The organism is Nocardia sp. CDC153, assembly GCF_035818515.1.
Lineage (GTDB): Bacteria > Actinomycetota > Actinomycetes > Mycobacteriales > Mycobacteriaceae > Nocardia.
Genome location: NZ_JAYKYU010000001.1, coordinates 186,944 through 243,308, shown reverse-complemented (window position 1 = coordinate 243,308; position 56,365 = coordinate 186,944). Strand labels below are relative to the sequence as shown.

The 56,365-nt window shown below is 67.3% G+C and carries 55 protein-coding genes (2 of these 55 cut by a window edge); 15 read left to right on the top strand and 40 right to left on the bottom strand.

Annotated elements, in window-relative coordinates; genetic code table 11:
• The 6 genes from fusA to hppD form a co-directional block, all read right to left on the bottom strand.
• On the bottom strand, positions 1-1,204 hold the 5' portion of the coding sequence (fusA, locus tag VMT65_RS01265) for an elongation factor G (protein ID WP_326306038.1). The gene continues 902 nt to the left of window position 1, outside the view; 1,204 of the gene's 2,106 nt are visible here — the first part of the coding sequence; it begins with the start codon at positions 1,202-1,204; its stop codon lies off the left edge, out of view.
• Positions 1,205-1,381: 177 nt separating this feature from the next.
• A complete protein-coding gene (rpsG, locus tag VMT65_RS01260) occupies positions 1,382-1,852 on the bottom strand; it encodes a 30S ribosomal protein S7 (RefSeq protein WP_030517120.1) in 471 nt (156 codons plus the stop codon).
• Positions 1,852-2,226, bottom strand: a complete 375-nt coding sequence (gene rpsL, locus VMT65_RS01255; protein WP_014353064.1) for a 30S ribosomal protein S12 — start codon at positions 2,224-2,226, stop codon at positions 1,852-1,854. Before rpsL ends, rpsG begins: the two co-directional genes overlap by 1 nt.
• Before the next feature lie 277 nt (positions 2,227-2,503).
• The gene (locus VMT65_RS01250; RefSeq protein ID WP_326306037.1) at positions 2,504-3,070 is read right to left on the bottom strand and encodes a DUF3558 domain-containing protein; all 567 of its coding nucleotides are present in this window, start codon (positions 3,068-3,070) and stop codon (positions 2,504-2,506) included.
• An 11-nt stretch (positions 3,071-3,081) separates the two neighbouring features.
• Complete coding sequence (locus VMT65_RS01245) at positions 3,082-3,612, bottom strand: DUF3558 domain-containing protein (RefSeq protein WP_326306036.1); 531 nt, start codon at positions 3,610-3,612, stop codon at positions 3,082-3,084.
• 86 nt (positions 3,613-3,698) lie between these two features.
• A complete protein-coding gene (gene hppD / locus VMT65_RS01240) occupies positions 3,699-4,943 on the bottom strand; it encodes a 4-hydroxyphenylpyruvate dioxygenase (protein WP_326306035.1) in 1,245 nt (414 codons plus the stop codon).
• Between the two features lie 159 nt (positions 4,944-5,102).
• Here hppD and VMT65_RS01235 point away from each other — a divergent pair, with 159 nt between their 5' ends.
• The gene (locus tag VMT65_RS01235; protein WP_326306034.1) at positions 5,103-5,624 is read left to right on the top strand and encodes an Lrp/AsnC family transcriptional regulator; all 522 of its coding nucleotides are present in this window, start codon (positions 5,103-5,105) and stop codon (positions 5,622-5,624) included.
• Here the strand turns inward: VMT65_RS01235 and VMT65_RS01230 are convergent, their stop codons facing one another.
• From VMT65_RS01230 to VMT65_RS01190, 9 genes are all read right to left on the bottom strand, one after another.
• Positions 5,625-6,266, bottom strand: a complete 642-nt coding sequence (locus tag VMT65_RS01230) for a GntR family transcriptional regulator (RefSeq protein WP_326306033.1) — start codon at positions 6,264-6,266, stop codon at positions 5,625-5,627.
• 27 nt (positions 6,267-6,293) lie between these two features.
• Positions 6,294-7,286 carry an isopenicillin N synthase family dioxygenase gene (locus VMT65_RS01225; protein ID WP_326306032.1) on the bottom strand — a complete coding sequence of 331 codons (993 nt, stop codon included), beginning with the start codon at positions 7,284-7,286 and terminating at the stop codon, positions 6,294-6,296.
• A complete protein-coding gene (locus VMT65_RS01220; RefSeq protein ID WP_326306031.1) occupies positions 7,283-8,440 on the bottom strand; it encodes a nitrate ABC transporter substrate-binding protein in 1,158 nt (385 codons plus the stop codon). Before VMT65_RS01220 ends, VMT65_RS01225 begins: the two co-directional genes overlap by 4 nt.
• Positions 8,441-8,476: 36 nt before the next feature.
• Positions 8,477-9,343, bottom strand: coding sequence for an ABC transporter permease (locus tag VMT65_RS01215; protein WP_326306030.1), 867 nt, complete (start codon positions 9,341-9,343; stop codon positions 8,477-8,479).
• Complete coding sequence (locus VMT65_RS01210) at positions 9,343-10,125, bottom strand: ABC transporter ATP-binding protein (protein WP_442790192.1); 783 nt, start codon at positions 10,123-10,125, stop codon at positions 9,343-9,345. The genes VMT65_RS01215 and VMT65_RS01210 overlap by 1 nt, the downstream gene beginning before the upstream one ends.
• A gap of 99 nt (positions 10,126-10,224) precedes the next feature.
• Positions 10,225-11,559: an amidohydrolase family protein gene (locus VMT65_RS01205; RefSeq protein ID WP_326306028.1), complete on the bottom strand. Its 1,335-nt coding sequence runs from the start codon at positions 11,557-11,559 to the stop codon at positions 10,225-10,227.
• Between the two features lie 100 nt (positions 11,560-11,659).
• Positions 11,660-12,772, bottom strand: a complete 1,113-nt coding sequence (locus VMT65_RS01200; RefSeq protein WP_326306027.1) for a winged helix DNA-binding domain-containing protein — start codon at positions 12,770-12,772, stop codon at positions 11,660-11,662.
• Between the two features lie 21 nt (positions 12,773-12,793).
• A complete protein-coding gene (locus VMT65_RS01195) occupies positions 12,794-13,768 on the bottom strand; it encodes an NADPH:quinone oxidoreductase family protein (RefSeq protein WP_326306026.1) in 975 nt (324 codons plus the stop codon).
• Between the two features lie 177 nt (positions 13,769-13,945).
• Entirely contained in the window at positions 13,946-15,718 is a 1,773-nt protein-coding gene (locus tag VMT65_RS01190; protein ID WP_326306025.1) for a serine/threonine-protein kinase, read from the bottom strand.
• A gap of 277 nt (positions 15,719-15,995) precedes the next feature.
• Here VMT65_RS01190 and VMT65_RS01185 point away from each other — a divergent pair, with 277 nt between their 5' ends.
• Entirely contained in the window at positions 15,996-16,769 is a 774-nt protein-coding gene (locus tag VMT65_RS01185) for an acyl-[acyl-carrier-protein] thioesterase (RefSeq protein WP_326306024.1), read from the top strand.
• A 110-nt stretch (positions 16,770-16,879) separates the two neighbouring features.
• Positions 16,880-17,647, top strand: a complete 768-nt coding sequence (locus VMT65_RS01180; protein WP_326306023.1) for a hypothetical protein — start codon at positions 16,880-16,882, stop codon at positions 17,645-17,647.
• 104 nt (positions 17,648-17,751) lie between these two features.
• Here VMT65_RS01180 and VMT65_RS01175 read toward each other — a convergent pair whose 3' ends face one another.
• Positions 17,752-19,419 carry an FAD-dependent oxidoreductase gene (locus tag VMT65_RS01175; protein WP_326306022.1) on the bottom strand — a complete coding sequence of 556 codons (1,668 nt, stop codon included), beginning with the start codon at positions 19,417-19,419 and terminating at the stop codon, positions 17,752-17,754.
• A 225-nt stretch (positions 19,420-19,644) separates the two neighbouring features.
• Here VMT65_RS01175 and VMT65_RS01170 point away from each other — a divergent pair, with 225 nt between their 5' ends.
• The gene (locus VMT65_RS01170) at positions 19,645-20,136 is read left to right on the top strand and encodes a SixA phosphatase family protein (protein ID WP_326306021.1); all 492 of its coding nucleotides are present in this window, start codon (positions 19,645-19,647) and stop codon (positions 20,134-20,136) included.
• Positions 20,137-20,170: 34 nt separating this feature from the next.
• On the opposite strand, the gene VMT65_RS01165 is transcribed toward VMT65_RS01170, so the two are convergent.
• Positions 20,171-20,374 carry a hypothetical protein gene (locus VMT65_RS01165; RefSeq protein WP_326306020.1) on the bottom strand — a complete coding sequence of 68 codons (204 nt, stop codon included), beginning with the start codon at positions 20,372-20,374 and terminating at the stop codon, positions 20,171-20,173.
• A gap of 126 nt (positions 20,375-20,500) precedes the next feature.
• Between VMT65_RS01165 and VMT65_RS01160 the strand changes: the two genes are divergently transcribed.
• Both VMT65_RS01160 and VMT65_RS01155 read left to right on the top strand, forming a co-directional pair.
• Positions 20,501-20,953 carry a MerR family transcriptional regulator gene (locus VMT65_RS01160; protein WP_326306019.1) on the top strand — a complete coding sequence of 151 codons (453 nt, stop codon included), beginning with the start codon at positions 20,501-20,503 and terminating at the stop codon, positions 20,951-20,953.
• A gap of 3 nt (positions 20,954-20,956) precedes the next feature.
• On the top strand, positions 20,957-21,958 hold the full coding sequence (locus tag VMT65_RS01155) for an aldo/keto reductase (protein ID WP_326306018.1): 1,002 nt from the start codon (positions 20,957-20,959) through the stop codon (positions 21,956-21,958).
• Positions 21,959-22,021: 63 nt separating this feature from the next.
• Here the strand turns inward: VMT65_RS01155 and ribA are convergent, their stop codons facing one another.
• Positions 22,022-22,651, bottom strand: a complete 630-nt coding sequence (gene ribA / locus VMT65_RS01150; protein WP_326306017.1) for a GTP cyclohydrolase II — start codon at positions 22,649-22,651, stop codon at positions 22,022-22,024.
• Positions 22,652-22,716: 65 nt separating this feature from the next.
• A complete protein-coding gene (locus VMT65_RS01145) occupies positions 22,717-23,115 on the bottom strand; it encodes a MerR family transcriptional regulator (RefSeq protein ID WP_326306016.1) in 399 nt (132 codons plus the stop codon).
• 45 nt (positions 23,116-23,160) lie between these two features.
• On the opposite strand from VMT65_RS01145, the gene VMT65_RS01140 reads away from it, so the two are divergent.
• The 4 genes from VMT65_RS01140 (at position 23,161) to VMT65_RS01125 (ending at position 25,788) form a co-directional block, all read left to right on the top strand.
• Entirely contained in the window at positions 23,161-23,934 is a 774-nt protein-coding gene (locus VMT65_RS01140) for an alpha/beta fold hydrolase (protein ID WP_326306015.1), read from the top strand.
• 85 nt (positions 23,935-24,019) lie between these two features.
• Positions 24,020-24,502, top strand: a complete 483-nt coding sequence (locus tag VMT65_RS01135; RefSeq protein ID WP_326306014.1) for a carboxymuconolactone decarboxylase family protein — start codon at positions 24,020-24,022, stop codon at positions 24,500-24,502.
• Positions 24,503-24,505: 3 nt separating this feature from the next.
• Positions 24,506-24,820, top strand: a complete 315-nt coding sequence (locus VMT65_RS01130; protein ID WP_326306013.1) for a GNAT family N-acetyltransferase — start codon at positions 24,506-24,508, stop codon at positions 24,818-24,820.
• Positions 24,817-25,788, top strand: coding sequence for a pirin family protein (locus tag VMT65_RS01125; protein WP_326306012.1), 972 nt, complete (start codon positions 24,817-24,819; stop codon positions 25,786-25,788). Before VMT65_RS01130 ends, VMT65_RS01125 begins: the two co-directional genes overlap by 4 nt.
• A 39-nt stretch (positions 25,789-25,827) precedes the next feature.
• Here VMT65_RS01125 and VMT65_RS01120 read toward each other — a convergent pair whose 3' ends face one another.
• The gene (locus VMT65_RS01120) at positions 25,828-26,667 is read right to left on the bottom strand and encodes a helix-turn-helix transcriptional regulator (protein ID WP_326306011.1); all 840 of its coding nucleotides are present in this window, start codon (positions 26,665-26,667) and stop codon (positions 25,828-25,830) included.
• 166 nt (positions 26,668-26,833) lie between these two features.
• On the opposite strand from VMT65_RS01120, the gene VMT65_RS01115 reads away from it, so the two are divergent.
• Positions 26,834-27,841 carry an aldo/keto reductase gene (locus tag VMT65_RS01115; RefSeq protein WP_326306010.1) on the top strand — a complete coding sequence of 336 codons (1,008 nt, stop codon included), beginning with the start codon at positions 26,834-26,836 and terminating at the stop codon, positions 27,839-27,841.
• A 3-nt stretch (positions 27,842-27,844) separates the two neighbouring features.
• Here the strand turns inward: VMT65_RS01115 and VMT65_RS01110 are convergent, their stop codons facing one another.
• Together VMT65_RS01110 and mqo are read right to left on the bottom strand one after the other, a co-directional pair.
• The gene (locus VMT65_RS01110) at positions 27,845-28,333 is read right to left on the bottom strand and encodes a PaaI family thioesterase (protein WP_326306009.1); all 489 of its coding nucleotides are present in this window, start codon (positions 28,331-28,333) and stop codon (positions 27,845-27,847) included.
• Positions 28,334-28,439: 106 nt separating this feature from the next.
• Positions 28,440-29,963 (bottom strand): malate dehydrogenase (quinone), encoded by a 1,524-nt coding sequence (mqo, locus tag VMT65_RS01105; RefSeq protein WP_326306008.1) that lies wholly within the window; start codon positions 29,961-29,963, stop codon positions 28,440-28,442.
• A gap of 299 nt (positions 29,964-30,262) precedes the next feature.
• On the opposite strand from mqo, the gene VMT65_RS01100 reads away from it, so the two are divergent.
• A complete protein-coding gene (locus VMT65_RS01100) occupies positions 30,263-31,111 on the top strand; it encodes an LLM class flavin-dependent oxidoreductase (protein WP_326306007.1) in 849 nt (282 codons plus the stop codon).
• Here the strand turns inward: VMT65_RS01100 and VMT65_RS01095 are convergent.
• Positions 31,104-31,640 (bottom strand): CGNR zinc finger domain-containing protein, encoded by a 537-nt coding sequence (locus VMT65_RS01095; protein WP_326306006.1) that lies wholly within the window; start codon positions 31,638-31,640, stop codon positions 31,104-31,106. The genes VMT65_RS01100 and VMT65_RS01095 overlap by 8 nt on opposite strands.
• Positions 31,641-31,679: 39 nt before the next feature.
• Between VMT65_RS01095 and VMT65_RS01090 the strand changes: the two genes are divergently transcribed.
• The gene (locus tag VMT65_RS01090; protein WP_326306005.1) at positions 31,680-32,633 is read left to right on the top strand and encodes an EamA family transporter; all 954 of its coding nucleotides are present in this window, start codon (positions 31,680-31,682) and stop codon (positions 32,631-32,633) included.
• Positions 32,634-32,711: 78 nt separating this feature from the next.
• Positions 32,712-33,404, top strand: a complete 693-nt coding sequence (locus VMT65_RS01085) for a hypothetical protein (protein WP_326306004.1) — start codon at positions 32,712-32,714, stop codon at positions 33,402-33,404.
• Between the two features lie 57 nt (positions 33,405-33,461).
• On the opposite strand, the gene VMT65_RS01080 is transcribed toward VMT65_RS01085, so the two are convergent.
• From VMT65_RS01080 to VMT65_RS01000, 17 genes are all read right to left on the bottom strand, one after another.
• Complete coding sequence (locus tag VMT65_RS01080) at positions 33,462-33,914, bottom strand: hypothetical protein (RefSeq protein ID WP_326306003.1); 453 nt, start codon at positions 33,912-33,914, stop codon at positions 33,462-33,464.
• Positions 33,915-34,052: 138 nt separating this feature from the next.
• On the bottom strand, positions 34,053-38,006 hold the full coding sequence (locus VMT65_RS01075; RefSeq protein ID WP_326306002.1) for a DNA-directed RNA polymerase subunit beta': 3,954 nt from the start codon (positions 38,004-38,006) through the stop codon (positions 34,053-34,055).
• Between the two features lie 91 nt (positions 38,007-38,097).
• Complete coding sequence (gene rpoB, locus VMT65_RS01070) at positions 38,098-41,586, bottom strand: DNA-directed RNA polymerase subunit beta (RefSeq protein WP_326306001.1); 3,489 nt, start codon at positions 41,584-41,586, stop codon at positions 38,098-38,100.
• Positions 41,587-42,165: 579 nt separating this feature from the next.
• Positions 42,166-42,897, bottom strand: coding sequence for a hypothetical protein (locus VMT65_RS01065; RefSeq protein ID WP_326306000.1), 732 nt, complete (start codon positions 42,895-42,897; stop codon positions 42,166-42,168).
• A gap of 12 nt (positions 42,898-42,909) precedes the next feature.
• Complete coding sequence (locus VMT65_RS01060) at positions 42,910-43,665, bottom strand: hypothetical protein (protein ID WP_326305999.1); 756 nt, start codon at positions 43,663-43,665, stop codon at positions 42,910-42,912.
• A 75-nt stretch (positions 43,666-43,740) separates the two neighbouring features.
• Positions 43,741-44,982 carry an MlaD family protein gene (locus VMT65_RS01055; RefSeq protein WP_326305998.1) on the bottom strand — a complete coding sequence of 414 codons (1,242 nt, stop codon included), beginning with the start codon at positions 44,980-44,982 and terminating at the stop codon, positions 43,741-43,743.
• Positions 44,979-46,220 (bottom strand): MCE family protein, encoded by a 1,242-nt coding sequence (locus VMT65_RS01050; protein WP_442790156.1) that lies wholly within the window; start codon positions 46,218-46,220, stop codon positions 44,979-44,981. Before VMT65_RS01050 ends, VMT65_RS01055 begins: the two co-directional genes overlap by 4 nt.
• Positions 46,217-47,476: an MCE family protein gene (locus VMT65_RS01045; RefSeq protein ID WP_326305997.1), complete on the bottom strand. Its 1,260-nt coding sequence runs from the start codon at positions 47,474-47,476 to the stop codon at positions 46,217-46,219. The genes VMT65_RS01050 and VMT65_RS01045 overlap by 4 nt, the downstream gene beginning before the upstream one ends.
• Before the next feature lie 3 nt (positions 47,477-47,479).
• The gene (locus tag VMT65_RS01040; RefSeq protein ID WP_326305996.1) at positions 47,480-48,487 is read right to left on the bottom strand and encodes an MCE family protein; all 1,008 of its coding nucleotides are present in this window, start codon (positions 48,485-48,487) and stop codon (positions 47,480-47,482) included.
• A complete protein-coding gene (locus VMT65_RS01035) occupies positions 48,487-49,563 on the bottom strand; it encodes an MlaD family protein (protein ID WP_326307400.1) in 1,077 nt (358 codons plus the stop codon). The genes VMT65_RS01040 and VMT65_RS01035 overlap by 1 nt, the downstream gene beginning before the upstream one ends.
• Before the next feature lie 8 nt (positions 49,564-49,571).
• The gene (locus VMT65_RS01030; RefSeq protein WP_326305995.1) at positions 49,572-50,924 is read right to left on the bottom strand and encodes an MCE family protein; all 1,353 of its coding nucleotides are present in this window, start codon (positions 50,922-50,924) and stop codon (positions 49,572-49,574) included.
• Positions 50,921-51,787 (bottom strand): MlaE family ABC transporter permease, encoded by an 867-nt coding sequence (locus tag VMT65_RS01025; RefSeq protein WP_326305994.1) that lies wholly within the window; start codon positions 51,785-51,787, stop codon positions 50,921-50,923. Before VMT65_RS01025 ends, VMT65_RS01030 begins: the two co-directional genes overlap by 4 nt.
• 3 nt (positions 51,788-51,790) lie before the next feature.
• Entirely contained in the window at positions 51,791-52,585 is a 795-nt protein-coding gene (locus VMT65_RS01020) for an MlaE family ABC transporter permease (protein WP_033088700.1), read from the bottom strand.
• 10 nt (positions 52,586-52,595) lie between these two features.
• Complete coding sequence (locus tag VMT65_RS01015; RefSeq protein ID WP_326305993.1) at positions 52,596-53,657, bottom strand: ABC transporter ATP-binding protein; 1,062 nt, start codon at positions 53,655-53,657, stop codon at positions 52,596-52,598.
• A gap of 273 nt (positions 53,658-53,930) precedes the next feature.
• On the bottom strand, positions 53,931-54,311 hold the full coding sequence (gene rplL, locus VMT65_RS01010) for a 50S ribosomal protein L7/L12 (RefSeq protein WP_442790155.1): 381 nt from the start codon (positions 54,309-54,311) through the stop codon (positions 53,931-53,933).
• A 63-nt stretch (positions 54,312-54,374) separates the two neighbouring features.
• A complete protein-coding gene (gene rplJ / locus VMT65_RS01005; RefSeq protein ID WP_326305992.1) occupies positions 54,375-54,938 on the bottom strand; it encodes a 50S ribosomal protein L10 in 564 nt (187 codons plus the stop codon).
• 313 nt (positions 54,939-55,251) lie between these two features.
• The gene (locus VMT65_RS01000) at positions 55,252-55,980 is read right to left on the bottom strand and encodes a peptidase S1 (protein WP_326305991.1); all 729 of its coding nucleotides are present in this window, start codon (positions 55,978-55,980) and stop codon (positions 55,252-55,254) included.
• 221 nt (positions 55,981-56,201) lie between these two features.
• Between VMT65_RS01000 and VMT65_RS00995 the strand changes: the two genes are divergently transcribed.
• A protein-coding gene (locus VMT65_RS00995; RefSeq protein WP_326305990.1) for a hypothetical protein crosses the window boundary here: on the top strand, positions 56,202-56,365 show its 5' portion. It continues 91 nt past the right edge of the window; the window shows 164 of its 255 coding nt (coding positions 1-164); its start codon is at positions 56,202-56,204; its stop codon lies off the right edge, out of view.

The following is a 56,365-nucleotide window of genomic DNA, read 5'->3' as shown; positions in this document are numbered from 1 at the left end:
GCACGATCTGGTTCTGCGGATCGCACAGGGTGTCACCGGTGGTGGTGTCCTTCAGACCGATGACCGCGTAGATGTGGCCGGCCTGGGCCTCGGTGACCGGGTTCTCCTTGTTGGAGTGCATCTGGAACAGCTTGCCCAGACGCTCCTTCTTGCCCTTGGTCGAGTTGATGACCTGGGCGCCGGAGTCGACCTTGCCCGAGTACACGCGGACGTAGGTCAGCTTGCCGAAGAACGGGTGGGTCGCGACCTTGAACGCGAGCGCGGAGAACGGCTCGGAGACGGACGCATCGCGGTGGATGATCTCGTCTTCCTTGTTCGGCACGTGGCCGTCGGTGCCGCCGTCGTCCAGCGGGGTCGGCAGGTAGTCGATGACCGCGTCGAGCATGGGCTGCACGCCCTTGTTCTTGAACGCGGAGCCACACAGCACCGGGTACAGCTCGGAGTTGACGGTCATCTTGCGAATCGCGCCCTTGATCTCCTCGACCGTGAGCTCCTCGCCGCCGAAGAACTTCTCCAGCAGGGCCTCATCGGACTCGGCGACCGTCTCCAGCAGCTGCTGGCGGTACTCCTCGGCGCGCTCCTTGAGGTCGGCCGGGATCTCGGTGACCTCGTACTGCTCGCCGAGCTTGGTCTCGCCCTTCCAGACCTTGGCGTTCATCTCGACCAGGTCGACGATGCCCTCGAACTGGTCCTCGGCGCCGATCGGCAGCTGGATGACCAGCGGCTTCGCGCCCAGGCGGTCGATGATGGTCTGGACGGTGAAGTAGAAGTCGGCGCCCAGCTTGTCCATCTTGTTGACGAAGCAGATGCGCGGCACGTCGTACTTGTCCGCCTGACGCCACACCTGCTCGGACTGCGGCTCGACGCCCTCCTTGCCGTCGAAGACGGCGACGGCGCCATCGAGCACGCGCAGCGACCGCTCCACCTCGACGGTGAAGTCGACGTGGCCGGGGGTGTCGATGATGTTGATCTGGTTGTCTTTCCAGAAACAGGTCGTCGCGGCCGACGTGATGGTGATGCCGCGTTCCTGCTCCTGCGCCATCCAGTCCATGGTGGCGGCGCCGTCGTGCACCTCACCGATCTTGTACGTGATACCGGTGTAGAAGAGGATGCGTTCGGTAGTCGTCGTCTTACCGGCATCGATGTGGGCCATGATGCCGATGTTGCGGACCTTGTTCAGGTCGGTGAGCACGTCCTGTGCCACGGAAATCTTCCCCGCTCGTAGCTAGTTGGGATTCAACGGGATAGGCCTCGGGTTTGTGAGGCCCTCGGTGTCAACGTCGGGCGCGACGCGGAAGTGCCTCGCTTGCGACAGCTCGGCTGTCGCGCCCGACATGTGACTCGTCTCCCGGCTACTCCGAACGGAGGGCCGGGCCACAGGTCACCAGCGGTAGTGCGCGAAGGCCCGGTTCGACTCGGCCATCTTGTGGGTGTCCTCACGACGCTTCACCGAAGCGCCCAGGCCGTTGCTGGCGTCCAGCAGCTCGTTGGCCAGACGCTCGATCATGGTCTTCTCACGACGAGCGCGGGAGTAGTTGACCAGCCAGCGCAGCGCCAGGGTGTTGGCGCGACCGGGGCGAACCTCGACCGGCACCTGGTAGGTGGCGCCACCGACGCGGCGGGGCTTGACCTCGAGGGCGGGCTTGACGTTGTCCAGCGCGCGCTTGAGGGTGACGACCGGATCGGTGCCGGTCTTCTCACGAGCCTGCTCGAGGGCGCCGTAGACGATGCGCTCGGCGGTGGACTTCTTGCCGTCCAGCAGGATCTTGTTGACCAGCTGGGTCACCAGCGGGGAGCCGTAGACCGGGTCGTTGATCAGGGGACGCTTGGGAGCGGGGCCCTTACGCGGCATTAGCTCTTCTCCTTCTTGGCGCCGTAGCGGCTGCGGGCCTGCTTGCGGTTCTTGACACCCTGGGTGTCGAGCGAACCGCGGATGATCTTGTAGCGCACACCCGGGAGGTCCTTCACACGACCGCCGCGGACGAGCACCATCGAGTGCTCCTGCAGGTTGTGGCCCTCACCGGGGATGTAAGCCGTGACCTCGACCGCGCTGGTCAGGCGAACACGCGCGACCTTACGCAGCGCGGAGTTCGGCTTCTTCGGGGTCGTGGTGTACACGCGGGTGCACACGCCACGACGCTGCGGGCTCCCCTTCAGGGCCGCAGTCTTGGTCTTGGCGACCTTGTCGCGGCGACCCTTGCGGACCAGCTGGTTGATGGTTGGCATAGACCGGCTTTCCTTTTAGTAACCAGGTGTCTGGAACTTCATGTCTTTGTCATTCGAGCTTTCCGCCCTGTTCCCGCGGCATTTCGTCGCCACGGGGTCGGGCGTGTCGTACGCAGCTCAGAGCCTTTTTCAAGGCACGCTGAAACGGTCAGCCGCTCTCGCTGGCCTACGTACTGCGCATCAACTTGCCCGAATGCTTCCGGGCACAGCGGTCCACGATACCCGCAGGCTTTGACGGGGGCAAAAAGGGGTCCCTCGAGCGGGGCTGGTAGAGGGCTTATCGAGCAAGGTTCAACGTCAACTCCACCAGCTTGCGCGCCGCATCGCAGGGGTCGGGGTGGGTGGACCCGCTGCGGTAGTTGACCCACCAGCCCACCACGCCGGTGTCGGCCGCGGGCGCGCTCACCCCGCACGAGTCCGGATCGTTGGGACGCCGGGTTTCCAGCGAGCGGCGGCCCTGCACGTTTATGTCGTTGCTCACATATTTGAGTCGGTCGTTGTTCTGCTTCTCGTTGTTGAGCGAGCCGAGTTCGTACCAGTTCAGGGTGACCATGCCGCTGCCCGCGCTGCCGCCGGTCAGATTCCACATGCAGACCGCGCCATTGAAGGACGGCTCGACATACATGTTGTCGCCCACGGATTTGCCGATGTCGTCCTGGGCAACCACCGTGCATTCGCGCAGCAACTTGTCGAAATTGGTATTGATGCGCGAGGTGCCGCCGCCGGTGCCGGTGGTGCCGCCCGCGGGCAGCGCGGTGCCGGGCACGGTCTTGCCGCAGCCCGCGAGGGTCGCAGTCAGGGCCAGCGTCGCGAGGACGATCGCGGCGCGGGAGCGGCGGGCCATCGCTTTCCCCTTCATCCGAGCCGCTGCACGGTCAGTTCGGCCATCTTGCGGGTGCGGTCGCAGGGGTTGCCGAGATTGCCGCCGCCGAAGACGCCGTAGGAGATGGACCATTCGAAGAAGTCGTCGTCGAGTTGCACCGCGAGGTCGCAGACGGCGTTGCTGGGGTCCAGGGCCTGGAAGCCCTTCTTGCCGCCGACCTCGATGGTGTCGGGGGTGCGCCCGACGCTGGCCACCCACGCCTTCTCGCGGTCGATGGGGCTGCCGCGGTAGGAGGCGAAGGTGACGCTGGAGGAGCTGATCCCGCCCGCCTGCCAGTTGCAGCCGGTCGAGTTCTTGAAGACGGTGGTGAGGGTGCCGAGCCCACCCAGATCGCGCACCTCGTCGTCGGTGAGGTGGCCGCATTCGCCGACGAACGGGCCGAGGGTCGCCACCTTCTGCGGTGGCCGGAACCCCGGCTCGTCGCTCGAATCCCGCTTCCCCCCACAGGCCGACAGCAGCAGCGCGAGGCTCAACCCCGTGACGATCGCCGACGCCATTCGCATGGCCTGAACTCTACTGGTTTTGCCGAATCCGGCTCGGCGTCAGGGTTTGCGGCCGTGTTGCCTTGGCTTTCAGAGGCTTTCCGTGTTCAGAGGTTTCCGCGGGCTTCCTGTTCGCGTTCGATGGCCTGGAACAGCGCCTTGAAGTTGCCCTTGCCGAAGCCGAGGGAGCCGTGGCGTTCGATGAGTTCGAAGAAGACGGTGGGTCGGTCGGTGATGGGTTTGCAGAAGATCTGCAGGAGGTAGCCGTCCTCGTCGCGGTCGACCAGGATGCCGCGGCGCTGCAACTCGGTGACCGGAACGCGGACGTGGCCGATGCGGGCGCGCAGTTCGGGGTCTTCGTAATAGCTGTCGGGGGTGTCGAGGAATTCGATGCCCTCGCGGCGCAGGACGTCGACGGCGGTGAGGATGTCGCCGGTGGCCAGCGCGATGTGCTGGACGCCCGGGCCCTGATAGAACTCGAGGTACTCGTCGATCTGGGAGCGCTTGCGGCTGGGCGCGGGTTCGTTGAGCGGGAACTTCACGCGGTGGTTGCCATTGGCGACCACCTTGCTCATCAGCGCCGAGTATTCGGTGGCGATATCGTCGCCGACGAATTCGGCCATGTTCTGGAATCCCATGACGCGGCGGTAGAACTCGACCCATTCGTCCATCCGCCCGAGTTCCACATTGCCGACCACGTGATCGATGGCCTGGAAGATGCGCTTGGGTTGCCCGGCGCGCGGGGCGTAGTCGGAGTGGCGCGGAATGTAGCCGGGGAGATAGGGCCCGTAGTAGCGGGAGCGGTCGACCAGGGTGTGGCGGGTCTCGCCGTAGGTGGCGATGGCGGCGGTGCGGACGGTGCCGTATTCGTCGCTCTCGTCATGGGGTTCGACGAGCACGGTCGCGCCCTCGGCGCGGGCGCGGCGGATGCAGCGGTCCACGTCGGGGACCTCGAGCGCGATGTCCACCACCCCGTCCCCGTGCCGATCGTGGTGCGCCACAATCGGACTGGCCGGATCCACCGCACCCTTGACGACGAATCGGGCGCCACCGCTGCGCAGGACGAACGCCTTGTGGTCGCGATTGCCGGTCTCGGGGCCCGAGTAGGCCTCCAACCGCATGCCGAAGGCGGACTGCAGGAAATGCGCTGTCTGGGTGGCATTGCCGACCGCCCATACCACCGCGTCCCAGCCCAGCACGGGGAACGGGTCGGCGGCGGCATCGTGGTCCACCAGGCCGACGAGGCGGCGTAATTCGTCGTCGCCGGGCAGGTCGCCGGGTCGGGCGGGGGCGTGTCCGGTGTGGGTGCGGGCACGGCCGTCGATTCCATGGTGTCCTGCGTCGATGCTCATGTGCCCAGGAAAACCCGGGGGTTCGGACTAGGCAATATCGCCGAATTCCACTGAACACTCTGGTGAATTGCACCACCATCTGCCCGCCGGTGCTGGACAATTTGAATAGCAGCGCACGCCCGAGCGGAGTCCCGCTCGCCACACCGCGGAGGTTCCGCCATGTCCCGCACACCCGCCCGGCTGGACGAGCTGGATCTGGCCATTCTCACCGCCATGCACGAGTACCAGAAGGCGGGCATTCTCGAGCTCTCCCGCCGCACCCGGGTCGCCCGCGCCACCGTGCAGTCGCGCATCGCGCGCATGGAGGAGGCGGGGGTGATCTCCTCCTACGATCCGCAGATCGATGTCACCGCAGCGGGTTTCGATGTGCAGGCGTTCGTGACGCTGGAGATCGCGCAGGGCGCGTTGGAGGCGGTGAGCGCCGAACTCGACGGGATTCCGGGGGTTTTGGAGGCGTATGCCACCACGGGTTCGGGCGATGTGCTGTGCCGCATCGGCGCGGACTCGCACGCCGGGCTGCAGGCGGTGCTGCTGAGCATCGACAAGACCACCTCGGTGGTCCGATCCCACAGCGTGGTGGTGCTTTCCACGGTGGTCGCGCATCGCACGCTGCCGCTGCTGCGCACCCTCACCCCCGCCGGCTCCAGCAAGGCCCCGGCGTATCGGGCCGCGCATCCCTGATCAGCGGCGGTCCAGGCGGGTGAGGAGCCCGCAGACATGGGCTTCGGCGGCGGCGCGGGCGTCGCCGGGATGCCCGGATTCCAGGGCCTCGAGGATGCGGCGATGCTCGCGCAGGGCGGTACTGCGGTTGCGCGGATGCCGCCACAGGTCACCCCGGTAGAGATGGGCCTGGGCCTCGAGGCGGGCGAGTTCGCCTGCCAGGGTGGCGTTTCCGGCGCGGTCGCGGATGAAGGTGTGGAACTCGAGGTCGAGTTCGGTGTCGCGGGCCGGGTCGGCGTTGTCGCGCAGATTCTCTTCCTGGACGGCCAGCAGGGCGGTGAGTTTGCCGAGATCGGATTCGGTGAGGCGGGTGGCGGCCTCGGCGGCGGCCAGGCCGTCGAGGACCGCGCGCACGGCGAGGACCTCGCGGATGCGGTCGTCGTCGACGACGGCCACCCGCGCGCCCGCGTGCGCGACGGTGACGGCCAGGCCCTCGTAGATGAGCTGTTGCACGGCCTCGCGAACGGGGCTGCGGCTCACGCCCAGTCGCGCGGACAGGGCCAGGACGCTCAGTGGCGCACCGGGTTCGAGGTCGCCGGACAGGACGAGTTGCCGCAGCTGCCGGTGCACGCTCGGGCCGAGCAGCTCATCCGGTTCGGTCATGGGTGTCCTTTCCTGTCGCAGTGCAACTTACCCGCGCGGCCGGTAGTTGGCCTGGACGCGCTGGGTGAGGAAGTCGGCGGCGGTGACCGGCGGATAGACCCCGCGCGGGCCCGCGATGACGGCGTCGCGGTCGGCCTGGGCGAAGTAGGCGATGCTGTAGCGGTCGCCCTGGTACTCCTCGGCTCCGGGACTGCGGACGCGATGGAAGTTGGAGGGCAGCAGGTCATCGCTCCACCGGGTGAGCATGTCACCGATATTGCAGGTGATGAGGTCCGAGGAGGGGTTGATGGGGGTCCAGCGCTGGTCTTCCATCTCCTTGCCGGGGCAGACCTGCAGTCCGCCTTGGCCGTCGCGCTGGAAGAGCAGGGTGAGGCAGTCGAAGTCGGTGTGCGCGCCGGCGCGCCAGCGGCCGGGGACGTCGCGCAGCTCCTCGGGGACGGCGAAGTAGTGGAGCAGCCGCAGGGTGCTCTGATACTCGGACGAGGACGGGTCGTGGGCGGCGGTGAAGTGGTCGCGGGGGAAGCCGAGCCGGTCGGCGAAACACGACAGCACACGCATGGCGACGGTCCAGCATCGGTGTTCGAAATCGAGGATGGCCGAGGCGAATCCGGGCAGTTCGGTGTCGCTGGGCCACAGGCCGGTCATGTGCGGCCGGGTGATCTGGTACGACTCCTTCTGATCCGGTACGCCGATGGACGGGCGCACCTGACTCAGGCTCTCCCAGCCCGCGTTGTTCGCCTTGACCAGCGGATACCGCGCCTTCACCGATTCGGGGAGCGCGAAAAACGCCGCGGTGCGGGCGAATACATCGTCGATGAGCGGCTGCGGGATGCCGTGGCCGGACAGCTGGAAGAAGCCGATCTCGGTGGCGGCGGTCCAGAGCTGGTCGGTGATCTCGGCCCGCCGGTTCTCGAAGTCGGTGAGGTCGATGACGCGGATCTCGCGGGCGTCGGTCTCGGAACCGAGGCCGCCCATGCGCTGTTCGCGGGCGACTTCGGACAGGTCGTAGTCGGTGGTCATTGGATTTCCTTGTCGATGAATTCGGTGGTGACCAGGTCCTTGGCGGTGAGCCCGGCCGGGACGTCCGCGCCGCCGCGGCGCAGGATCGGGGTGAAGGCGTCGATGACGCGTTGCACGCGCGCGGTGTCGAAACTGCCGATGACACCGTCGCTTTCGGGTCCGACGAGGCCGTTGTCGATGAGCACCCGGGAGCCGAAGGCGGCCAGCTCGGCGCTGTAGGGCGCGAACTTGGGGCTCTTGGCGACGACGTCCACGACGACGTCGTCGACGTGCTTCGGGTCGGCCCGGAATTGGGCGGTGGCCCTTTGGATCATCGGCACCAGCCGTTGCAGGCAGGGCCGCAGTTCGTTCAGTTTGTCGGCGCGCACGGTGACCGTGCGGGCGTAGCCCTCGTAGCCGACATCGCGCAGCAGCTGATAGGCGACCGGCTTGTTCCAGGCTTTCACCTCGTGCTCGTAGACGTAGGGCTCGGAGTTGGCGAAGCCCTGCTGCGCGAAGGCGGGGTCGGCGACGAAGCGGGACGGCGAGTTGTCGTAGGACGCGTCGATCTGCTTGGCGTGCAACAGCCCACGGTCCACCAGCCAGTCCGGATACAGCTGGCCCTTCGAGACCACGACGGGCGCACCGGATTTCCCGATGTCGGCGATGCCGTGCCAGTCCGGGTGGGTCTTGGGATCCCACATGAGCATCTGCGGGCTGTAGCGCAGCAGCGTGGTGACCGCGATCACCGGCTGTGTGCCCGCGGCGGCGATGGCCTGCTCGGAATGCGTGAGCCCCAGCGTGATCGAGGGATCGACGTACATCTGCGAGGGCACGGTCTGGAAGCCGATGGCGGGGCCGCCCGCGCGGATCTCCAGCTTCACGCCGGTGTCCTTGCCGTCCACCACGAGCGGGCCGGTGACCTTGCTGTTGTCGGCGTCGACGCGGTAGCCGGGGCCGAGCAGGCCGAAGATCGGGCCGGAATCTGTCTCGGGTTCCCATTGCAGCTGCACCGCGACGGTGGCGGGACAGACCCCTGCGAGCTGTTGGGCGGGCGGGGCGGCGGGCAGGGCCACGGCCGGGGTGTCGGACGGGTCGTCGGAACAGGACGCCGCCGCGGTGACGGTCAGCGCGGCGAGGGCCGCGGCGCCGAGCCGCCGGATGGTTTTGGGCATGACTTCTCCACGAATAGTGCTGGGGGCGAGGGGTTTTCAGCGGCCGGAGGCGTGCCAGCGGCCGACGGTGAGCCGCTGTGCCGCGGTGAACAGCGCGAAGACGGTGACGCCGAAGAGGGCGGCGAGCACCAGCGCGGCGAGCAGATCCTCCGATTGCAGCCGGGCGCGATAGGTGTCGAGCAGGGTGCCGATGCCGGGCTTGCCCTTGGCGAAGAACATGTCGCCGATGACCGCGCCGGTCACCGCGAGTCCGGCGGCCGTGCGCAGGCTGGCCATGATCGACGGCAGCGCGGCGGGCAGTTCCAGGGAGACCAAGCGGCGCAGGCGACTCGCGCGACCGAGCGCGAACACCTCCCGCAGATTGGCGTCCACCGACTGGATCCCGAACAACGTCATGGCGATAATCGGGTGCACCGCGATGAGCACGCACACGATGGTCCGCGCGGTGGCTCCATATCCGAACCACAGCCCGATCAGCGGTACCACGGCCAGCACCGGGATGGCTTGCAGTACAACGGCGTAGGGGTAGACCACCCGCTCGACCACCTTGGCCTGGCTCATGATCACCCCGACCGCGACGCCGATCACCGCGGCCAGCGCCAGCCCGGTGACGGCGATCCGCGCGGTGACGGCCAGCGCCCGCAGCATCGTCTCCAATTTCACCGGATTGGAAAGGGATTCGGTGAACACCCGATGCGGCGGCGGCAGCAGGAACCGCCGCTCCGGCGAGAGCAGCACCAGCGACACCAGATACCAGGCGCTGATGGCCAATCCCGCCGACACCGCGGGCACCAACAGCCGCCGCAGCAGCCGGGGTATGAACGAAGGCCGGGTCGAGGCGACGCCCGAGGCCGAGTCGTCGGATGCGACGAGAAACGTTGGGGCAGGCGCTGTCACGGCCATCAGGAGGCTTCTTTCAGAGAGGCGGACACGCGGGCCGCGAGGGCGGTGAAGGCCGGGTCGTAGCGCAGGTCGCGGGTGCGCGGGTACGGGAGGTCGATGTCGATGACCTCGTGGATGCGGCCGGGGCGGGCGGCCATGACCACCACGCGGGAGGCGAGGAAGACGGCCTCGGACACCGAATGCGTGATGAACAAGGCCGTGAATGCGTTGTCGCTGTACAGGCGGAGCAATTCCTCCTGCATGCCCAGCCGGGTGATCTCGTCGAGTGCGCCGAAGGGTTCATCCAGCAGCATGAGTTCGGGTTCCAGGGCCAGCGCGCGGGCCAGGGAGACCCGCATCCGCATGCCGCCGGAGAGCTGGCCGGGCAGTTTGCCCGCGAAATCGGCCAGCCCGACCGCGTCGAGGGCACGGGTGGCCCGGGCACGACGGGTGGCGCGGTCGACGCCACGCAGCTCTGCGCTGAGCTCCACATTGCGCGATACCTTGCGCCAGGGCAACAGGGTGGCGTCCTGGAAGATGACGCCGACCGAATCGGTGTGCACCGCAACGGTTCCCGAGGTGGCCGACTCCAGTCCGGCGGCCAGCCGCAGCAGCGTGGACTTGCCGCAGCCGGAAGGTCCAACGACCGCGACGAATTCGCCGCGCCGGATGTCGAGGTCGATACCGGTGAGGGCGACCACCTCACCGGAACCGTTGCCGCCGTAGCGCTTTCCGGCTCCGGTGCAGCGGATCTCCGCGGTCATGATTTCCGGGCTCATGACGTCCGAGGTCACGGTCACCATGCTCACCAACTTTCCTTACTGCGTGCAACGTGTTGATGCATTCAGTATTGGCGAGTTGGATTACATGCAATCAAGCCTCTGTTTCCGGTTGATTAACACTCATCGCATGCCATTCAGTTGCTCGATCAGGTCCCGCTCCGCGATCCGGGTGCTGTGGCCGTCGCGGATGACGGCCTCGCCGTCGACCCATACGGTGTCCACCACCCGCGGGGAGCCGGTGGTCAGCAGGGTCGCGCCCGGGTCGCGGACGGGCAGGCAGGCGAAGTCGCGGTCGAAGCGGAGCAGGGTGAGATCCGCGCGGTCCCCGACGGCCAGGCCGGTGGGGCCGTCCAGGAGGCCGAGGGCGGGGGCCGCGCCACGGGTGGCCAGGTGGAGCATCTCGTCGCAGGGCAGCAGGTCGGCGCGCTCGTGGTGCGCACGCTGCAGGTACGCGCCCATGCGCAGCGCCAGCAGCATGTCCTGGGTGTCGTTGCTGGCCGCGCCGTCGACGCCGAGACCCACCCGCACGCCGGCGGCGAGCATGGCGGGTACCGGGGCCACGCCGCTGCCGAGACGCATATTGCTCAGCGGGTTGTAGGACACGGAAACCCCACGCGCGGCGAGGGTTTCGCGGCCGCGGGCGTCGAGTTTGCAGCAGTGCACGGCCAGGGTCCGCGGGCCGAGGAGTCCGCCGTCGTCCAGGTAGTCGACGGCCGAGCGGGCCGCATGCAATCGGCACATGTCCTCGTCGGTGATGGTCTCCAGCAGGTGGATGGAGACGGTCTTTCCTTGCCGCGCCGCGTATTCGGCGACGGCCGCCATGCCGTCCGGGGTGAGGCAGCGCGGATTCGGCACGGCCAGCGCCGTGGTGATGCGGGAATCCACCAGGCGCGCATCGAGATCCGCGATATGCGCGAAGACCTCCGGAAGCGATTGCACCAGGCGGGGATCCATGCCCCACTTGCGGGTGGGGTCGGCACGGTCGGCGAGGCCGCGCCCGAACACGACCCGGATCCCCAACTCCCCCAAAGCCCGCAGCGCCGCGTCGTGCACGGCCGCCGACGGATTCGGCCACATGTGTTCGACGACGGTGGTGACACCGCTGCGCAGCAGTTCGAGACCGCCCGCCAGCGCGGCGAGGTAGGTCTGCTCGGGGGTGGCGGCGACGGTGAATTCGCCGACGCAGTGCAGCCATTCGAGCAGCGGCAGCCCCTCCCCCGCGCCGCGCAGGACGGATTGTTGCAGGTGGGTGTGGGTGTTGACGAAGCCCGGAATCAGATGGCCGCCCGCACCGTCGGTGTAGGGCAGATCGGGTCGGACCTCGGAACCGATACCGGTGATCACGCCCTGGGTGACCACCACGTTCTGCCCGGGCAGCCACCGCGGCCCCGCGGGGGTGGCGGCGTAGACGGTGACCCCACCGATGACGACGGAACAGGGCTGAGTGCGCACCATGCGGCATTCCTCTCGGAAACGCGGCTGGTTCGCCCGCCCGGTTCAGGCCGGTGCCCGCACGCCCGTTGCAGCCATGAGCGCCGTGCCGGGCAGCCTACCGCTACGGCCGCAGATCCGCTCCCGGTGCGAGCAGCTCGACGACGGGTGTGCGGTCCGGTTCCAGGAAGCTCAGCAGGGCGTGTGCCTCCGCGACTACGGCGTCGCGCTCGGCCGGGGTCCAGGCGGTCTGTGGAATGACGCGCAGGAATGCCTTGTCGCCCTTGGGGAAAACCTTGTAGATCCCGCAGAGGTAGCCGTCGACCAGGATCGGGGAGACCTGGTTGGCGAAGGCGCGCAGCGGTGGCGCGTTGCCGTCGGGGACGATCCGGCTCCGATCCTGATGGGACAGAATCGCATTGTCGTACCAGCCGAGGAGCCGGACGGGCGCGGGGAGATCCGGGTCGGCGAGGGTCGCGTCGGCGGCGTCGTAGAGGGTGCGGCCACGCTCGTCGGTGTAGGTGCGGACGCGGTCGCCGAGTTGCTCCACGGCCTTCTTCATGCCGGTGAGCTTGGACCAGGTCTGCATGTCCATGGTGGTCGCCGGGCCGAAGGCGCGCAGGTAGCGGAGCAGCAGTTCCGCGAGCGGGTAGTCCGGGTCGAGGGGTGCACCGAGCCAGGGCTGCACGCGCGACCAGATCGGGCGGCTGCTGTCACCCCAGCGCCCGCGGGGCGGGGTTTGCAGGACGGGAAGCTGATAGAGCCACGCCTGCACGATCGCCCCCGGATCGCGATCCGGGTAGAGCGCGGCGGCGTGCTCGCGCAGTCGGGCGGCGGGCATGGGTTCGTCGCCCAGCACCGATTCCCCGTGCGCGCGAACAGCTTCCGGGTCCAGGCCGACCAGCGCCCCGTAGTTGAACCCCTTGCGGAAGGGGATCTTCTCGAGCTCCGGCTGGATGTGCGGTGCGATGCGCAGCGCGTCGGGCGGGGTGACCAGGTGAATGGTGCCGCGCATCAAGGTGATTCGCACCAGCGACCGGTCATCGAGCGCCTTCGACACCGCCGCCGGATCGAAACCGATTGCGCGGCTCCACAATGCGACGAACGGCGGCAGCATGTCCTGCGCCTGCAGCCCGACCAGATGCTCACACAGCTCGTGCGCGCCGAGATCGGTCCGCTCCAGCAGGTGCTGGCGCGCGAGCAAGGTCCGGTTCAGCACCCGGTTGGACAGCTTCACGATTCAGCACCGTAACCGGTCTCAGCGGATGGTGACGACCACTTTGCCGGTGGCGGTGCGCTTGTCGAGGGCGGAGACGGCCTCGGCGGTGTGGTCGAGGGTGTAGAGCACCGGCTCGGGCGGGGCGATCTTGCCGTTGGCGAGCAGCGGTTCCACCTCGGCCCACTGCTCCTTCAGGTAGCCCGGGTGGGACATGGCCCATTCGCCCCAGGCCGCGCCGACCACCTCGACGTTCTTGAGCAGCAGGCGATTCACCTTGACGGTGGGGATCTCGCCCGCGGTGAAGCCGACCACCAGCAGCCGTCCGGCCGAGGCCAGCGACCGGATGCTGTCGGTGAAGCGGTCGCCGCCGACCGGGTCGAGCACGATGTCCACGCCACGCCCATTGGTGAGGGCCTTGACCGCGTCCAGCCAGCCGTCGGTGAGCACCACGTCGGTGGCCCCGTTGGCCCGGGCGACCTCGGCCTTCTCCTCGGTCGAGACCACGGCGATCACCCGGCCCGCGCCCAGCGCCTGCGCCATGCGCAGGGTCGAGGTGCCGATGCCGCCGGCCGCGCCGTGCACCAGCACGGTCTCACCCTCGGCCAGGCGACCGCGATTGCGCAGGCAGAAGTGCACGGTCAGGTCGTTGAACAGCACGCCGGCCCCGGCCTCGAGGGAGACATTGTCGGGCAGCTTGAACACCATGTCGGCCGGTGCCACGGCCACTTCCGCGGCGGCATTGCCGAGCAGGGTCAGCGCCACGACCCGGTCCCCGGGACGCACGTCCGCGTCCTCGGGGGCCTCGCGCACGATGCCCGCGACCTCGCAGCCGACGATGTAGGGCAGCGCGGGCTTCATCTGGTAGAGCCCCCGGGTCATGAGCACGTCCGGGAAGGCGATCCCCGCCGCGTGCACATCGATGACGACGCCACCGGGGTACGCGACCGGCTCCGGCATATCGAGCACCTCGATGCTCTCGGGGCCCTCCAGCTTGCTCACGACGGCTGCGCGCATTCCCGATCAACTCCGATCAATCCCAGCTCCCCCGCCTCCCCGCGCCTTCAGCGGGCGGCTAAGAGCCGTCAACAGTCTCGCATCCGTGCCTGCGTCAGGTGCCGACACGATCTTGGATGTACCCGGCAAGTTACCCCAAACGTACATAAATCAGTTGTCACGTTGGGAGTCGAAGACTCAGCGATGCGCGTATTCGATCATGGATTCGTTGGCGGCGACCTGGCCGCTGACCGTGATGACCAGGCTGTAGGCGGTGATGCGGTACTGGGTGCCGTCGGTGGGGTTGGTGACGGTGAAGCCGCCGGTGCCGTCGGGGACCGGGTCGTCGAGTTGGATGCCCGCGTTGTCGCTGATGCGCAGGCCCTTGTAGTAGAAGCGGCCGGTGGCGGTGCGGCATACGACCAGGCGGGATTTGTCGGTGCGGCCGATGGCCATGGCCGGGTCGTCGGCATTGCAGCGGGGGCTCTGCGCGGTGAATCCCTGTCCGTCCGTGCCGTTCACGCTGCCCGAGAGGGGTACGAGGGTCGTGGTCGGGGCGGTCGTTCCGGAGGTGCGGTAGACCGGGGTGGTGGTCGGCCCGGGGCCGCCCGTGACGGTCTGCGCGTTGTTGTTGCCGTTGTTGCCGTTGTCTCCGGAGCTGCCGAATCCGCCCGACAGCAGCACCCATCCGAGCACCCCGCCCAGCACCAGCAGCACCCCGACGAGCGCACCGATCAACAGCGGCAGCGAACGCCGCCGCTCGGGCGGCAAGGGCAATGGGGCCGAAGGATGTTCGCGGGGTGCGGTCGGATCCGGGTGGCCGGGCGCGTATCCGGGCTGGCCGTATCCCGTCTGCCGGGTGGGCTGCGTCCGGCGCACCACCGTCGGATCGTAATTGCCCGGTCCGGAGTGGGCGGCCGGGCCGACCACCCGCTCGCCGCTCGAGTGCTCCACCGGTCCGGAAATCCATTGCGGCCCCGACGGGTTCGTGCCCCGGGGCGGCATCGGGCCCCCGTACGGCTGCGCGGGCCCCGAGGGGTGTTCGAGATACCGCGGCCCCGAATGGCTCGGCGGCACGGCCGGATTGCCGATGGTCGGCGGTGCGGGCGGCACCGTCGTGCGGGTCGGCTCGGCCTGTCCGCCGCGCTCGAGGGCGGCGCGGGCGGCCCGGGCCAGCTGCCCGGCGGTGGCGTAGCGCCGGGACGCGTCCTTGGCCATGCCGATGGCCACCACCTGGTCGAAGCCGACCGGGACGCCCGCGCGGACGCTGGGCCGCGGCGGCGGGGTCAGCATGTGGGCGCGAATGGTGGCCAGATTGCCCTCGACCCGGAACGGCGGTCCGCCGGTGAGGGATTCGTAGAGCACGCAGGCCAGCGCGTAGATGTCGGCGGCGGGCGAGACGGTGGCGCTGTGCTCGAAGCGTTCGGGTGCCATGTAGGCGAAGGAGCCGATGGCATTGCCGGTCTGGGTGAGCTGGGCGTCGGATTCGGTGTGCGCGATGCCGAAATCCACCAGGTAGGCGAACATGTCGCCGGTGAGCAGGATATTGGCGGGCTTGACGTCGCGGTGTACGAGTCCGCTCTCGTGGGCGGCGTCGAGCGCGGCGGCGATCTGCTCGATCACGGTGACGGCGGCCGCGGGCGCCAGCGGGCCCTCCTCGTGCAGGTAGGCCTTGAGGTCGCGGCCCTTGACCAGGCGCATGTCGATGAACAGCACCCCGTCCACCTCACCCCAGTCGTGCACCGGAATGACGTGCGGCTCCTGCAGTTTGGCGGCGGTGCGGGATTCGCGGCGGAACCGTTCCACATAGCTGGGCTGGCGGGCCAGTTCGACGTCCAGCAGCTTCACCGCGACCACGCGATCGCGCACGGTGTCGTAGGCCTCGTAGACCTCGCCCATGCCGCCCACCCCGAGCAGCCGCCGCAACTCGTACTGCCCGAACCGCGTTCCGGCCCTCGCCCCTGCGGCCACCCGCGTCGTCCTCCCTGCTGCTGGATGTACAACACGAAAGGCTACGGCCCGTGGGCCGCACTGTCATTCCCCCTAGGGCTGGACCGATCTTCACCCTCGGAGAGAAACACTGTCGTTCCCAGAGGAGAAGTACAGGTGACTCGACGCGAGCGTGTCCCGCGCGCCCCGTAGAGTCATGTCACGGACTTCGGTCAAAGCACCGCACCCCGGTGCTATGGAAAGACATGCGGCACGCTGGAACCAAAGCCGGACCCAGTGTGCGGCGCGAGGAGCACCAGTGTCACTCGATGAGCCACTCGCCCCGCTTCCCCAGGAGGGCATGGGCTTCGCCTCCGCATGGCCCGTCCGCGCGGGCGATGTGGATCCCTATCACCGGCTGCGATTCGATGCCGTGGCCCGCTATCTCCAGGACATCGCCTGGGAGGAAATGCAATCCGGGTTCTTCCACCGGACCGATCCGGCCTGGATCGTGCGGCGCACGGTGGTGGACGTGGTGCGACCGATCCACTGGCCGGACCGGGTGCACCTGACGCGCTGGTGTTCGGCCATGTCCACGCGCTGGACGAATATGCGGGTGCGGATCACCAGCGAGGACGGCGGTCTGATCGAGACCGAGGGGTTCTGGATCAATATCAACGAGTTCACCAATATGCCGACCCGCATCAGCGACGAGGGCCTGGCCGAACTCGCCCGCACCACCACCGAGCACCGGCTGCGCTGGCGGCCCTGGCTGACCGACCCGACGCCGCCGGAATCGGATGTGGATCTGCCCTTCCCGGTGCGCGCCACCGATATCGACCAGTACAACCATGTGAACAACGCGGCCTACTGGCAGGCGCTCGAGCAGTATCTGATCGACTATCCGAAGCTGGTGGCGGGACCGCATCGCGCGGTCATCGAGTACATCGCGCCGGTGCTGGCACGCCAGCACATCAGCGTGCGCAGCCGGTACGAGCCGGGCGATCGCACCGGGCATCCGGCGCTGCGGCTGTGGTTCGTGGTGGGCGGGGTGACCACCACCGCGGTGCGCATCGGCCCGCTGCCCGCCTGATCCCGCGCGACATTCGTGGCCGACCAACGCATTCGCTGACAGTTTGCCTGAGAGACTGGGCGGCGGGTCGATCACCCACCGGCGGTGATCGAGGACAGGAGATCGTCGCCATGCGATTCGCTCATTTCGCGCTACTGGCCGCCGCACCGGCCCTCGTCATCGGGGTCAGCGCGTGCGGCCATTCCAAGGATTCGGCGAAGAACACCACGTCGACCACGGTCGCGGCGAGCAGCACCACGGGTGCCGCCACCACCACCGGACCGGCGACCAGCCCGAAACCGCTGCCGCCCAACCCGACTCGACCTCCGGTGCCGACCACGGTGCAACCCTCCGATGTCGATTGCGGACCGATCACCGGAGCGAATGGCAAGAGCGCGAACGTGATCGCCTACGCCAATCAGGCCGGTATTCCGGGCTGCACCGAGGCCATCACCGTCGCCAGCCACTATGTGAACGCCACCCGCTCCGGCGACGCGGTCGAAGTCGACGGCTGGACCTGTGAGCCGCAGCCCGACACCGCCGTCCCGCACATCTGTTTCAAGGACGGCTTCCTGATCGGCCTGCGCGGCGACGCGGCCCCGAACCCGCCCGCGCCCACCACCACTCCCCCGCCGACCACCACCACCCCGGCGGGCAATGTCAACTGCGGCACCGTGACCGACGCGGGCGGCGGCACCCGCACCGTCATCGCCGTCGCCACCCCGGCGGGCACCGTCGGCTGCACCGAGGCCATCAATGTGGCCACCAAGTACGCGCAGACCATCAGCACCACCGATGCCGCCACCATCGACGGCTGGTCCTGCAACGCCCAGCCCGATCCGGCCTTCCCGTCCATGTGCGCCAAGGACGGCCTCCTGATCGACCTCGGCGCGAGCTAGGCCGAGCCTGATCTGAAAACCCCTGTGGCCCCACCCGGAATGGGTGGGGCCACAGGGTTTTCGGGGGTTCGGGGGCGAAGCCCCTGCGAGTCCCGAGAGTTGGGTTACCCCTTGGCGGCCTTCAGCAGGTCCTCGACCTTGGTGAACTTCACGCGGGGGCGGCCTCCGGCCTTGCCCGCGGTCTTCTCCGCGGTGTCGATGGCCTTCCAGCCCTCGCGGCCGACCTGATCGGGTTGGCGCTCGGCGAGCAGCGCCTCCAGCGAGGCCCGATCCCCTTGCGGCGCGGCCAGTTTGCCGCCGATGAAGTCCTCGATCAGCTGATCGACGGTCTCCTGCGAATCGACCCGGTTGGAGCCGATGACGCCGCGCGGGCCGCGCTTGATCCAGCCCGAGACGTACACGCCCGGAACGGGATTGCCGTCGGCCAGGACTCGACCCTTGTCGTTGGGGATGACACCGCGAGCCTCGTCGAACGGCACGTCGGCGACGGGCTCGCCCTTGTAGCCGATGGACCGCAGCACCAGCGAGGCGGCGAGGCTGTCGGTGCGGTCCGAGGCGCGCGCCACGGTGCGGCCGTTCTCCTCGAACAGCTCGTTGTGCACGTACTCGACCGACTCGACCTTCCCGTCGCCGGTGATGGCGGTCGGGGAGACCAGGTAGCGGAACACGATTCGCTTGTTGCCCGGTGTCGGCGTCTTGGCGGCGTACTCCTGCGCGAGGGTGTACTTGAGCTTCAGCGACGGTTCGATCTCCGGATCGTCCAGCAGCGCCTGCGACGCGTGGTCGAGCTCGAGGTCGGCCGGGTCGACGACGACGTCCACGCCCTTCAGGTGCGCCAGCGCCAGGAACTCCGAGGAGGTGTAGGCGGCCTGCAGCGGACCGCGGCGGCCCAGCACGACGACCTCCTGGATATTGCTGTGGCGCAGCGCATCCAGGGCGTGGTCGGCGATGTCGGTCTTGGCCAGCTCGTCAGGGCTCACGGTGAGCACGCGGGCCACATCCAGGGCCACATTGCCATTGCCGACGATGACGGCCCGCTCCCCCGACAGATCGAATTCGCGATCGGCGAAGTCCGGATGGCCGTTGTACCAGGCCACGAATTCGGTGGCGGAGTGGCTGCCGGGCAGGTCCTCGCCGGGGACGCCGAGGCGGCGGTCGGTGGCCGCGCCCACGGCGTAGACGACCGCGTGGTGGTGGGCCAGCAGTTCCTCGTGCGAGATGTGCTTGCCGACTTCCACATTCAGCCGGTAGGCCAGCGCCTCGCGCCGGAAGGCCGACTCGAACAGGCCCGCCACCGATTTGGTGCCCGGGTGGTCGGGCGCGACGCCCGCGCGCACCAGGCCGTACGGCGTGGGCAGCCGGTCGAACAGCTCCACCTCGACATCGGCGCGGCGCAGCAGTTCCTCGGCGGCGTAGCAGGCCGCGGGGCCCGCGCCGACGACGGCGACGCGCAGCGTGCCCAGTTCCTTGGGCGCGCGGGTCGGGGCGACCAGCGGCTCGAAGTTCGACTCCAGCGGATGCCGCTCGAAGTAGGCGGCATTGATGTCGCGGAAGCGCGCCAGCGAGGCGGTCAGATCGTCCTCGGAGAAGATCGCGTCGACCGGGCAGGCGTCGACGCAGGCGCCGCAGTCGATGCAGGTGTCCGGGTCGATGTAGAGCTGCTCGGTCGTGGCGAACTCGCGTTGCTCCGGCGTGGGACGAATGCAATCGACCGGGCACTCGGGTACGCAGCTGGCGTCGTTGCAACAACGCTGCGTGATCACATAGGCCATATCTCGCAGATCCTCGAAACTGTCGCGTGGTGCTACTCCGCTCGGGTTCGAGCAGGGCGGTAGAACACGTTCTAATATAGGCGGCATTCCATCGGGTGTCGGCACGGCGATGTGACGCCACCTTCAGTGTGCCTCGAGTGTGAGGGATGTCTCGCGGCGGCACCGGCGTGCGCCGCTGTGAGACCGGTCTCGGCCCCCGACTCGAGGACACCTACCGTAATGCCTATGGTGCGGACTCTCATCTTGATGCGGCACGGCAAATCCGGATACCCCGAGGGCGTGCCCGACCACGACCGTCCGCTCGCCCCGCGCGGGCGACGCGAGGCCGCGCTCGCGGGCGACTGGCTGCGCGCGACCCAACCGCCCATCGAGGCCGTGCTCTGTTCCAGTTCGACCCGGACCCGGGAGACGCTGGCGGCCACCGGCATCACCGCGCCGGTGTCCTACGAGAAGGCCATCTACGAGGCGTCCCCGCACACCCTCATCGAAATGATCCACCTCACCGACGATTCCGTCGCGACCCTGCTGCTCATCGGGCACTCGCCCGGAATGCCGTGGACGGCATGGGAATTGGCGGCCAACCGGACATCCGGACCGGCCGAGGAGATGAGTTCGAAATTCCCCACCTCGGCGCTGGCCGTGCTCGAGTTCGACCGGCCGTGGGCAGACGCCGACCCGGGCACGGGCGAGCTGGTGCGCTTCCACGTGCCACGGTAGGGCGGTGCCCCATTCACGGAGGCGAAGCCCGGGCTCAGCCGAGTAGCTTGCCCTTCCACACCACGACGCCGCCGAAGACCAGCAGGAGCAGCAGCGCGGGCCAGAAGCCCAGCAGCCACCACACCACGCCCAGCACCACCACCACGGGCAGGGCCGCGATGGCCGTGATCACCGGCTGTTCCTTGGCCGTCTCCAGAGCCGAGCGCGCCCTGATCCGATCCATGTCTTTTCCAGGCATGACCCCAGGGTAGGCCGGTCACCGGCACGCTGCTGGGCCGATAAAAACTTCGCGCGCCTTAGGCTTGCTTGGAGTGCACTCCAGCCCACTAGCGTCGTGGGTGGTTCGGCAGAGAAGGGGAAACCGATGGCCGCAGCACCGGTGACACAGCAGCCCACCACGGAACACGAACGACCGAGATACTCCATCGGCGAGGTGTCCGAACGCAGCGGCCTGACCCGGGACACGTTGCGCTGGTACGAGCGCATCGGGTTGATGGACTACGTGGGCCGCGATCACAGCGGCCAACGGCGTTTCAGCGACCGGGATCTGGACTGGCTGGGGTTCATCGGGAAGCTGCGGCTCACGGGCATGTCGGTGGCCGACATGGTCAAGTACGCGGAGCTGGTGCGGGCGGGTGAGCACACCTATCCCGAGCGGCTCGAGATGTTCCGGCGCACCCGCGCCGAGGTCCTGAAGCAGATCGCGGAATTGCAGTCCACCCTGGTCGTTCTCGACTACAAGATCGCCCTCTACGAGAGCGGTCCGTCCTGCCCTTCGCCGAACCGATCGAATGGTGTTGCTAACAAAGGGGATTGATCGATGACCGGCACACAGGCCCTGCCCACCTCCACCCTCGGCACCGTCCGGGTCGGCGCGCAGGGATACGGGGCCATGGGCATCAGCGAGTTCTACGGCCCGACCGACGCGGCCGAGGCGCGGGCCACGCTGGAGCGGGCGCTGGAACTGGGCGTGACGCTGTTCGATACCGCCGACGTGTACGGCGATGGGCACAATGAGGAATTCGTCGGCGAGTTCGTGCGGGCGCACCGCGAGAACGTGGTGCTGGCAACGAAATTCGGGATCGTGCGCAAGGCCGACGATCCGGCCTTCCGCGGCATGGACAACTCGCCGGAGTACATCCGCAAGTCGGTGGACGCGAGCCTGGCACGGCTCGGTATCGACGTCATCGACCTGTACTACATGCACCGCAAGCAGCCGGGCGTGCCGATCGAGGACACCGTCGGCGCGATGGCGGAACTCGTTGCGGCGGGCAAGGTCCGGCAACTCGGGCTGTCAGAGGTGACCGGCGCCGAACTGCGGGCCGCGCACGCGGTGCACCCGATCGCGGCCCTGCAGTCGGAGTGGTCGCTGTTCTCGCGGGATGTGGAGCGCACCGCGGTGCCCGCGGCGGCCGAACTGGGCGTGACCCTCGTCCCGTATTCGCCGCTGGGGCGCGGCTTCCTGACCGGCGCGGCCCCCACGACCGGCGAGGGCGACATCCGGCGCTCGATGCCGCGCTTCACCGGCGAGAACGCGCAGAGCAATACCGAACTGCTGGCCCCGCTGCGGGCTATCGCCCAGGCACGCGGACTGACCCCGGCGCAGATCGCGCTGGCCTGGGTGCACGCGCGGGCCCGGGTGCACGGTCTGTCGGTGGTTCCGATTCCCGGCACCCGCAGCCGGACCCGGGTCGCCGAGAACGTGGCCGCCGCCACGGTCGAATTGACCGCCGACGAGCTGGCCACCCTGGAGCCGATCGCCGGTCGGGTGGCCGGAGATCGGTACGCGGACATGAGCTTCACCGCGGCCGGACGCGAATAGCCCGGCGTCGCAGCATGATTCGGGCCCCGCGCGATCCGATTGCGCGGGGCCCGAATTCGGCGTTCAGCCGACCAGCCGGATGGTGTGGCCGGTGTGCTCGGCCTTCGCGCGGAGGTAGCGCAGGTTGGCCGGATTGGCGTGCACGCCGGTCGGCAGGGTGTCGCGCACGGTCACGCCGAGGTCGGTCAGTTGGCGCACCTTGTCGGGGTTGTTGGTGAGCAGGTCGATTTCGTCGACGCCGAGGGCGGACAGCATCTGGGCCGCGGCGGTGTAGTCGCGGGCATCCTCGTCGAAGCCGAGTTCGGTATTGGCCTGGTAGGTGTCGCGGCCCGCGTCCTGCAGCGCGTAGGCGTCGAGCTTGTTGTAGAGCCCGATGTCGCGGCCCTCCTGGCGCAGGTAGAGCAGGATGCCGCCGGTGTCGGTGATGCGCTCCACCGCCTCGCGCAACTGGGGTCCGCAATCGCAGCGGGCCGAGCCGAACACGTCGCCGGTCAGGCATTCCGAGTGCAGCCGCACCAGTGGGGGTTCGCCGGATTTCAGGTCGGGCTCGCCGAGCACCATGGCCACATGCTCGCGACCGTCGACCAGGCCGTCGAAGGTCACCGCCTGCGCGGTGGTCGAGTAGCCGTCGGCGAAGGTCAGCGGGATCCGGACGCGGGTGCGGACGCTCGCGCCGACGAAGGTGCTGCTCATGCTTGCTCCTGAGGGCAGGGAACCCATTCGATGGAATTCGAACCGCGGAGTCTGTGGAGATATTCCTAGGACGCCTCGGACATCCCGGGGTCCGGATCGAACGGCGCGGCCACCACGATGTCGCGCTGGCGGGCCAGCAACGCTCGCCGCCGGGTCAGTTCGGCGATCTGGTCATCGAGGCGATCGAGGCCGTCGCCCACCACTTTTCGCGAGTGATCGCAGTGCTGGAAGCCGGAGTCGGTGGCGCAGGGCAGCAGTTCGCGAATGTCGCGGGTGGGCAGGCCCGCGTCGAGGAGTTCGCGAATGCGGGCGACGCGGGCGGGCGCGGAGTCCGGGTAGCTGCGGTAGCCGTTCGAATCCCGGTGCGGGACGAGCAATCCCTGTTCCTCGTAGTAGCGCAGCAGTCGCGGGGGCACGCCGGTGACCCGGGCCAGTTCGCCGATCAGCACTGTGACCTCCCGCACATGACATTGACCTTCACACCCATGTGAATCCCTAACGTCGCCGCCATGACGAACATTTCGCTGCAGACCAAGGTCACCGGTTCCGGCCCCGCGATCGTGCTCGCCCACGGTGGCGGCGGTGGCATCGACGCCAACTTCGGCGGGCTGATCCCCCTGCTGGCCGCCGATCACCTGGTGATCGGTTCGGACTATCCGGCCGACGACACCCCGCTCACCCTCGACACCCTCGCCGACGCCCTGGTCGCGGAGGCGGTCGCCCATGGGGCCGAGACCTTTTCGATCGTGGGGTTCTCCCTCGGCACCCCGGTGGCGATTCGCGCCGCGGTGCGGCACCCGGACCGAGTGCGCGGATTGGTCCTGACCGGTGGTTTCGCCAGGCCGGACAATCGTTCCCGGCTGAACATCGAACTGTGGCAGCGCGCGCTCGCCGCGGGGGATCGCGACTCCTTCGCGCGCTTCGTCCTGCTCGCCGGTTTCAGTAAGGATTTCGTGAATGCCGTTCCGGAGGAACAGCTTTCGGAGATCCTCGCGCAGACCGCGGCGAACATTCCGGGTGGCACGGCCGCGCAGGCCGCGCTGATCGCGACCGTCGACGTGCGCGCCGATCTGCCGCGAATCACCGTGCCGACACTGGTCATCGGGCTGGCCGGCGATCTGCTCTGCGATCCCGCCAATGCCCGCGAGCAGGCCGCCGGGATTCCCGGTGCCGAGTACGTCGAACTGCCCGGCGGCCACGTGGTCATGGTCGAGCAGCCCGAGCTCTGGCACGAGACCGTCCTCGGTTTCTTCGCCGAGCAGCGCGCGGCGCTCGCCCACTGAGTTCACGTCGGGGACCTCGGGTGGAAACGCCCAATTTTCAGACCGGAAGGCACGGTTCACGTTCTCGGCTTACGATGCAGCCACTATGCAGTCGCCCGTAGCTCACGACCGGATCTGGATCGACAAGCAGACGCCCGAGGTCTTCCACGCGCTCAACAACGTCGCCCTGGCGACCCGCGAGGCCGCCACCACGGCCGGTCTGGACCGCGCCGTCATGGAATTGGTGAACGTGCGCGTCTCCCAGTTGACCGGTTGCCCCTTCTGCCTGGACCTGCACGCCCGGGCCGCCCGCGAGGCCGGAATCACCGCACAGCAATTGGATGTGCTGACCGCCTGGAAGCGCAGCCCCTACCTGTTCACCGAAATCGAACAGGCGGCCCTGCGGGTGGCCGAAACAGTGACCTTGTTGCCGGATGAGGAAAGCACGCAGCGTGAGTATGCTGCTGCGCGGCAACATTTGTCGGATGACCAGATGTCCGTTCTCATCTGGGCTGCCACCACAATCGGCGCGTTCAATCGCGTGTCGATTCTGAGCAAACATCCGGTGCGGGTGCGGAAGGAGAACTGAACAATGAGCGAACAGGCCGTGGCGGCCGCAGTCGTTCGCAACGACGCGCAACACCGGTACGAGGTGTGGTACGGGAATTCGCTCGCCGGGTTCAGCGAGTACCGCGAGCGGGACGACAACGACACCACCTTCATTCATACCGAGGTGGATCAGGAATTCAGCGGTAAGGGTCTGGCGAATCTGCTCGCCCAGGAGGCGATCAAGGATGTGATCGCCCGCGGCCGCGTGATCGTGCCGCGCTGCCCATTCATCAAGGGCTGGTTGGACAAACACCCCGAATACGACGAGTACGTCGTCGGCAAGGGCATCAAACGATGAGCGATCTGGAGCCGAGGCCGGAGGCGTCGCTGTGCGAATCCTCCGGGCGGCCCGGGCCGCGCGCGGAATTCTTTCCCGCGCGCGAGGTGCCGTTGGGCGGCGTGCGCGGGGTGACCGTCTTCCGGTCGCTGCCGCAGCGCGACCTGCCGACCGTGGGCGCGTGGTGCTTCCTGGACCACTTCGGCTCCGGCTCGGCGGCCAATCCCGAAGGGCACGATATCGACCCGCATCCGCACATCGGATTGCAAACGGTCACTTGGCCTTTGGACGGCCGCATCCGCCACCGCGACAGCGTCGGCTCGGATGTGGAGATCGAGCCGGGGCAGCTCAACATCATGACCTCGGGGCACGGCATCGCGCACTCGGAATACCGGGTGCCGGGGCATGTCTCGGGGCACGGATTGCAGCTGTGGGTGGCGCTGCCGAACGAATCCCGGGATATCGCACCGCATTTCGAACAGCACCGGGAATTGCCGGAGTTTTCGATTCCGGCGGTCGACGGCATCGTGCTGATCGGCACGCTGGGCGGGGTCACCTCACCGGCCACCGCCTACACCCCGATCGTCGGCGCGGATCTACGCGTGCGTGCCGGGGCGGATTCCGATCTGCCGCTGAATCCGGAATTCGAACACGCGGTACTCGTGATCGAGGGTGCGCTCACCATCGACGACACCCGGGTGGAGCCGGGCAGCCTGTTCTATCTCGGCAGCGATCGGGAATCGATTCGACTGCACGACACCGAGGGCGCGCACCTGCTGCTGCTCGGCGGTGAGCCATTCGGTGAAGACCTGGTGATGTGGTGGAACTTCGTGGCGCGCAGTCACGAGGAAATCGAGCGGGCCCGAAATGATTGGGAGAAGCACGATATCGGGCGGTTCGCCGATATCGCCGGGCACACCCCGGAACAGCGCATCCCCGCTCCGCCGCTGCCCGGCTTGCATTTGAAGCCACGCAAACGGCGGTGCTGAAGCCTCGCAAGCTTCGGTGCGGCGTCCCGCACGAATGAATTACCGACTGCTCAATGCCTGAGTTCCGATGACGCGCAGGAGATCCAGCTTCTCCTGCGTATCGGTATTCGGCGCGGGATAGTAGATCAGCACGTGGCGGTCGGCGCTGGGCGTGAGCAGCGGTTCGCAGATCAGGTCCAGCACACCGACTTCCGGGTGAATCATCCGCTTGTTGTGGCCATGGCCGGAACGCACCTCGTGCTCGTTCCACAGCCGCTCGAACTCGGGGCTCGCGGCGCGCAGCCGGGCCACCAGTTCGGTCACGTCGGCATCCCCGGCGCGGCGGGCGGCCGTGGCGCGCACCGTACCCACATGCATGTGGCTCAGGCCCTCCCAGTCCTCCTCCGGGAAGATGACGCGGGAGGCCGGTTCGGTGAACCAGCGCCAGGGGATACAGCGGTCCAGACCGCGCTTCTGCGAGTAGTCCCCGGACAGCAGGGTGTGCATGCGGTTCTGCACCAGCACCTCGCCCAGGTCCGAAATGACCACGGCCGGAGTGTCATCCAGCTTGGAGAGCACATGCAGGATGCCGGGACCCACGTGGCTGTCCCCGCCGCGCGCCGGAGCCTGATGCCCCGACAGATGGTAGAGGTGGTCGCGTTCCCCGTCGGTCATGCGCAGCGCCCGGGCCAGCGCGGCCAGCACCTGCACCGACGGCCGCGGCCCGCGCGCCTGCTCCAAACGCGTGTAGTAGTCGGTCGACATGCCCGCGAGCATGGCGACCTCGTCGCGGCGCAGGCCCGGGGTGCGGCGGCGCGCGCCCGGCGGCAGGCCCACGGTCGCGGGTTGCAGCTGCTCACGGCGGCGGCGCAGGAAGTCTGCGAGCTCGGTTCGGTCCACCCCACCACTGTCCCCCGTCCCCGGCCCGCTATCCAGGTACCGGTGATCCCAGGCAAGCGCTTCGCGAGTTGTCCACAGCCATCCCCCACGTCGTAACCAGGGATCGTCGATCCCTGGATCAACGCTCCTCTCCCGCCGGTCCCCGGCTGCGCGCAATGTTGTGGACATGACGCAGAACCTCAACACAGTCCAGCTCGGCAAGACCGGGCCCGCCGTGTCCCGCCTGGCCCTCGGGGCCATGGGCATGTCCGGCATGTACGGGCAGGCCGACGAGGCCACCTCGATCGCCACCGTGCACGCCGCCCTCGACTCCGGCGCGAACCTCATCGACACCGGCGACTTCTACGGCATGGGCCACAACGAAATGCTCCTGCGGCGAGCGCTGGCCGACCGCAAGCGGGACGACTACCTGCTCAGCGTGAAGTACGGCGCGCTGCGCGGACCGGACCACAGCTTCCTCGGCAACGACACCCGGCCGGAGGCCACGAAGAACTTCCTCGCGTACTCGCTGCAGCGGCTCGGCACCGATTACATCGACATCTACCGGCCCGCCCGGCTGGATCCGAATGTGCCGATCGAGGAGACCGTCGGCGGGCTCGCGGAGCTGGTGCAGGCCGGATACATTCGCCACATCGGCCTGTCCGAGGTCGGCGCGGAGACATTGCGCCGGGCGGCGGCCGTGCACCCGATCGTGGACCTGCAGATCGAATACTCGCTCATGACCCGGGGCATCGAGGCCGAAATCCTGCCTGTCGCACGCGAACTGGGCATCGGCATCACCGCGTACGGGGTGCTCTCCCGCGGCCTGCTCAGCGACTCTCTGCGGTCGGCTCAGCAGTTCGAGCCCGGCGACTTCCGTTCGTACAGCCCGCGCTTCCAGGGCGAGAATCTCACCGCCAACCTGCGTTTGGTCGACGCGCTCGCCAAGATCGCGGCCGATCACCAGGTGACCGTGGCCCAGCTGGCCATCGCGTGGGTGCTGTCCCGGGGCACCGACATCGTGCCGCTGATCGGCGCGCGGAAGCCCGAGCGCTGGGCGGAATCCCTTGCGGCGGTGGGTATTCAGCTGACCGATTCCGAGCTGGCCACCATCGAGGCGGCCGTGCCCGCCGATCAGGTCGCGGGCACCCGCTACGCCGCCCCGATGATGACCACCCTCGACAGCGAGCGCTGAAATCTACTGTCGGCGCGGCCGAATGACCGCGGTGAAGGCCGCACCGGCCACGGGCTTGCCGGTGACGTCGGCGATCGTCACCGGCACCTCCAGCTCGATCTCGGTGCGGGACGCGATCTTCGCGCGGGTCTCGGCGATCGTCTCCTCCGACAGTTCCGAGGTGGCGCTGAACGGCCCCAGTTCGCCCTTGGCGCGGGCCAGGTATTCGATGCGGCCATTGCGGGCGACGATGAACGTCTCGCCCATCAGGTCCACGATGCCGGAGATGGACGCGCCCATGGCGGCGGTCTCGGCCAGGCCGAACAGCAGCGCGGCGTGAATATCGCCATTGTGATTGAAGTGCTCGGGCCGCCCCGCCATGCGGACCACACTGCGGCCGGGCGCGTAGTCGACGCTCTCGATCCCGGTGAATTGGATGAAGCCGAGCTTCTGGAAGCCCGCCATCACCAGCTCGCCCATGGTGGCACTGTTGGCGCTGTTGGCGCTGTCCATTACGTCTCCTGCCGGAAAGAAATTGAAACCTGTTCCAATTTCATACCGGGCGGGGCGCGGCTTTGTCCATGTCAGCTTCCTGCCACGGCCTCACCCCACGACGGCCTCACCCCACGACGCGACCGGCCAGCCCCAGCGCCTCCGAGGTGCTGGCCATGGTCTGGCGCGCCAGCTTGGCATCCTTGGCCAGACTCTGCCCCAGCGTCGGCATGAGCTGACGCAGGCGCGGCTCCCAGATCCGCGAATACCGCGGGAAGCAGCGTTCGAGCACCTCCATCAGGATCACCGGCGCGGTCGACGCGCCCGGCGTCGCACCCAGCACGGCGGCGATCGAACCATCGTGCGCCGCGACGACTTCCGTACCGAACTCCAGCACCCCGCCGCGCACCGGATCCGGTTTCACGATCTGGGCCCGCTGCCCGGCGGTGATCATGGTCCAGTCCTCGGCGCGGGCCTCGGGGACGAATTCGCGCAGTGCCGCGAACTTCTTCTTCCGCGTGGAGAACAGCTGGGTGGCGAGCAACCACGTCAGCTCCTTGTTCTCCTTCAGCATCGCGGTCAGGGGACCGATATTGTTCGGGCGCAATGATCCCGGAGCATCCAGGAGCGAACCGCCCTTCAGGAAACGGGGATTCGCACCAGGGAAGGGCCCGAAGAGCAGCGCACGTTCATCGGCGACAATGCGAGTGGCCAAGTGCGGCATGGAGATCGACGGTGCGCCGACCGGCGCGCGGCCGTACACCTTGGCATCGTGCGCGGCCACCACCTCCGGATTGTCGCAGCGCAGGAACCGCCCGCTCACCGGCAGTAGGCCGTAGCCGTTCACCTCCGGAATGCCCGCCTTCTGCAGGATTTTCAACGCCCAGCCACCGGCTCCGGCGAAGACGAAGCGCGCGTCCACCTTTCGGGTGAGTCGGTCGTTGTCGGTGCGCCAGTCCACCCGCAGCTGCCAGGTGCCGTCATTGTTGCGACGCAGACCGCGCACCTCGCAATTGCGGTGAATCTCGACATCCTGCCAACGCAGCCAATGGAACAGCTGATTGGTGAGCTCGCCGAAATCGATATCGCTGCCGGTGATGTCGCGGGTCGCCGCGATCGGCTCGCCCGCCTCGCCGATCCCTGCACGGCCCGCGGTGAGCAGCGGGGCCCACTCGCCGATCACCTTGGGATCGTCACTGAACCGCATATTCGCGAAAAGGTGGTGCGCGGAAAGAATTTCGTGGCGGCGGCGCAGGAAATCCACCTCCGCCCGGCCGCGAGCCAACGTCATGTGCGGCACCGGATTGATGAAGGTCGACGGATTGCGCAGAATCCCGGCGCCCACCAGCGACGCCAACAACTGCCGGGTGAGCTGGAACTGTTCATTGAGCGCGATGGCGGGTTCGATATCGATCGAGCCGTCCGGATGCTGTGGCGTGTAATCGAGTTCGCACAGGCCCGCGTGCCCGGTGCCCGCATTGTTCCAGGCCGCCGAGGCCTCGGCCCCGACCTCCGGCAGCCGCTCGTACACCGCGATGGTCCAACTGGGTTCCAGCTGCTTGAGCAGCATCGCCAGCGTCGCGCTCATGATGCCGCCCCCGATCAGGACGACGTCGTAGGGACGCAGCGGCAGTTGTGTTCTGGATGTCATGTACCTGGAAACCCCGATTGAGCTCGTACAGCGTACGGGCACGCTAGCACCGGTCGCTGACCCGTCGGAATGCGCAGCAACCCTATCGCCGAACCCCGCGCCGCGCACCCGGAGCTATCGGCCCGAGCCGCCCGGTCGTTCGAAATTTGCGCCGCCGGTCGAAATCGTCCTATATTGACCGCAATCCAAGAGATGCTCTCCAGAAGTTGTGCCGCAGAATGAGAGCATCCGCCTCCGAAGAGGTGCGGAGTGGGCGGCAAAGCAATTGTGCCCACTCATACCCTCATGGAGGTCATCCCATGCACATCGGTCTCGGACTCCCCATTTCCGACCCCGCCGCCCTGTTCGACTGGGCTCGGCGCGCGGACGCCGGCCCGTTCTCCACCCTCGGCCTGCTCGACCGCCTGGTCTACGACAATCCCGAACCGCTGGTCACCCTCGGCGTGCTCGCCGGTGCCACCGAACGCATTCGACTGCAGACCGAGGTGCTCATCGCGCCCCTGCGCGATCCGGCCCTGCTCGCCAAGCAGGCCGCCACCCTGGACGTGCTGTCCGGCGGACGCTTCACCCTCGGCCTCGGCGTCGGCGGGCGCGCCGACGATCACGAGGCCTCCGGCACCGAATTGCGTTCCCGCGGTCGCCGTCTCGACCAGCAGATCGAGCTCATGCGGGCGCTCTGGGCCGGCAAACCGTTCAGCGACAGCTGCGGCCCCATCGGCCCCGCCCCGCGCACTGCCGGCGGACCCGAACTGCTCTTCGGCGGTTTCCAGCCCGCCGCGCTGGATCGCGTCGGCCGCTGGGGCGGCGGCTTTCTCGCGGCCGCCGCGCCCTCGTGGGCGGGTGGCCTGTTCGAGACCGTGCGCCGCTCCTGGAGCGAGCACGGCCGCTCCGGCGCGCCGCGCATTGTCGCCCAGGTGAATGTCGCGCTCGGCGCGCAGGACGTAATCGACGACGCCCGCGCGTCCATGGGCGCGTACTACGAATTCTCCGGCCGCGCCGACTACCTGGTCGCGGGCATGCTCACCACGCCCGGCGAAATCCGCGACGCCATCGCGCAATTCGGCGATCTGGGCGCGGACGAGGTCATGCTCTACTGCTACGGCCGCGCGGCCGACCAGGTGGATCGGCTCGCCGACGTGATCAGCTGACCGCCTTGCGGGCCCGATAGGCCGCCACCGCATTGCGATTGGTGCAGGCCGTCGAGCAGTAGCGGCGGGAACGGTTGCGGGACAGGTCCAGCACGATGCCGTCGCAGGTCTCGTCCGCGCAGATCGACAGCCGCGAGAGTTCGTCGGCGCGAATCAGATCGGTCATGGCCATGGCGGTCTCGACCGCGATGCGCACGTCCAGCGGAGCGTCCGGCGGGACGGCGTGGATGTGATAGTCGAGATCGTCGTGGCGGACCAGCCGTGGCACGGCCCGATGCCGCGCCAGGATGTCGTTCACCAGCTCGACCGCGGTGTCGCGGTCGGCGGTGAGCAGGCGGCGCAGCGGGGCGCGCTGGGCCCGGACGGCCGCGAGTTCGGCGGCCGTGCGGGCATGCGCGCCGGTGTACCCGTGCTTGACGAAAAAGGCGTCCAGCTGGGCTATCTCGGTGAGCGTGTCCGGATCGTCGTCGGTGTTCACCAGCTCGACCGCCGCGGCCATGGATGCCACCGTGTCATCAGCGAAAAGCACGTTGACATATTACACATATGGGCCGTAGCGTCATTAGTCATGGCGACTTTGACTCATGACACGGTAGTGGTGTCGAACCGACTGCGCTCCGGCCTGCTGTGTGCCGCGCTGTCGGCGGCCGCGTTCGGACTGTCCGGGCCCCTGGCCCGCGGACTCATGGATGCGGGCTGGAGCCCCGCCTCGGTCGTCATCGTGCGTGTCCTGCTCGGCGCGGTGGTGCTGGCGCCGGTGGCCGCGGTCCAGTTGCGCGGCGACTGGAATCTGCTGCGCCGCAACGCCTCCCTGCTCGCCGGATACGGCCTGCTCGCGGTCGCCTCGGCCCAGCTCGCCTACTTCAACGCGGTCGCCCACATGGCGGTCGGCGTGGCGCTGCTCATCGAATACACCGCGCCCATCGCGGTAGTGGTGTGGCTGTGGCTGCGACACAGCCAGAAACCCGGGCGCGCGACGATTCTCGGCGCGATCCTGGGCGTGGCCGGACTGATCCTGGTGCTGAACCTGCGCTCCGGCGCGCAGACCAGCTGGATCGGCATCGCCTGGGCCATGGGCGCGATGATCGGCGCGGCCGCCTATTTCATCCTGTCCGCGCACGCCGGGGACGCCGTGCCGGGCACCGTCCTGGCGACCGGCGGGCTGCTGGTCGGCGGGTTCGGCATTCTGGCGGCCGGACTGGTCGGCATCGTGCCGCTGCACGCCACCACCGCGCCGGTCGCCTTCCAGGGCTTAACGGTCGACTGGTGGGTGCCGATTCTCGCGCTCGGCGTGGTCACCGCGGCCATCGCCTACGTCACCGGCATCGCCGCCACCCGCATGCTGGGTTCCCGGCTGGCCTCCTTCGCCGCCCTCGGTGAGGTCCTGGCCGCCATCGTGTTTTCCTGGATGCTGCTGGGTCAGACGCCCGCGCCGATCCAATTGCTGGGCGGCGCATTGATTCTCATCGGCGTGGTTTTCGTCCGACTCGGCGAGCCCGCCGACGACCAGAATGCGCCATAACTCTTCACATCTCGAGTTGATAACGGTAGTTTGTCGCAAATGTCGGGGAAATCAGTCCGCAACTCGAGAGAAGCCATCGTGCGTACAACGAAATACCTTGCGCCAGCCCTGCTTTGCCTGACCTCCATCGCGGTGGCGGGAACCGCCGCCGCCGAGCCGGTGCAGACCCCGCCGCAGCCCGCCCTCCAGATCAAGGGCACCGATCACAACATCGGCTACGACGTGGCTCTCTCCAACGACCACCGCTCGGCGGTCAGCACCCTGCAGGCCGGGCACTTCCTCGCCACCTGGGACGGCGAGGCGGTCATCGTCACCGACGACAACGGCACCCTGGTCTCCACCGTCCCGCTGAAGTACGACATCGACGGCAAGACAGCCGAATTCACCCCGGTCATCGATCAGGACAACCGCCGCCTGACCCTCACCCCCGTCGCCGAGGTCGACACCCCGGTCCGCGATGTCGACGCCCAGCAGCACTTCTTCGACGTCGTGCAGGCCAATATGCCCGCCGTCGCCACCGGCGCGGCCATCGGCGCGACCATCGGCTTCATCGCCGGCTTCCCCCTCGGCCTGTTCGTCATCGACTTCATCACCGCCCCCTTGCTCGCGGTGGTCGGCGGCGTCGTCGGCGGTGTCATCGGCCTCCAAATGTCCGGCGGCCAACAGGCTTCCGACGCCGCCCTCGCCTACGTCGACACCCTCGCCCCCGGCGCGTCGAACGTCTTCCGCCCCCTCCTGGCCGCCGTCCCCGCCCCCCAACCGGCGAACTGACCTCCCCCGCAACACTTTCGGCCCGTGCTTCTCGTCAGAGCACGGGCCGTTCGCCGTTCAGTCCAGGAAGCTCAGCGATTCGACCGCCATGCTGTTGTTCCAGTGGTACCACCAGACATTCATCTCGCCCGCGAGATCGAAGCGCAGGGTGTGGCCGCTGCCCGGGCCGTCCACAATCGTCCACAGCCCATTGGGCTGGCCGATCACGCGACTGACACTGCCTTCGTCCCAAGCGAATTGGCCCGGTGAGGGCGCGTCGAGACTGTTCCACGGCAGATCGGCGGTGAAATGTCCGGAGGTGATTCCGGGGAGCACGGGGCTGGAACAGCCCCAGACATCCGCTTCCCGATGAATGCTCTGGCCCGCGCTGCCGGTACCGGGGACCATGGTGCCGGTCAGGACGCCGCCGCGGTGGCACACGACCGAGACCGTGGGCGATTCGGCGGGCACGGACAGGGGCAGGACCGCTCCGCCGAGGACGGCCGCAACGACAACACTCTGAGCGAACATGTCGGCTCCTCCCCTGGCGGGGGCAGTTGATTCGTCGCGAACAGCATAGACCCGCGCTGCGGCCGACAATCGTGAAAAAGAATTCGGCCCCCGCTCCGGAATGGAGCAGGGGCCGAAAACTATTGCCTGGCTACAGCCTTAGCGGTAGTCGCTGAAGCCGTAGTCGTCCAGCGGCACCGCGGCACCGGTGGAGGTGCCGAAGCCGTCCGGGCTGTAGTAGCTGTCGTCGTAGGACGGGACAGCGTACGCGGCCTGACGCGCCTCTTCGGTGGGCTGCACCTGGATGTTGCGGTAGCGGTTGATACCGGTACCGGCCGGGATCAACTTACCGATGATCACGTTCTCCTTCAGGCCGATCAGCTTGTCGGAGCGGCAGTTGATCGCGGCGTCCGTGAGCACGCGGGTGGTCTCCTGGAAGGAGGCCGCCGACAGCCACGAATCGGTCGCGAGCGACGCCTTGGTGATACCCATGAGCACCGGACGACCCGAGGCGGGCTCGCCACCCTCCGCGACCACGCGGCGGTTGGCGGACTCGAACTCGGCGCGCTCCACCAGCGAACCCGGGAGGAACTCGGTCGCACCCGAATCGATGATGGTGACGCGGCGCAGCATCTGGCGGACGATCACCTCGATGTGCTTGTCGTGGATGGACACACCCTGCGAGCGGTACACCTCCTGGACCTCGTGGACCAGGTGGACCTGCACCTGACGCGGGCCCATCACGCGCAGCACCTCGTGCGGGTCGGCAGAGCCCTCGAGCAGCTGCTGACCGACATCCACGTGGTCACCGTCGGCGAGCAGACGCTCGGAGCCGTCGTCGTGCTTGAACACCCGCAGACGCTGACGCTTCGACAGCTTGTCGTAGAGCACCTCGTCCGAACCGTCGTCCGGAATGATGGTGATCTTGTAGAAGCGGTCGTCGTCCTCGAGCCGCACGCGACCCGACACCTCGGCAATGGGGGCCTTGCCCTTGGGCACACGAGCCTCGAAGAGCTCCTGAACTCGGGGCAGACCACCCGTGATGTCGTCACCCGCGACACCACCCTGGTGGAAGGTACGCATGGTCAGCTGGGTACCGGGCTCACCGATGGACTGGGCGGCGACGATACCGACGGCCTCACCGATGTCCACCAGCTTGCCGGTCGCCATGGAGCGGCCGTAGCAGGTGGCGCACACGCCGGTGCCGGTGGTGCAGGTCAGCACGGAGCGGACCTTCACCTCGGTGATGCCGGCCTCGAGCAGCGCCTCCAGGGCGGGATCGCCCAGGTCGTGGCCCTTCTCGACAATGACGTTGCCCTTGGCGTCGATCGCGTCGGTGGCCAGCGTCCGAGCGTAGGTGCTGGTCTCCACGTGGGCGTCGCGGATGACCGAGCCGTCGGCCTGACGCTCCGCGATCGGCACCACGATGCCGCGCTCGGTGCCACAGTCGGTCTCGCGCACGATGACGTCCTGCGACACGTCCACCAGACGACGGGTCAGGTAACCCGAGTCGGCGGTACGAAGCGCGGTGTCGGCCAGACCCTTTCGCGCACCGTGGGTGTTGATGAAGTACTCCAGAACCGTCAGACCCTCACGGAAGGAGGACTTGATCGGCTGCGGGATGAACTCACCCTTCGGGTTCGTCACCAGACCCTTCATACCGGCGAGGGTACGAGTCTGGGTGAAGTTACCCGTGGCGCCCGAGTCGACGATCGTGATGATCGGGTTGTCGGCCGGGTAGTGCGCGCGCAGCGCCTTACCGACCTCTTCGGTCGCTTCCTGCCAGATCTTGACCAGGGCGTTGTTGCGCTCCTGGTGATCGAGAGCACCACGCTGGTACTTCTTCTCGATCTGATCGGCCTGCGCGTCGTAGCGCGCCATGATCTCGGCCTTCTCGGTCGGCACGAGCACGTCCGACATCGAGACGGTCACGCCGGAACGGGTGGCCCAGTAGAAGCCCGCGTCCTTGAGCTTGTCGACGGTCTGCGCGACCACGATCATCGGGTAGCGCTCGGCCAGATCGTTGATGATCGCGGCCTGACGCTTCTTCGGCATCGGCTCGTCGATGAACGCGTAGTCCGCCGGGAGCAGATCGTTGAACAGCACCCGGCCCAGCGTGGTCTTGGTGGTCCACGCGTCGCCGCGCTGCCAGCCGTTCGGGAACAGCTCGGCCTCGACGTCCTTGGGCGGACGCTGATCGGTCAGCCGGATCTTGACCAGCGAACGCACGGTCAGCTCGCCGCGGTCGACGGCCATCTGCGCCTCGGCGGGCGAGGAGTAGACGCCGAATTCCGGCTCGTCCTTGGTGGCCGCGCGGTACTCGCCCTTCGCGCCCTCTTCCAGGCGGGTCAGGTAGTACAGACCGGTCACCATGTCCAGACGCGGCATGGCGAGCGGACGACCCGAGGCGGGCGACAGGATGTTGTTCGAGGACAGCATCAGGATGCGGGCCTCGGCCTGCGCCTCCGCCGACAGCGGCAGGTGCACGGCCATCTGGTCACCGTCGAAGTCGGCGTTGAACGCCTCACACACGAGCGGGTGCAGCTGGATGGCCTTGCCCTCGACCAGCAGCGGCTCGAAGGCCTGGATACCCAGGCGGTGCAGGGTGGGCGCACGGTTCAGCAGCACCGGGTGCTCGGCGATGACCTCTTCGAGGACATCCCACACCTGGGGACGCTGACGCTCGACCATCCGCTTGGCGGACTTGATGTTCTGCGCGTGGTTCAGGTCGACCAGACGCTTCATGACGAACGGCTTGAACAGCTCGAGCGCCATCAGCTTGGGCAGACCGCACTGGTGCAGCTTCAGCTGCGGACCGACCACGATGACCGAACGGCCGGAGTAGTCGACACGCTTGCCGAGCAGGTTCTGACGGAAACGACCCTGCTTGCCCTTGAGCAGATCGCTCAGCGACTTCAGCGGGCGGTTACCCGGACCGGTGACCGGACGGCCGCGACGGCCGTTGTCGAACAGCGCGTCGACGGACTCCTGAAGCATGCGCTTCTCGTTGTTCACGATGATCTCGGGCGCGCCGAGGTCGATGAGTCGCTTCAACCGGTTGTTGCGGTTGATGACGCGGCGGTACAGGTCGTTCAGGTCGGAGGTCGCGAAGCGGCCACCGTCCAGCTGCACCATCGGACGCAGCTCCGGCGGGATCACCGGCACGGCGTCGAGGACCATGCCCATCGGCGAGTTGCCGTTGGTCTGGAACGCGGCGACGACCTTCAGACGCTTGAGGGCGCGAAGCTTCTTCTGGCCCTTGCCCGTCCGAATGGTCTCGCGCAGGCTCTCCGCCTCGGCGTCGATGTCGAAGGTCTCCATGAGCTTCTGGATCGCCTCGGCACCCATTGCGCCGGTGAAGTATTCGCCGTAGCGGTCCTGCAGCTCGCGGTAGAGGACCTCGTCCACGATCAGCTGCTTGGGGGCCAGCTTGGTGAAGGTGGTCCAGATCTCGTCGAGCCGGTCCAGCTCGCGCTGGGCGCGGTCGCGCAGCTGACGCATCTCGCGCTCGCCGCCGTCCTTGACCTTGCGGCGGACGTCGGACTTGGCACCCTCGGCCTCGAGCTCGGCCAGGTCGGCCTCGAGCTTCTGGGCGCGGGCCTCGAGATCGGCGTCGCGCTGATCGGCGACGGTCTTCTTCTCGACCTCCATCTCCGCCTCGAGGGTGGAGAGTTCGTTGTGCCGCAGCTCGTCGTCGACGGCCGTGATCACGTACGCGGCGAAGTAGATGATCTTCTCGAGATCCTTCGGCGCGAGATCGAGCAGGTAGCCCAGACGCGACGGGACGCCCTTGAAGTACCAGATGTGGGTGACCGGCGCGGCCAGCTCGATGTGGCCCATGCGCTCACGACGCACCTTGGCGCGCGTCACCTCGACACCACAGCGCTCGCAGATGATGCCCTTGAAGCGGACGCGCTTGTACTTGCCGCAGTAGCACTCCCAGTCCCGGGTGGGACCGAAGATCTTCTCGCAGAAGAGGCCGTCCTTCTCCGGCTTCAGCGTGCGGTAGTTGATGGTCTCCGGCTTCTTGACCTCGCCAAACGACCAGTTGCGAATGTCTTCGGCGGTGGCCAGGCCGATCCGGAGTTCATCGAAGAAGTTGACGTCTAGCACGTAACTTCCTTTCCCCTGTTCGGGTTGAGTATGAGCAAAAGTGCAAAATCGGTTGCCCCGCAGCGCCTTTCAGCGCTGCGGGACCAATCGCTCACTGCGCCAGGTCGTCGACCGTCGCAGCCTCGTTGCGGGACAGGTTGATACCCAGGTTCGCCGCGGCGCGCTCCAGGTCCTCGTCGTCGCCGTCGCGCATCTCGATGGCGGCGCCGTCCGAGGACAGCACCTCCACGTTCAGGCACAGCGACTGGAGCTCCTTGAGCAGAACCTTGAACGACTCCGGGATGCCCGGCTCCGGAATGTTCTCGCCCTTGACGATCGCCTCGTACACCTTCACGCGGCCGACCACGTCGTCCGACTTGATGGTGAGCAGCTCCTGCAGGGTGTAGGCGGCGCCGTACGCCTGCATGGCCCAGCACTCCATCTCACCGAAGCGCTGACCACCGAACTGGGCCTTACCACCGAGGGGCTGCTGCGTGATCATCGAGTACGGACCCGTCGAACGCGCGTGGATCTTGTCGTCCACCAGGTGGTGCAGCTTGAGGATGTACATGTAGCCGACGGCCACCGGGTACGGGAACGGCTCGCCGGAGCGGCCGTCCAGCAGGATCGCCTTGCCGTCGTCGTTGATCATCTTCTCGCCGTCGCGGTTCGGCAGCGTCGAACCGAGCAGGCCGGTCAACTCCTCCTCGCGCGCACCGTCGAACACCGGGGTGGCGATGTTCGTGTCGGCGGGCTGGCCGAGCATTTCCTCGGGCAGCTTCTTGGCCCAGTCGGGGTTGCCCTCGACCTTCCAACCGGTCTTGGCGATGTAACCCAGGTGGGTTTCCAGCACCTGACCGATGTTCATACGACGCGGCACACCGTGGGTGTTCAGGATGATGTCGACCGGGGTGCCGTCCGGGAGGAACGGCATGTCCTCCTGCGGAAGGATCTTGCCGATGACGCCCTTGTTGCCGTGGCGACCGGCGAGCTTGTCGCCGTCCTGGATCTTGCGCTTCTGCGCGACGTAAACGCGCACCAGCTCGTTCACGCCCGGGGGCAGATCGTCGTCGTCGTCACGCGAGAAAACGCGCACGCCGATGACCTTGCCGGACTCGCCGTGGGGCACCTTCAGGGAGGTGTCGCGGACCTCGCGGGCCTTCTCACCGAAGATGGCGCGCAGCAGGCGCTCCTCGGGGGTCAGCTCGGTCTCACCCTTCGGGGTGACCTTGCCGACCAGGATGTCGCCGTCGCGGACCTCCGCGCCGATGCGCACGATGCCGCGCTCGTCCAGGTCCGCGAGGACCTCGTCGGAGACGTTCGGGATGTCCCGGGTGATCTCCTCGGCACCGAGCTTGGTGTCGCGGGCGTCGATCTCGTGCTCCTCGATGTGGATCGAGGTGAGCACGTCGTCCTCAACGAGGCGCTGCGACAGGATGATCGCGTCCTCGTAGTTGTGGCCTTCCCACGGCATGATCGCCACGAGCAGGTTCTTGCCCAGGGCCATCTCACCGTTCTCGGTGCAGGGGCCGTCGGCGAGCACGTGCCCGGCCTCCACGCGCATGCCCTCGTCCACGATCGGACGCTGGTTGGCGCAGGTGCCCTGGTTCGAGCGCTCGAACTTGCGCAGGCGGTACGAGCGGCGGGTGCCGTCGTCGTGCATGACGGTGATGAAGTCGGCCGAAACCTCTTCCACCACACCGGCCTTCTGGTTCACGACCACGTCGCCGGCGTCGACCGCGGCGCGCAGCTCCATGCCGGTGCCGACCAGCGGCGACTCGGAACGGATCAGCGGCACGGCCTGACGCTGCATGTTCGCGCCCATGAGGGCACGGTTGGCGTCGTCGTGCTCGAGGAACGGAATCATGGCGGTCGCGACCGACACCATCTGGCGCGGCGAGACATCCATGTAGTCGATGTCCTTGGCCGGGACGTATTCCATTTCCTCGTTGCCGTGGCGGGCGAGGACGCGCTCCTCGAGGAAGTTGCCGTCCGCGTCGACCGGCGAGTTCGCCTGGGCGCGGATGTGGCGGTCCTCCTCGTCGGCGGTGAGGTACTTGACCTCATCGGTGACGCGGCCGTCGACGACCTTGCGGTACGGGGTTTCGATGAAGCCGAAGGGGTTAACCCGGGCGTAGACCGAGAGCGAGCCGATCAGGCCGATGTTCGGGCCTTCCGGGGTCTCGATCGGGCACATGCGGCCGTAGTGCGACGGGTGGACGTCGCGGACCTCCAGACCGGCGCGCTCACGGGACAGACCACCCGGGCCCAGCGCCGACAGGCGGCGCTTGTGGGTCAGACCCGAGAGCGGGTTGTTCTGGTCCATGAACTGCGACAGCTGCGAGGTGCCGAAGAACTCCTTGATCGCCGCCACGACGGGACGGATGTTGATCAGGGTCTGCGGGGTGATGGCCTCGACGTCCTGGGTGGTCATGCGCTCACGCACGACGCGCTCCATGCGCGAGAGACCGACGCGGATCTGGTTCTGGATCAGCTCGCCAACCGTCCGCAGACGACGGTTGCCGAAGTGGTCGATGTCGTCGACCTCGACCGGAACCTCGACGCCGCCGGGGACGGTCATGAACTTGTCGCCCTGGTGCAGGCGCACCAGGTACTCGATCGTCGCGACGATGTCTTCCTTGGTCAGCACCGAACCCTGAACGGGCACACCGGCGTTGACGCCCAGCTTCTTGTTGACCTTGTAGCGGCCGACGCGAGCCAGGTCGTAGCGCTTCTCCTTGAAGAACAGGTTCTCCAGCAGGGTCTGCGCGGACTCCTTGGTCGGCGGCTCGCCCGGACGCAGCTTGCGGTAGATGTCCAGCAGCGCCTCGTCCTGACCCGGGGTGGAGTCCTTCTCGAGGGTGGACATCATGATCTCGGAGAAACCGAAGCGCTCGGTGATCTCCTCGGTGGTCAGACCCAGCGCCTTGAGCAGCACGGTGACCGGCTGGCGACGCTTGCGGTCGATGCGCACACCGACGGTGTCGCGCTTGTCGACGTCGAACTCCAGCCACGCGCCGCGCGACGGGATGACGCGCACCGAGTGCAGCGTCTTCTCGGTCGACTTGTCGATGGACTCGTCGAAGTAGACACCGGGCGAACGGACCAGCTGCGACACGACGACGCGCTCGGTGCCGTTGATGATGAACGTGCCCTTGTCGGTCATCATCGGGAAGTCACCCATGAAGACCGTCTGAGACTTGATCTCACCGGTGTTGTTGTTGATGAACTCCGCGGTCACGAACAGCGGTGCCGCGTAGGTCATGTCCTTGTCCTTGCACTCCTCGATGGAGGCCTTGACCTCTTCGAAGCGCGGGTCGGAGAAGGACAGCGACATGGAGCCGGAGAAGTCCTCGATCGGAGACAGCTCCTCGAGCACCTCCTCGAGGCCCCCGACGGGGTTGGTGACGTCGCCGCGCGCGGTGGCACGCTCACGCCAGTCTGCTGAACCGACCAGCCAGGCGAACGATTCGGTTTGTAGATCGAGAAGTCCGGGAACCTCCAGGGGTTCGCGAATCTTCGCGAAAGACACCCGCTTCGGGGCTCCGGGGATACCGGCCTTGGTCTGGGTGGAGACTGCCAAGATGCGTCCTTCCAGCACCTCACGCGCGTCGCGTGGTGGTCCGCGACCGTCGCTTGTCTGCTACGAATTCCGCTGGTTACGACCCGAACGAACCCGAAGCAGCAAACAGCGGAAGTAACACCGGAAGGTGGAACTTTCGTGATGCGATCGAGGTATGGACAGGAGGCAGCCAGCGCAACGTCCAAAACTACACCCAAACCTACGGGGGTGTCAAAGTACCACCCGTGGCGATCCGTGGGCGTCAACTTCGCCCCGGTGTGTCTATGTCGATATCCAGACGACCCGAGCGCCGGTAGCGACACAGCGAGTGACGGTCTCCACACGGATTTCCGACGAGGCCGAAGAGTCCGCTGGCTGCGTTCGCGAGGCCCACGTCGGCGTCCTGTCCCCTGTGACAGCCGCCGCTGTTGTGAATAGCGTGACGGCTCGGACGAAAGTCGTCAAGTGGCGGTCCGAGTTGACAAATCGCGAGATCGCCTGTCCCAGTACAAGATCACCTTGTGACGTTGCGCGATGCCGGAAAGACACCGGCACGCAACGGATACGGCGACCTATTTGCCGGTGATCGCCCAGGTCACTTGTCGGTGATCGACCGGGTCACTTGTCGGTGATCTCAGCGGCCAGCCAGTGGCCGTCGACCTTCTGCATGCGCAGCACGATCGGGCCCGAGGCGAGCGGTTCGGGCTTGTTGTCCTTGACCGCGGAGATGTTCAGATTCACCAGCAGTTCGGCCCGGTCACCGGTGAGCAGCGTCACGCCGATGGGATCGGTTTTGACCTGGGTGTCGGTCTGGGTCTGCTTGATGGTGTCGACCGTGGTGTCGACGTATTTGGCGAAGTCCTTCTGCATCTTGTCGGTCAGCACGGAGTTGACCGAGGACTTCCACTTGTCGATCTCGGCGGCCTTGTAGCCGTAGAGGGTGGTCAGCGCGTGATCCGCGGCGGCCTTCACCTCGTCGGTGGCCTGATTGTCGACGTAGGCGAGATTGCCCGAATCCGAATTGGGCTTGGACACCCAGTGATTCACCGCACCCACGATGGCGAAGGCCAGCAGCAGCGCCGACAGCGCCGCGCAGATGGTGGCGACACCCCAGTTGGGCCAAAATCCGCCCTCCCGGGTCGGCTTGGAATACTGTTGCGGGGCAGTCTTTTTGGACAGGCGCGGACCGCGCGGCGGGGTGGCGCGCGCGGCGGTTCGATCGGAAGACCCGGAGGTGGACCGGGTGTTCTTGGCGGTCACGTCCGCGGCGGTGGTGCGGGCGGCCGTGCCACGTTGGGCGGCCGGGCGGCGCGGGGTGACCCGGTTGACGGGGCGCTTCTTGTTGGCCATGGTCACTCCCTCCTAGTTGCCGGGTGCGGGGGTCGGGGTCGCGGCGGGCTGCTGCGCGTTCTGCGCGCCGGTGCCCAGGGGCACGGGCTCGCCCAGGTTCTGGGCCTTCTCGGCCTTCCAGGTGCTGCCGACCTTGACCAGGTCGAGGGTCCACAACTGGCGGAAGGTGGCGGGCTGGCCGCCGGGCCAACTGCGGGTGATCTTCAACACCGCGAAGGCCGACGCGTGGTCGAGTTCGCTGTTGAGCGAGGTGAGGGTGATGCCCTCGACCGCGGCCTCGATGCGGGTCTTGGAGTCCTGAGCGGTCTGCTTGAGCTGATCCTGCCCGTCCTCCTGCTGCTTGAGCAGGTCTCCGGTCATGGATGACCGGATATTTGCCAGCGAACCGTCGATGTCATCGGGATTGATGGACATGAGGTTCACGGCCGCCTGCCGGGCGTCGGTGAGCGCCGCGTCGCGGGCCTGCGCCCGGGTCTCGTCCTTGTGATCACCGAACCAGAGGAAGCCCATCACGGCCGCCGCTACGACGGAGACGACCAGCAGCGCGGCCGCGCCGAGGGTGATCAGACGCCGTAGGTCCGGGCCGCCGGACCGGACGGCCGCGGGTGGCGGCGTCACGGGCTCGGCGGGCTGGGATGGCTCGGCGGGCTGGGATGGCTCGGAGGTCGCGACGTCAGCCCAGGAGGCGTCCGGGTTCGTTTCGGGAACCGACTCGGTCGTCGGCTTCTCGAGGTTCTCCCCCGATTCGCTGTCCTTGTGCTGGCTCACGCCGCCACCATACTTTCCTCTCTTCGCGCCCTCGCTGGGACTTGTTTTCGCGGACCCGCGCGCGGGTCGGTGCCACTACTTGGGCGTGACGCCCATCAGGGTCGCCAGCTGGGTCGCTACCGGGTTCAGGTTGAGCTTGTCCGGGTCGTACTTGGGCTTGTCGTCCCACGGCTGCGGGACGCTCGGGTCGGCCAGCTCGGCGCGCGCGCCGCCGCGCACGTCGGTCTCGCTGCCCTGCGGGACCGCGCAGCCGGCCTGCGTGTTGAACGGGAAGTCGTCGCGGGTGTCGTCGAAGTTGGGGTTCTGGGCCTTCATCTGGTCCAGAATCCGTTGCGTGCCTTCGTATCCGACGGTGCAGGCGGGCGGGTTGTTGGTCTCGAGCACCAGGCCGAAGTGGGTGGTGCCGTCGCCGGGCGCGGTGGAGGAGCCACCGAGCGGGAGCAGCGGCAGCATCTGCAGCACCGGGCCGAGCGCGTAGAACTTGGGCGAGATGGCCAACAGCAGGATGCGCAGGTTGGTGAGGTCCTTGGTGAGGGCCGGGCCGCTCTCCTGCAGCAGCCGCTGGATCGAGGATCCGGCGTCGGTGCCGGTGCCGATGAGGCGGCGGATGTCCGGGTCGTTGGACTTCAGCTGCGCGGTGAGCTTGTCCAGGCCATCGCTGAACTGCAGGATGGCCGGGGACTGGTCGGCCTGGGTGCCCAGCACGGTGCGGGCCGAGCGCAGCAGCGCGAGGGTCTGCTGCAGATTGTCGCCGCTGGCGGCCGCGCTGAACTTGTTGAGCGAGTCGACCAGGATCTTGAGGTCGTCGCCCCGGCCGTCGAAGGCCTTGCCCAGTTCGGTGACGGCCGTGGACAGCGCCTTCAGGTCGGTGGTGCTGGAGAAACGGTCGACGCTGGAGAGCAGGTCCTGCACCGGAATCGGCGTGGTCGCCCCGTCGATCACCGAGCCGTCGTGCAGGTACGGCGAACCGTCCTTGGACGGCACCAGATCCACGTATTGCTCACCGATGGCGGACCGGTCGGCCACCACGGCCTTGGCATTGGCCGGGACCTTGGGCGCCCCGGAGGTCATCTCCAGGGTGATGAGCACGCCGTCGGGGGTGACGTCGAGATCGCCGACCCGGCCCACGGGCACACCGCGGTAGGTGACCTCCGCGCCCTTGGACAGATTGCCGGTCTCCTTGGCCTGCACCTTCACCTTGTACAACCCGAAGCCCAGCATGTTGTCCAGCCGAACGTATTTCGCGCCGACGAAGACGACGCCGATCACGGCGATGATCGCGAAGGCGATCAGCTGATTGCGCACCAGACGTGTCATCGCGGACCACCCACTCCCAGCTGCTCGAGGATCGATCCCAGCGGATCGGTCGGACCGCTCGCCCCGGTGGGCCGCGCCACGGTGGGCGGCAGCGGCAGCAGCGAGACCGTCGGCCAGCCGCCGCGCGGCCCGTTGCCGTTGTAGTACGGGTTGGTCGGATCCACGTTCACCTGCCGCCCCTGCGGCGGGATGTACTGCGGATCCGGCCGGCCCACACCGAGATTCGTCAGCAGCTTGCCGATCTGCAGGTCCACCGAGAGCCAGGTGTTGACCTGGCCGCCGAAGGCCGACTTGATGGCCTCGTCGGGGAACGGGTAGGTCGGAATGAGCGGGAACGCGGTCACCAGATCATTGGCCGAGGCCCCCAGCGCCTGCAGCGTGGGCCGCAGCGAGGACAGGTCGGTGATCAGGTTGTCCTTGGAGTGGTTCAGCACGTCGAATCCGGCCTGCCCCACGCGATCCAGCTGCTGCAGCAGCTGAATCAGTTGCGGCCGTTGCTCGTCGAGGATCTTGATGCCCGCGGGCAGCTCGTCGAGGATCTTGGAGATCTGGGTGGTCTGCTGCCCCACCCGGGTGCTCAGCGTGTCGAGGCTGTCCAGCGCGCGGGTGATGTTGTCGACCTGGTCGTCGAGGCCCTTGATCAGGGTGTTGGCCTGGACCAGCAGATCCCGGACCTTGCCCTCGCGACCGCCCAGGGTCTTGTTGAGCTCCACCACGATCGGCTGCAGCTGCGCCACGCCGCCGCCATTGAGCAGCAGCGACAGCGCCCCGAGCACCTGCTCCACCTCGGTGGCGGTGCGGGTGTTCTCGACCGGGATCTTGTCCCCGCTCTTCAGCGGCGCGGTGTCGGCATCCTTTGCGGGAGCGGACAGTTCGATGTACTTCTCACCCAGCAGGTTGGTCTGCTTGACCTCGGCGTGGGCATTGGCGGGCAGCTTCACGTCATCGTTGACCAGCACCTGCACGCTGGCTTCCCAGGCGTTGTCGGGTGCGATGCGGATCTTGTCGACCCGACCCACGGCCACGCCGTCCACCTTCACCGACGACTGCGGGACCAGGTCCAGCACATCGGCGAAGCGGATGTCGATGTGCATGGCGTTCTTGCCCACGTTCGGGCCGCCGGGCAGCGGAATGCTGTCCGCGCCACAGCCCGCGGCCACCATGGTGACCACACCCATCGAGGTGGCGAGCAGGGCGACGCGCTTGGCGCGGCCGCGGCGAATGCGTGCGGCGCTCATCGCTGTCCACCTTCCTGCTGCGACGGCGGCAGCTGGTCGGACGGAGTGCCGGGCACCGAGCCGGGCACCGCGTTGCGCTGCTCGTTGTCACCGCTGAGGATGCCGAAGGGCAGCACCAGGGTCGGCGTCTTCACGCCCGCGGTGATCTGGTCGGTGATCGCCTTGCAGCTGTTGAGGATCGGGCCGAGCTGACGCGAGATGGCGTCGAACTTGGGATCGCCGGGGCGCAGCTTGCCCAGGTCCAGCATCTTGCAGATGACACCGAACGGGTCCTGCAGATCGGTGAAGTTGGGCCGCATGTCGAGCGTGCCGGTCTCACCGTTGTGGACATTGATCAGGTTGCTCAGCGCGGTCGGGATGAGCGGCAGCGCCTTGGCCAGATCGTCGCGCTGATCGGCGAGGGTCTGGGTGAGCTTGGTCAGCGCATCGGCGTTGGACTGCACCAGATCCCGGTTGTTGTCGATGAACCGGGCCACGTCGCCGAGCGCGACCGAGAGCAGGTTCAGCGCGTCGCCGAGGGTCTGGCGCTCGTCGGAGAGGAACCCGGCCAGCGAGGCCAGCTGGGTGTTGAAGGTCCGCACCTGCGCGTCGTTGTCGGCCAAGGTCTGCACGAAGGTCTGCAGGTTCTTGACCGTGTCGAAGATGTCGGTGCGCGAATCGGAGAGCGCGTGCGCGGCCTTGGACAGCTGGGTGAAGCTGTTGCCCAGCGCCTCGCCGTTGCCGGAGAGGTTGTCGGCGGAGGTCCGCACCAGCTGGTTCAGCGCACCGTCCTTGTTGGCGCCATTGGGGCCCAACGCATCCGAGAGTTCGGTGATGGACTTGTAGAGCCGGTCCACCTCGACCGGGGTCGCGGTGCGATCCTTCGGGATGGTGGCGTCGCGGCCCATCTTGGGTCCGCCCTTGTAGGCGGGCGCGAGCTGGATGTAGCGGTCCGACACCACCGACGGGGTGATCTGAGCGGCCTTGGCATCGGCGGGGATGTCGTATTTGCGGTCGACCTTCATGACGACCTTGACCACGTCGCCCTGCGGCGTCACCGAATCCACATGTCCCACCGGCACACCCAGGATGCGGACGTCCGAACCCTCGTAGATGCCGATGGACTTGTCGAAGTAGGCGGTGATGGTGGTCGTGTTGAGCTTGTCGAAGCCCCACCAGGCGACGCCCGCGAGCACGACCGCCAGGACGGCCACCGCGGCGATGACCTTGCTCTTGGTGCTGGTCCCGCGCAGGGCGGTGAGCGGATTCTGCGCCACGGCTTAACCTCCCAACTTTCGGATCGGGTCGCGATCGCCCGGAATATCGGGCAGCGCGGGCGGAATCAGGTTCGTGATGACCGCGTCGAACCAGCGGCCGGTGCCCAGCACGTTGGAGTACAGCCCGTAGAAGGGTGCGGCCAGGGTGAGGGTCTTGGAGATGTCGGCCTGGTGGTCGTTGAGCAGATCGATCGTCTTCTCGAGGTTGGTCAGCGCCGGGCCGATCTGTTCCTCGTTGTCCTTGACCAGCGCGCTCAGTTCGGCCGCAACGGTTTTCGCGCCGGTGAGCAGCTGGTGGATGGCCTGCTGGCGCACGTTCAGCTCGGCCAGCAGCTCACCGCCGTTGGCGAGCAGCCGCTCGAATTCCTGATTGCGGTCGGCCAGCACCTTGGTGGTGGTCTTGGTGGCGGCGAACAGCTTCTTGAGCTGATCGTCACGCTTGGCCAGGGTCTCCGAGAGCCGGGCGACACCGTCGATGGAGCCGCGCAGTTCCGGCGGCGTGGCCGAGAAGGCGTCCGAGAGCACCTGGAAGCTCTGCGCCAGCTGCGCGGTATTGGTCTCCTCGATGTTCTTGGCGGCGTCGCTGAAGGCGTCCACCACGTCGTAGGGAGACACGGTGCGCGACAACGGGATCACGTCCGACGGGTCGAGCAGCTTGGTGCCCTTGGGATCCAGCGCCAGATACTTCTGCCCGAGCAGGGTCTTGATCTGGATGGAGGCGGTGGTCTCGTTGCCCACCCAGGCGTCCTGGGTGCGGAAGTCCACCAGCACCTTGTCGCCGTCGAGCCGGACATCGGAGACCGAGCCGACCTTGACGCCCGCGATGCGAACCTCGTTGCCCTTCTTCAGACCCGCGGCCTCGGAGAACTCGGCGGTGTACTTGGTACCGGCGCCCAGCAGCGGCAGCTTGTCCAGGTTGAACGCGGACAAGGTGATCAGCAGGACCATGAGCAGACCGAGCCCGCCCATGAATGCCGGACTGCGCTTACCCAATACGATGCGGTCGTCCATCAGCGGCCTCCCTTCCCATGGCAGCGCGGGGCCGGATTCGTGTAGATCGGCTGGTTCACGGTCGGCATGTTCTGCAGTGCGGGTGGGAAGTTCAGCTGCGGCGCGTCCTTGATGCCCGGTCCGGCGACGATGTCGATGCCGCACAGGTAGAACTGGAACCAGGAGCCGTAGGAGGCCGCGCGCCCGAGCTTCTCCATCTTGATGGGCAGATTGGTCAGGCCCTCGTCGACCTCGCCCTTGCGGTCGTTGAGCGTGCCGGTCAGCTGGTTCAGACCCGCGATGGCACCCTGCAGGTTCGGCCGCACCGGCACCAGCAGATCCGCGGTGGCCGAGGCCAGATTGCCCAGCGAGGTGACGGCCGAGCCGATGGTGCCGCGCTCGGCATTGAGCCCGCTGACCAGCGCCTCGGTATTCACGATCAGCTGATCGAGCTGGTTGCCGCGCGAATTGATGCTGTCCAGCACGGCATTCAAGTTCGTGATCAGCGATCCGATCACCGCGTCCTTGTCGGCCACCTTGTTGGTGAGCGAGGCGGTATTGGCGACCAGATCCGCGATGGTGCCGGACTCGCCCTGGAAGACCTGAATGATCTCGTAGGACAGCTTGTTCACGTCCTCGGGCGTGAGCGTCTGGAACAGCGGGCGGAAGCCGTTGAACAGTTCGGTCAGGTTGACCGCGGGCTTGGTGCGCTCGAGCGGGATCGTCGCGCCCTTGTTCATCTTGCGGCCCTGCTGCCCGGTGCCCTGCTCCAGCGCGATGTAGCGCTGGCCCACCAGGTTTCGGTACTTGATGGTCGCGGTGGTGGAGGCGGGCAGCCAATCCCGGTCGGTCAGTTCGAATTCCACATTGGCCAGGCGCTTGTCCACGATGGACACATTGGTCACCTTGCCCACGCGGACACCCGCGATGCGCACCTCGTCGCCCTTGTTCAGCGACGTCACATCGGTGAAGCGGGCATTGAACTTGGTGCCGCCGCCACCGTAGTTGGCGATGGTCATGGCCAGCACGCCCGTCAGGAAGACCGTGACGAGAATGAAGGCGATCAGTTTGGTCAGCGTCGGCCCGAGGCCGCGCAACAGATCCTTCACTTGACGCTCACCTCACTGCCGCGGAATGCCGGGGCCGCGATCCGGGTCACCCAGCTGGGCACCTGATCGGGCGAAACACCGTGCGCGGCACCGTAGATCGTGCCCAGCGCCTGGGACTCCTGCGGCGAGTAGGCGGTGGTCGGCGTGTACGGGCCGTACACCTTGTACTGCGGCTCCGGCATCTTGCCGACGTTCTGGTCGCCCGGATTGCGGCTGGGCGGCTGGTAGGAGCCGTCATTGGCGGAACCGTCGGTGTACTGGCCGGGATCGGTGCCCGGCGGGTACATCGGAATGCACATGGGCCCGCGCGAATCGAACCAGCGCGGCTCGTCCTGATTGGGGACGTAGCGGCCGCGCGGGTTCACGATCGACACGCTCACCCGCGAGCCCGGCAGATCGGTGCCCTTGCCGAAGATCTGGTCGATGCGCGGCTTGAGCTCCGCGAAACCGGCCAACGCGCAGCTGTAGCTGGGCGAATACTTGGCCAACGCCTCGAGCGCCGGGCGCGAGTCCGCGGCCACGTCGATGATGTTGTCGCGGTTGGCCAGCAGGAAGTCCGCGGTGGTGGAAGCGCTCGGGGTGAGCGTGGCCATCAGGGTGTCGATCTGCGAACGCTTCTGCACGATGGTGGCATTGGTGGTGCGCAGGTTGTCGAGCGCGTCCACCAGCTGCGGCGCGGCGTCGGAGTAGGTGGTGGCCACGTCCGCGAGGCTCTTCAGATCCTGCTGCAGCGTGGGCATTTCGCCATTGACCTGCGTGATGATGTCGTCGAGCCGGTCCACCGTGCGGCCCAGCTCCTCGCCCTGCCCCTGCAGCGCATTGGACAGCGCGCCCAGGGTGGAGGACAGGTACTGCGGCGGAATCGCCTGCAGCAGCGGCAGGATGTGGTCCAGCAGCTGGCTCACCTCGACGGCATTGCCGGTGGTGTCCTGGTGCAGGGTGACGCCCTCGGTGAGGTGACCCTGCGGGGACTGCGGCCACACCAGATCGATGTAGCGCTCACCGAACAGGGTCTTGGGCAGCAATCGCGCGGTCACATTGGCCGGGATCTCGCTCGCCTTGGACGGGTCGATGGCCAGGTCCAGGGTGACGTTCTTGCCGTCGTACTTGCTGGACCGCAGCTCGCCCACGGTGACGCCGCGGACCTTCACATCCGCGTTGCGGGTCAAGGCGTTTCCGACGGTGTCGGTGATCAGGTTGACCCGCACCGAATCGGTGAAGGTCTTGTTGTAGATGGCGATCGTCGTATAGAGGAACAGCGCCACCACCGCGAAGAACAGCACACCGAGGGTGCGCTTGCGCAGCTTCTCGGTGGAGCGCCACAGCTCCACATTGCGCGGATTGCTCATCCGGCCACCCGCACCGTCGTGGTCGTGCCCCAAATGGCCAGGGAGAGGAAGAAGTCCAGCACATTGATCAGCACGATGGCGGCGCGGACGGCGCGACCCACGGCCACGCCGACGCCCGCGGGGCCGCCGCTGGCGTTGTAGCCGTAGTAGCAGTGCACCAGGATGATGACGAACGCGAAGACGAGCACCTTCACGAACGAATAGAGCACGTCCTCCGGCGGCAGGAACAGACTGAAGTAGTGGTCGTAGGACCCACTCGACTGCCCGTTGAAGTAGATGCTGATCAACCGCGAGGCGACGTAGGTGCCCAGCAGGCCGACCACGTAGAGCGGGATGACCGCGAGGAATCCGGCGATGGCGCGCGTGGTGACCAGGAACGGCACCGACGGCACCGCCATCACCTCGAGCGCGTCGATCTCCTCGGAGATGCGCATGGCGCCCAGCTGCGCGGTGAAGCCACAGCCGACCGTCGCCGAAAGTGCCAGTGCCGCAACCAGAGGCGCGAGCTCACGGGTGTTGATGTACCCGGTCAGGAAGCCGGTGAGCACACCGGAGCCCAGGGCGTCGAGGGCCTTGAAGCCCTGCAGGCCGACGACCACACCCACCGACGCCGACATGAACACGATCACGCCGATGGTGCCGCCGATGACGGCCAGCGCGCCCGAACCGAAGGTCACCTCGGCCAGCAGCCGCATGACCTCCTTGCGGAAGTGCAGGATCGTGCGCGGGATCGCGGCGATGGCCCGCGAGTAGAACGACATCTGATCGCCGGCCCGGTCGACCAGGTTCACCGGGGCCGTGAGCACCGGCTTCACCCGGCGCGCCGACCGGGAGAAGACGGTGGTGCGCTGCGAAACAACCATGGATCACGCGCCCTTTGCGGGGACGACCTGAAGATAGATCAGGGTGAGGACCAGATTCAGGAAGAACAAGACCAGGAAGGTGATCACCACGGATTGATTCACCGCGTCACCCACTCCTTTCGGTCCCCCCTTCGGATGCAGGCCCTTGTAGGCGGCGATCACGCCCGCCACGACACCGAAGATCAGCGCCTTGATCTCGCCGATCACCAGGTCCGGGATCTGCGCGAGGGCGGAGAAGGACGCGAGATACGCGCCCGGGGTGCCGCCCTGCAGTCCCACATTGAAGAAATAGCCGCCGCAGATGCCGACCACCGACACCAGGCCGTTGAGCAGGAAGGCGACCAGCATCATGCCCAGCACGCGCGGAACTACCAGGCGCTGAATGGGATCGATGCCGAGGACCTCCATGGCGTCGATCTCCTCGCGAATGGTGCGCGAGCCGAGATCGGCTGCCACGGCCGAACCGGCCGCACCGGCGATGATCAGTGCGGTCACCACCGGAGCGGCTTGCTGCACGGTCGCCAGCACGGAGGTCGCGCCGGTGAAGTTCTCCGCGCCCAGCTGCTTGATCAGCGAGCCGGTCTGCAGCGCCACCACCGCGCCGAACGGGATTGCCACCAGGGCGGCGGGGAGGATCGAAACACTCGCGATGAACCACGACTGCTCGATGAACTCCCGCCACTGGAAGGGCCGGCGGAACGTCTTGCGCAGCACGTCCAAGAACAGTGCGAAGATGTTGCCAGCCTGGGCAAGTCCCGACTCGACCGGGGTGCGCAGTCGCGTCAGGGTCGGATTCACGGGCCGTATGTTACCCGTTAGTCAGGTTCTGTCGAACCGTGGTGTCGTACCCGCCCTGATAGGCGGGGATCACCTGTGTGTCGGGATCATCGCCGTTCTGCTCCATGGACTCCCGAATGGCTTCCTGGGCGGCCGGGGGCAGGGTGTGCATGATCTGACGGACCCGCTCGCGACGGCGCGCCACCGCGCCACGCACCGGCATGCCCGGCTGCGCCCGCATCTGCGGGATGATGCCCTCGATCTCCTCCGCGCCACCGCTGTGGTGACCGGCGTCGAACATGGCCTGCTCGCGGGCCATCTGGGCTTCGTCCTTCTCCTCGGACATACCGATCGGGCCCTGCATGCGGCCGTTGAGGAACTGCTTGACCACCGGCTCGTCCGAGGTGAGCAGCACCTCGCGGGGGCCGAACATGACCAGGTTGCGGCGGAACAGCATGCCGATGTTGTCCGGCACGGTGCGGGCCAGGTTGATGTTGTGCGTGACGATCAGGATCGTCGCGTCGATCTGCGCGTTGATATCGATCAACAGCTGCGAAAGATAGGTGGTGCGAACGGGATCCAGACCCGAGTCCGGCTCGTCGACGAGGATGATCTGCGGGTCCAGCACCAGCGCGCGAGCCAGGCCGGCACGCTTGCGCATACCGCCGGAGATCTCACCGGGCAGCTTCCCCTCCGCGCCCAGCAGACCGGTCAGCTCGAGCTTCTCCATGACGATCTTCTTGATCTCGGATTCGCTCTTCTTGGTGTGCTCGCGCAACGGGAAGGCCGTGTTGTCGAACAGGTTCATGGATCCGAACAGCGCGCCGTCCTGGAACAGGACGCCGAACAGCTTGCGGATCTCGTAGAGCTCCTTGTTGGAGCACGTGGTGATGTCGGTGCCGTCGATGTAGATGGAGCCCTTTTCCGGACGCAGCAGACCGATCAACGACTTCAGGAAGACGGACTTACCGGTACCGGACGGGCCGAGCAGAGCGCTGACTTCCCCCGGCGGCAGCGTCAAAGTGACGTCCTGCCAAATACGCTGCGAACCGAACGACTTCGTGATGCCTTCGGTCCTGACCTCGACGCCCACGCCAACCTCCACTTTCTCCGACGAGCGCCCTACATGTGACCGCGCGCCACAAAATTCGCGCGGTGTGGCGCGTCACAGTAGGTTCGGCCACTGTATCGCATATATACCGTCTCGGACACCGGGACCTGACTGGTCGGTAGAAAGTTTCTCGCTGAATACCCGATCACGCCCCAATTACGACCGGAGAATACGCGAAAAGGGCGGCCCCACAATGGGAACCGCCCTTTTCACAAGGAATGACGCGCCGGGATGTACCCCGGCACAATCGCCGTCTTACTTGACGGTGATCTTCGCGCCGGCCTCCTCGAGCTTCGCCTTGGCGGCCTCGGCGGCCTCCTTGGCGACCTTCTCCAGGATCGGCTTCGGGGCGCCCTCGACCAGGTCCTTGGCTTCCTTCAGGCCCAGGCCGGAGACGATCTCACGCACGACCTTGATGACCTGGATCTTCTTGTCGCCGGCACCCTCGAGGATGACGTCGAACTCGTCCTGCTCCTCGGCAGCCTCGGCCGGGGCAGCGCCACCGGCGACCGCGGCGACGGCGACCGGAGCAGCGGCGGTGACCTCGAACTTGTCCTCGAACGCCTTCACGAACTCGGACAGCTCCAGCAGGGTCATACCGGCGAAGGTCTCGAGCAGCTCATCAACGTTGGCCATTGATATTTCCTTTCATAGGTTCGCCGCTGTTCGAACAGCGGCGAATAGGTTTGGGGTAGTGACTTATTCGGCGTCGGCAGCAGCGTCGGCGGCCGGAGCGGCGGCGCCACCCTCGGTCTGCTTCTTCTCCTGCAGCGCGGCCAGCAGGCGCGCGACCTGGTTGCCGGGGGCGGCGAACAGGCCGGCGGCCTTGGACAGGTTGCCCTTCATGGCACCGGCCAGCTTGGCCAGCAGCACCTCGCGCGACTCGAGATCGGCGATGCGCTCGACCTCGGACACGGACAGCGCCTGGCCGTCCATGTAGCCGCCCTTGATGATCAGCGCCTTGTTGTCCTTGGCGAACGCCTTCAGCGCCTTCGCGGCGTCGACCGGCTCACCCGTAATGAAGGTGATAGCGGTCGGACCGACGAACAAGTCATCCAGGCCTTCCACGCCCGCCTCGGCGGCAGCGCGCTTGACCAGGGTGTTCTTGGCGACGGAGTAGGTAGCGTTCGCACCGAGCGCACGACGCAGCTCGGTGATCTTGCCGACGGACAGGCCACGGTACTCCGTGACAACGGTCGCGGTGGACGCCTCGAACTGCTCCTTGATCTCCGCAACCGCGGTGACCTTCTCAGCCTTTGCCATACTTCGCCTCCTCTCTGGATGGTCGGTTCTCGTGTGAACTACCGAGTTCCGCCACAGGGGTCGGCGACAAAGCGAACGCCCCGGTCGCAGAGCGAACCCGGGGCGCACAAGAAACGATCGCGATGACTCGCGGTTTCCCTACCTCGGCTCTCCCTGCGTGGGCCGTCGGCAATATCGCCGAACCTTCGACTGCCTGACGGCAGCAACCAACGGTCTTCGGTAGAACGATTGGGGGTGATCACCGACAGTGCCTCGGGAAGCTGGGCTTCGAGAAGCTGGCCGATGACCGTCGTCCAATATAGCGGACACGCATCTAACCAGCAAAATCGAGGTGGAAACCGGCCCCCACCCCGCCGCGACGGTCGAGGTCCTCGAGGATCGCGGTCATCGACGAGCTCCCGCCCCACACCCACTGATTGCCGATCAGGGTCTCCCCCGCGACCACCGGGGCACCGGAATCGCCCGGAAATTCGGGCACCGTGGTGACCAGGTAGGGCCCCATCGAGGTGATGGTGGTGCCGCAGGTCCGCCCGCTGGTGGTGCCCTGCTTGCACACCGGGGTCCCCTCCGGCGGCGGTGCCGCGATCCCCCGGATTGTCGTATCACCCACTGTCGCAACGGGATTCACCTTCGACCGGTCGAAGACGATCACCGCGTAATCCAGCCCCACCCCGTGCGGCCCGGGCCCGATCGGATTGCCGCCGCTGACGTAATCCACCGTCCCGATCCGTCCGACCGACGGGTCGTGGCCCGGTCCCGGCTCGACCGCCGACTGCAAATAGACCGCGTCCCCCGGGTCGTACGCACAGTGCGCATTGGTGAGCCCCACCAGATTTCCCGCCGCGTCGACCCCGATCGCGGTGACCGTACAAAAGTGCAACAGCGACAACGACCCCACCGGCGCACCCCACGCCAATGCCACCCCGGTCCCCCCACCCACTGCCACTCGCCGCGGCTGTTCCGCCCGCGCAACCGCGGCACCGACGCCGACAACCACCAGCACCACACCGAAAAGCATTGCCGCCGAACGAAACCGCTTCATCACCCTCCGCTTCGGATGGACGATCACAGCGGACGCCCTCGCGCCCGCCCCCATCCAAGCGCCAGGTCCGCGCGGTTCCGCGACCTCGATCGGTCAGCCGGTCACACGGCGTGTCGATCCCGACTCCCCGCGGCCATCACCCCGACAAGACTATGAAATTCGGGTGTTTCAAATATCCCCCAGCGCGATTAGATTCGCCACACCCACCCCTGGAGGTACCCGTGCACCGCACCCTCACCAAAGCCCTTGCCACAGCGACCCTTTCCGTCGGCCTGGCGAGCATCGCCGCCGCCCCCGCGCATGCCGCCACCACGCCCCCAACCGGCACCGGATCCTCCCTCGTGGACGCCGGATCCTCGCTGCTCAACACCGGATCCACCATCTT

Excerpts from the sequence above, each read along its gene's own strand:
- rpsG (WP_030517120.1), bottom strand. The coding sequence starts at position 1,852 with ATGCCGCGTAAGGGCCCCGCTCCCAAGCGTCCCCTGATCAACGACCCG.
- rpsL (WP_014353064.1), bottom strand. The coding sequence starts at position 2,226 with ATGCCAACCATCAACCAGCTGGTCCGCAAGGGTCGCCGCGACAAGGTC.
- VMT65_RS01250 (WP_326306037.1), bottom strand. The coding sequence starts at position 3,070 with ATGGCCCGCCGCTCCCGCGCCGCGATCGTCCTCGCGACGCTGGCCCTG.
- VMT65_RS01245 (WP_326306036.1), bottom strand. The coding sequence starts at position 3,612 with ATGCGAATGGCGTCGGCGATCGTCACGGGGTTGAGCCTCGCGCTGCTG.
- hppD (WP_326306035.1), bottom strand. The coding sequence starts at position 4,943 with ATGAGCATCGACGCAGGACACCATGGAATCGACGGCCGTGCCCGCACC.
- VMT65_RS01235 (WP_326306034.1), top strand. The coding sequence starts at position 5,103 with ATGTCCCGCACACCCGCCCGGCTGGACGAGCTGGATCTGGCCATTCTC.
- VMT65_RS01230 (WP_326306033.1), bottom strand. The coding sequence starts at position 6,266 with ATGACCGAACCGGATGAGCTGCTCGGCCCGAGCGTGCACCGGCAGCTG.
- VMT65_RS01225 (WP_326306032.1), bottom strand. The coding sequence starts at position 7,286 with ATGACCACCGACTACGACCTGTCCGAAGTCGCCCGCGAACAGCGCATG.
- VMT65_RS01220 (WP_326306031.1), bottom strand. The coding sequence starts at position 8,440 with ATGCCCAAAACCATCCGGCGGCTCGGCGCCGCGGCCCTCGCCGCGCTG.
- VMT65_RS01215 (WP_326306030.1), bottom strand. The coding sequence starts at position 9,343 with ATGGCCGTGACAGCGCCTGCCCCAACGTTTCTCGTCGCATCCGACGAC.
- VMT65_RS01210 (WP_442790192.1), bottom strand. The coding sequence starts at position 10,125 with ATGGTGACCGTGACCTCGGACGTCATGAGCCCGGAAATCATGACCGCG.
- VMT65_RS01205 (WP_326306028.1), bottom strand. The coding sequence starts at position 11,559 with ATGGTGCGCACTCAGCCCTGTTCCGTCGTCATCGGTGGGGTCACCGTC.
- VMT65_RS01195 (WP_326306026.1), bottom strand. The coding sequence starts at position 13,768 with ATGCGCGCAGCCGTCGTGAGCAAGCTGGAGGGCCCCGAGAGCATCGAG.
- VMT65_RS01180 (WP_326306023.1), top strand. The coding sequence starts at position 16,880 with ATGCGATTCGCTCATTTCGCGCTACTGGCCGCCGCACCGGCCCTCGTC.
- VMT65_RS01175 (WP_326306022.1), bottom strand. The coding sequence starts at position 19,419 with ATGGCCTATGTGATCACGCAGCGTTGTTGCAACGACGCCAGCTGCGTA.
- VMT65_RS01170 (WP_326306021.1), top strand. The coding sequence starts at position 19,645 with ATGGTGCGGACTCTCATCTTGATGCGGCACGGCAAATCCGGATACCCC.
- VMT65_RS01165 (WP_326306020.1), bottom strand. The coding sequence starts at position 20,374 with ATGCCTGGAAAAGACATGGATCGGATCAGGGCGCGCTCGGCTCTGGAG.
- VMT65_RS01160 (WP_326306019.1), top strand. The coding sequence starts at position 20,501 with ATGGCCGCAGCACCGGTGACACAGCAGCCCACCACGGAACACGAACGA.
- VMT65_RS01155 (WP_326306018.1), top strand. The coding sequence starts at position 20,957 with ATGACCGGCACACAGGCCCTGCCCACCTCCACCCTCGGCACCGTCCGG.
- ribA (WP_326306017.1), bottom strand. The coding sequence starts at position 22,651 with ATGAGCAGCACCTTCGTCGGCGCGAGCGTCCGCACCCGCGTCCGGATC.
- VMT65_RS01140 (WP_326306015.1), top strand. The coding sequence starts at position 23,161 with ATGACGAACATTTCGCTGCAGACCAAGGTCACCGGTTCCGGCCCCGCG.
- VMT65_RS01135 (WP_326306014.1), top strand. The coding sequence starts at position 24,020 with ATGCAGTCGCCCGTAGCTCACGACCGGATCTGGATCGACAAGCAGACG.
- VMT65_RS01130 (WP_326306013.1), top strand. The coding sequence starts at position 24,506 with ATGAGCGAACAGGCCGTGGCGGCCGCAGTCGTTCGCAACGACGCGCAA.
- VMT65_RS01125 (WP_326306012.1), top strand. The coding sequence starts at position 24,817 with ATGAGCGATCTGGAGCCGAGGCCGGAGGCGTCGCTGTGCGAATCCTCC.
- VMT65_RS01115 (WP_326306010.1), top strand. The coding sequence starts at position 26,834 with ATGACGCAGAACCTCAACACAGTCCAGCTCGGCAAGACCGGGCCCGCC.
- VMT65_RS01110 (WP_326306009.1), bottom strand. The coding sequence starts at position 28,333 with ATGGACAGCGCCAACAGCGCCAACAGTGCCACCATGGGCGAGCTGGTG.
- mqo (WP_326306008.1), bottom strand. The coding sequence starts at position 29,963 with ATGACATCCAGAACACAACTGCCGCTGCGTCCCTACGACGTCGTCCTG.
- VMT65_RS01100 (WP_326306007.1), top strand. The coding sequence starts at position 30,263 with ATGCACATCGGTCTCGGACTCCCCATTTCCGACCCCGCCGCCCTGTTC.
- VMT65_RS01090 (WP_326306005.1), top strand. The coding sequence starts at position 31,680 with ATGGCGACTTTGACTCATGACACGGTAGTGGTGTCGAACCGACTGCGC.
- VMT65_RS01080 (WP_326306003.1), bottom strand. The coding sequence starts at position 33,914 with ATGTTCGCTCAGAGTGTTGTCGTTGCGGCCGTCCTCGGCGGAGCGGTC.
- VMT65_RS01065 (WP_326306000.1), bottom strand. The coding sequence starts at position 42,897 with ATGGCCAACAAGAAGCGCCCCGTCAACCGGGTCACCCCGCGCCGCCCG.
- VMT65_RS01055 (WP_326305998.1), bottom strand. The coding sequence starts at position 44,982 with ATGACACGTCTGGTGCGCAATCAGCTGATCGCCTTCGCGATCATCGCC.
- VMT65_RS01050 (WP_442790156.1), bottom strand. The coding sequence starts at position 46,220 with ATGAGCGCCGCACGCATTCGCCGCGGCCGCGCCAAGCGCGTCGCCCTG.
- VMT65_RS01040 (WP_326305996.1), bottom strand. The coding sequence starts at position 48,487 with ATGGACGACCGCATCGTATTGGGTAAGCGCAGTCCGGCATTCATGGGC.
- VMT65_RS01030 (WP_326305995.1), bottom strand. The coding sequence starts at position 50,924 with ATGAGCAATCCGCGCAATGTGGAGCTGTGGCGCTCCACCGAGAAGCTG.
- VMT65_RS01025 (WP_326305994.1), bottom strand. The coding sequence starts at position 51,787 with ATGGTTGTTTCGCAGCGCACCACCGTCTTCTCCCGGTCGGCGCGCCGG.
- rplL (WP_442790155.1), bottom strand. The coding sequence starts at position 54,311 with ATGGCCAACGTTGATGAGCTGCTCGAGACCTTCGCCGGTATGACCCTG.
- rplJ (WP_326305992.1), bottom strand. The coding sequence starts at position 54,938 with ATGGCAAAGGCTGAGAAGGTCACCGCGGTTGCGGAGATCAAGGAGCAG.
- VMT65_RS01000 (WP_326305991.1), bottom strand. The coding sequence starts at position 55,980 with ATGAAGCGGTTTCGTTCGGCGGCAATGCTTTTCGGTGTGGTGCTGGTG.